We start from the raw sequence: 57671 nt of genomic DNA, 5'->3' as shown, positions 1-57671 counted from the left end.
CGTAAAAGGTTTGTTAATGGCAGTTTTTAACTTTTGAAGTCTCTTCTAAAATGACTCCAACTCAAAACGGCCGCATCCTTTACACCAACACGCGGAATGCGACAGCTACAGCAGTTATTTGTCATTTTATTAAAAGTAAAAGCAACCATTACAAATACCTCTCTTCTTATTACTTTGAATCTTACTACCTAGTTTCATAAAAAGCAAGTTCTATTTTAAAATATCCTTTATTCAAGAAAATCTTTTAATTGTTTTGAACGTGATGGGTGTCGCAGTTTACGCAAAGCCTTTGCCTCAATTTGACGAATTCTTTCACGTGTAACCCCGAAGACTTTTCCGACCTCTTCTAATGTTCTAGTTCGGCCATCATCAAGTCCAAAGCGCAGCCGCAACACATTTTCTTCCCGATCGGTTAAAGTGTCTAAGACACTCTCAAGCTGTTCTTTCAACAGCTCATAAGCAGCATGATCGGCAGGACTGGTTGCATCCCGATCTTCAATAAAGTCGCCTAAATGCGAGTCATCTTCTTCACCAATTGGTGTCTCAAGTGAAACCGGTTCTTGGGCAATCTTTAAAATCTCACGCACCTTATCTGTCGGCATATCCATCTCGGCACCGATTTCTTCCGGCACGGGTTCTCGTCCAAGATCCTGCAGCATTTGTCGTTGAATCCTAATTAATTTATTGATCGTTTCAACCATGTGCACCGGAATACGGATAGTCCTAGCCTGATCAGCAATCGCACGTGTAATTGCCTGTCTGATCCACCAAGTAGCATAAGTTGAAAACTTGAAACCTTTACGATAATCAAATTTTTCAACAGCTTTCATCAAGCCCATGTTGCCTTCTTGAATCAAATCCAAAAAAGACATCCCACGACCAACGTACCGTTTTGCAATTGAAACAACCAAGCGCAAGTTAGCTTCTGCTAACCGCTGTTTAGCCTCTTCATCGCCTTTTTCAATTCTCAAAGCCAAAGCAACTTCTTCATCAGCAGTCAGTAAATTAACACGCCCAATCTCTTTTAGATACATCCGGACTGGATCATTAATCTTGACTCCTGCTGGAGCAGATACATCACGATCATTAGAAGCTTTTTTAGCCTCAGAAGTCGCTGCCTTTAAACTAGCAGCACTTGGTTCACCCTTTTCATCTACAACCGAAATGCCAGCATCTTCTACAGCTTGAACTAATTCATCCATCTGCTTTGCCTCTAATTCGAAAGGAACGACCATTTTCTTAGTTAAATCATTATAATTGATTTGTTTTTTTGGCTTATAATCTCTAATCAAGCTGCGTAATGCTTTAACATAAGCAGGATTTTTGGTGCCCTTGTTTAAACTTTCTTTTGCCATGGGATGGCCTCCTTATAATGATGCTGATTTTTCTGACTGCTGTTGGCGCAACAGCTCAATTAATCCAATTGTCAGTTTTGTTACAAGTTCCTCGTTATTCATTCTTTTCGCATCCGCCAACTGTTGCTTCACATCCTTAATGCGTTGTTCCAGCGGAGATTGCTGCATAATCACTCTCACGCAGTCAGAAAACTCCTCTTCGTTTTCTTCCCCAGAATAATTTTCAAGCTCTAACCCTATCAGCAGCTGCCTGAGTCCTTCATCATCCAAAAAATCTAAGAAGCGTGCAGTCTCATATTCAGGATACACATTAAAGTAACCTTCCGCAATCGTATACAGTTCTTGATAACCATCATGTACAAATGCATAGCTTGGCAGTTGCCTCAACTTCAACCGAATATTTGCACTGTGCAACAAACGATACAATAGCAAACGTTCTGCTTTTTCTACCCGTTCATATTTTTTGGGGGATGCATTACCGGCAACTGGACGGCTTGCTTGTGCCGGTTTCACTAGTGCTTTACTATTACCGCTTTTGCGCATAAAATCGTTTAACTGCGCAGCTAAACTGTCCTTATCAACTCCAAAGCGCTTCGCTAATTGATTAAGGTATAAGTCTCGCTCAATTGGTGAAGTAACCCCTGCTAATTGCTTCAAAACATCAGCAATATAAGCAAGTTGGTCATCCTCATTGGCTAGATTGCGCCCTTGTTCATAGTAATGCAAGTAAAAGGCAAGTCCAGTCTCATGTGTGTTCTGTGCAAGTTCCTTAAAAGCAGCTTCACCATACTTACGAACATACTCATCAGGATCAAGCGCCTCAGGCATCCGGATTACACCAAGTGTCATTTTAGTAAGCGGTTCTAGTAACGAGAGTGCGCGCGCAGTTGCGGTCTGCCCAGGAGAATCTCCATCATAACACAAGTACATTTTGGACGTTGTCCTTTCCAACAAATAAATTTGTTCATTTGTTAGACTTGTCCCCATGGAAGCTACTCCATTTTTGATCCCCGCGCGATAGGCTGCCAGCACATCCATAAAACCTTCGAATAAAATTACAAATTGTTTCTGCCTGATTTCTGTTTTAGCTTTGTCAAAATTAAATAAGACTTTGCGTTTGTTGAAAATCGCGGTTTCTGGGCTATTAAGATACTTGGGCTGTTTCTGATTCTGCGCTAGCAAACGTCCAGAAAAAGCAACGGTTTTGCCTTGCATATCTCTAATTGGAAATAATACTCTTCCCCGAAAGCGCCCCCGCAGATCGCCCGTCGCTGTTTCACTAAAAAGGCCAGATTTGCGCAGCAGTTCCTGCTTGACCTTCTTCTCCTGAAAAAAGGGTAACAGAAGTTCTTTTTGCGGTGCAAAACCGAGCTTGAATTCCGTAATCATGTCATCACTAAGGCCACGTTTGTGCAAGTATTGGAGCGCCTCTTCACCCATCGCTGTATTAATAAGAATGTGGTGAAAAAGTTCTGTTGCATCAGCATAAAGCTGCTTTAACTGCGTTGTTTCCGAGGATTCACTGTCAACTGCACCATTTTGTGACTGTAACACATCCGCATCAAGCTGAATATTCCCGAGCTCTGCAACCCGCAACACCGCATCGGGAAAACTCAGATTTTCAATCTCCATGATGAATTTAAAAACATTTCCACCACGGTGACAGGAAAAACAGTGAAAAATTTGCTTTTGTTCAGTAACAGAAAAAGAAGGTGTCTTTTCTTCGTGAAACGGACATAAACCAAAAAAATTCTTCCCTGATTTGCTCAGTTGAACATATTGGCTTACGATATCAACAATATTGACACCTGTTCTGACTTTTTCAATTACCTCTTCAGGTATTCTGCGGCTCAAAAGATCACCCCGCTTAATTTCCAAAAATGTTTCAAGGACATAAAAGCCGCACAGCTAGTGCGACTTTCAAAAATACAATCATTATTAATTATACAATATCACCTAGGAAAAGCAAACAATTGCTTTGGGAGAAACTGATTTAACGCTCTACTTGACGTTCAGCTTAGTTAGATCGCCGAATGGTGCGGTCAGATCAGCAATTTTAACTAACTGTGCTAAGCGATTATTACGTACCGCTTCATCCTTTGCCATCACCATAGTTTCTTCAAAGTACTCCGCAATCACAGGCTGCAAGGTTTTCAATAAGCCATAGCGTTCCTCACTTGTTTTTCCTTTGCTGTCTGCAGCCACACTCTCTACCGCAGCGTATAGTTTGGTTTCTGAATCATTTTCAAATAACTTTTTATTGATAATTTTCAAATTAGCAGGTGAAACTTTTTTTGCCAAACGTAAAACACGTGTTAAAGCTTCGATTGTCTCTTTAAAATCAACCTCGACCTTATGCTTTTGCAGCACTGCTGCCGCTGCCATAATCGCGACAAACGAATTTTTTGTAAGGGCTGTGACAGTCTCGACAACGTCATAATCGAATTGCTCACTGCTTAAAAGCTTCTTAATCCGTTCAACAATAAATACCTCGACTTCTGCTTTATTATTTTGCGGGGCGATCTTCGCGTATAAGCTAGGAGCCTCCTCATAGTTACGGGTCACAAGCGCCGTTAGATCAACAGCAGAAAGCTGCCATTTGCGTGCTAACAAAATTCTAACAATCCCTGTTGCTTGCCGTCTTAGTGCATAAGGATCATTTGAACCTGTTGGTACCATTCCAGCAGCAAAGAAGTCCATAATACTATCTAATTTATCCGCTAATGCCAAAACTGCACCGACAACTGTTTGTGGTAACTCACCCTCTGCAGAAATCGGCAGGTAATGTTCCCGAATTGCCGTTGCAACAGCTGGTTTCTCTCCTTGGAGCAATGCATACTTTTCACCCATGACTCCTTGGAGTTCAGAAAACTCACCAACCATGCCTGTTACCAGATCAAATTTATAGATCTGAGCTGCCCGTAAAAGAGCAGTATTTTCGGTCGGAGATAATCCTAAAATTTTACCAAGTTTCTGTGCCAACAAATGAACCCGCGCCATTTTTTCAGAGACTGTGCCGATTTTATCATGCAGCATTACTCTTTTAAGGCGTTCCACAAACTCTGCAATTGTATGTTTCTGATCTTCATGGTAAAAGAATGCCGCATCCTCTAAACGAGCAGTCAGCACCTTTTCATTTCCAGCAACCACTTTTTCAAGATATTCGCGATTACCGTTACGCACTGATACAAAGTTAGGCAGTAACTTGTCATTTTGATCCAAAACATAAAAGAAACGTTGGTGATCTTTCATCGAAGTAATAAGAACCTCGTCTGGAATTTCTAAGTATTTAGCAGCAAAATGTCCTGCAAAAACAGTTGGATATTCCACTAAGTTGTTAACTTCCTCTAATAGTTCAGGCTCAATGACAATTTTCCAAGCATTTTTTTGCGCCAGTTCTGTGAGCTGCTGTGTAATCATTTGTTTGCGCTGTGCAGCATCTGCAATTACATACTCCGCTTCTAGAGCCTGCGGATAAGCAGCCGCATTTTCTAAACTGACTGTTTTCCCAAGAAAGCGATGTCCCTGTGAAAGCCGATCCGTCTTAACATCCAGAATCTGAAATGGCACAACTGTGTCATCCAGTAATGCAACTAGCCAGCGTAATGGTCTGACATACTTAAAATCATTATTTCCCCACCGCATCATTGTTGGGAAGGTCATTGACGCAACCACTTGCTGAAGCCCTTGGAGGACTGTTGCGGCACTTTTTCCGGGAATGAATTTTTTCACGTAGGCATATTCGGTCCCCTTAAGCTCTTTAAAAAAGATTTGCTCTGGTGAACTTTTTTGTCCTCGTGAAAATCCAATTGCAGCTTTCGACCAATTACCATCCTTATCCAAAGCAATCTTTTTAGCCGGACCTTTGGCTTCTTCTTCAAGATCAGCTTGCTTGTCTGCCAAGTTCTCAATCTTGACCGCCAAACGCCGTGGAGTTGAAAAAGAAACAAGTTTGCCAAAGGGGAGCCGCTCTTCTTTTAAAAACGCAGCTACTCGTTGGACAAGCTGTGCTGCACTTGGTGTGACTACATGTGCTGGAATTTCTTCCAAACCAATTTCAAGCAAAAATGTATGACTCATCCTCATTTATCCTCCTTCAGCAATGCTGCCCGCACTTTTTCATCTTTGATTAACGGGAAACCTAATTTCTTTCTTTCTGCCACAAAAGCCTTGGCAATGGACTTCGCTAGATTGCGAATGCGTGCTAAGTAACCTGCTCTTTCTGTCACTGAAACAGCACCGCGTGCATCAAGCAAGTTAAATGTATGACTACATTTTAGTACATAGTCGTAAGCCGGATGAACTAAGCCATTTTTAATCTGTTTTTTGGCTTCCGTCTCAAAAGTATCAAAAAGTTTAAACAGCATTTCCTGATTACTTTCTTCAAATGAATATTTGGAATGTTCATATTCCGGTTCACCAAAGATATCACCATATTTAACTCCATCAGCCCACTCAAGTTCAAAGACTGAATTAACATTTTGAATATAAGACGAAAGTCGTTCAAGACCATATGTAACTTCGGCCGCAACGGGACGCACTTCCAGCCCCCCAACTTGTTGGAAATATGTGAATTGGGTTATTTCCATGCCATCAAGCCAAACTTCCCAACCAACACCGGCGCATCCCATTGAAGGATTTTCCCAATTATCCTCAACAAACCGAATGTCATGTTCTTTGGGATCAATGCCTAATGCACGCAGACTGTCGAGATACAACTCCTGAATATTTTCTGGTGATGGTTTCATAATTACTTGGAACTGATGATGTTGATACAGACGATTAGGGTTTTCACCATATCGCCCGTCAGCAGGACGCCGTGATGGTTCCACATACGCTGCACTCCATGGTTCTGGTCCAATTGCACGCAAGAATGTATATGGACTCATCGTCCCTGCCCCTTTTTCAGTATCATATGACTGCATCAGCATACAGCCTTGTTTTGCCCAAAATTGCTGCAGAGTTAAAATAATGTCCTGCAAAGTCATTTTTTTAGCCATGTTACCCCTCCTCAAATTTTGATCGCAGCGATCTTAAAAAGCTGGAAGCATAAAAAAACCTATGCAACCACATTTAAGGTCACATAGGGACGATTCGATCTAATCGCGGTTCCACCCTACTTCTAGCACTAAAGCTAGCAACTTAATTAATTACGGCTCCAAAAACGCCAACAATAAAACAACCTACCCGCTTGCACCAATCCGAGTTCGCTATTCAAGTCATTGTATTGCCCTTTTTTATCATTGCCTTCATATTCAAAGACTAGGATAGTTGACAAACAACTATTTGTCAATCCCTGGACGCAACTTCAAAATATTTTGATTTTGCTTTAACATCTCATCCAAAAAGTGTTTAGGCTTCAAGCTGACCCCAACATCATTGTTATAAATTTGATCTAGCGTATCACGCAGCTTCACCTTAGTTTCTTCCTTAAGATTAATCGAACGCAAGCGTAAAAGATCCACGCGGGCTAAGAAGCGCATAAAATAAACCGTCCGCTGATCCAAATGCATCCGATTACGATCAACTGACCAGTGCTGCTGACAAAGCAAGCCCCCGTAACTCTCTGAAAAATCGAATGTGCCGCTTTGACGACCGCAGATGACACACCCTTTTAGATTCGGTTTAACGCCAAAGTTCTCAAGCAACTGAAGTTCAACAATATTGGTCACAATTCCAGCATCAAGTCCATGATCAATTGCAGCTAAAGCCGCCACAATCCGCGGATACCAAATTCCAAGTGGGCGTGCATCTCCAAAGGCTGCAGCCACTAATCCTAGAATATAGGTTGCATAAGCATTCAATAAAATATCTTGGCAAATCTGCTGGTACTGCGCAACATCTTTAACCGCATCAATAAAAGACAAGCCGTCGTCGTTAATTGTTCCCGTGTAAGAAGCAGTGGTAAAGGGCAAAATAGCTGCCCCCAGCTTGAAACCACGTTTACGCGCCCCACGGACAAAAAACATTTTAAAGCCATAGTGGTCAGTTAAGATCTTAACCAGCATATCCCGTTCGCGATAATCGCGCCTGAACATGACAATTCCTTCAAATTCAGCCATTCTAGTCGTTCCCAAGCTGACCACCTCCCGTCATGCTTTTTAATAATCGTCTTGCTTGTAACCAAAAGCCTGCAGATCAGCTTTTTTATCCCGCCAATTTTCTTGAACTTTGACCCAAAGTTCAAGATAGACACGGTCACCCAAAAGATGTTCGATCTCTTTTCTAGCTCGAGTTCCGATCAGTTTGAGCATTTTACCGCCCTTTCCGATTAAGATTCCCTTTTGCGAGCCGCGCTCAACGATAATTGTTGCTTGTACGAGTACTTTTTCTTCATCTTCACGATGAATTCTATCGACAATTACAGCCACAGAATGCGGTACTTCTTCGCGTGTTACCTTGAGCACCTGTTCTCTAACCAATTCTCCTGCAATAAAACGTTCTGGATGATCCGTAATCTGATCATCCGGATAAAATTGCGGTCCGGCTGGCAACTGTTTTCCAAGTGTCGCTACCAATTCTTCACAATTATTTCCTTTGAGAGCTGAAATTGGGAAAACTTCTTTAAAAGCTAATTCATTGCGATAAGAATCAACAATTGCCAATAAGTCATCAGGATGAACCTGATCAATTTTGTTAATGACCAAGAAGATAGGCTGTTTTACCTGTTTTAGACGCTCAATAATGAATTGATCGCCTTTGCCTTTTTTTTCAGTAGCATTAACCATAAAAATTACACAATCAACTTCATTTAAAGTGGATAAAGCAGACTGCACCATGAAATCACCTAGACGACTATGCGGCTTATGAATCCCTGGAGTGTCTATAAAAACAATTTGAGTTGTAGCAGTTGTATAGATTCCTTGAATCTTGTTTCGCGTGGTCTGTGCCTTATCACTCATGATGGCAATCTTTTCGCCGATTACTTGATTCAAAAATGTCGATTTCCCGACATTTGGTCTCCCGATGATTGCAACAAAACCGGAATGTGCTTTGCTTTCCATTAATAAACCTCTCTTCGTATATTAAAACAACGCCAATAAGTGCGGAATGAAAATAACCGCGCCGCTAATTGCCGCAAAAACCGCTGTCACAAAAACCGCACCGGATGCAATATCCTTAGCTTTTTTTGCCAATGGATCACGTTTACATTCTGTAATCAAATCCACGACGTTCTCCAAGACTGTATTCCAAAGTTCACTTACCAATACCAAAGTGACGCAAAGCCCCAGCCAAAGCCACTCAAATAAGCCAAGCTGTAGGAGCCACGCAAGCAAAAAAACTGCAATTGCAGCAAAGGAATGAAACCTCAGATTCCGTTCTTCTTTCCAAGCCGTCAACAACCCAGCAGAAGCGTGACAAAAAGATTGCCAAAAATGGCGATGTTTCCATTTATTCTTTTTATTTTTTAAGTCCATAAGCATCTAAAATCTTTCGTTGTAATCCAAACATAACTTCCTCATCTTCTTTGCGCATATGATCATAGCCGTTCAGATGCAAAAAACCATGCACGACTAGGAAACCTAGTTCCCGCTCTTCAGAGTGCCCAAGATAAGCAGCCTGTTCCTTAACCTTGTCCACTGACACCATAATATCACCAATATTTTTAGGAACATCAAATTCAGCATCATCTGGAAGAATGATTGGAGTGTCATCATCACTTTCTTCTTCAATCGCAAAACTAATCACATCAGTTGGTTTATCAACTCCACGGTACTTTTTGTTGATTTGATGGATCTTCTCATTATCCATTAATGTGACAGACATCTCAGTGTCGGCCGGTAGATCAATGTATGCGCCCGCAAAATCTAATACTTTTTGCACCAATTCAAGTCTTGCTTGCGACACCTTTTTGGTATCATCAAAAATTTCTAAATCCACTACACTCGTCCTTCTTCTTTACTTTGATTTGCATAAGCTTCAATGATCTCCGCAACAACTGGATGACGGACTACGTCAGCAGCATCGAAGTTAACAAACGCAATATGGGGGCGCCCTTGTAAAACTCTTTGTGCATCAATCAGGCCGCTTTGGCTATGACCGCGGGGCAGGTCGATTTGTGTCTGATCACCATTCACAACCATCTTCGAACCAAAACCAAGACGGGTTAAAAACATCTTCATCTGCGCTCGGGTAGTATTTTGGGCCTCATCCAAAATTACAAAGGCGTTTTCTAAAGTCCGTCCCCGCATATAAGCAAGTGGAGCAATCTCAATAACGCCACGATCAAGCAGTCTTTCCGTGTGCTCTTTACCTAAGATTGCATGCAAAGCATCATAGATAGGGCGTAAATACGGATCAACTTTTTCTTTGAGATCGCCCGGCAAAAAGCCCAAAGATTCACCTGCTTCAACCGCGGGACGCGTTAAAATAACACGTTCTACTTGATTCTTCTTCAGCGCTGAGATTGCCATTACAACGGCTAGAAATGTTTTCCCAGTACCCGCAGGTCCAATCCCGAAGATTAAGTCATTGTTTCTAATAGCTTGAACATACTGACGCTGGCCAAAGCTCTTAACCCGAATTGGCCGCTTCTTTTGATCTTTTAAAAGTACATCGGTGTAAAGATCACGGAAATACGTTAAGGTCCCACGTTCAGCCATCTTAATTGCTGAAAGGACATCTGCATTTCCAAGGGTTACGCCTTGTCCCAAGACGGCTGCAAGCTGCTGCAAAACTGCCAGCGTACGGTCAACAGCGGCTGCTTCACCCTTAATTTTTATTTGGTCACCAAAAGGACTGATAATAACATTTTCATTTTCTTCAAGCAGTTTAACATACTTATCATGTGTCCCCAACAAAGCAGCACTTTGTTGTGAATCCTCTATTTTAAACTCTTTTTCAACTAATTGTTTTTCAGCCAATCCGCATAGACTCCCTCAATTAAGCATTATATGCAAATCATAGCATAAAAAAAGCTGAAACAAAACCCGTAGGATTCCATTTCAGCTTGGATTCAACTAAAACCAGTTGAATACTATTAATTACTAACCTAATAACGACTTAACCGCCGCATTTACCAGCTTGCCATCAGCACGCCCTTTAACTTTAGGCATCACTGCGCCCATCACTTTACCAAAATCAGCTTTTGAGGAAGCATTAACCTGTTTGATTGTTTCTGCAACAATCTCATGGACCTCTGCTTCACTTAATTGCTGTGGCAGGTAACGCTCGACAACTTTAATTTCTTTTTCAAGACCAGAAACCAAGTCGGCACGCTGCGCCTTTGAAAACTCTGCTAAAGAATCTTTTCGCTGTTTCAATTCACGAGATAACACACTGATTTCTTCATCAGAAGTCAATGGTTGACCAGTTTTGATCTGCTCGTTCATTACGGCTGCTTTTAACATCCGCACAGTACTCAAAGTCTCTTTATCGTGAGCCTTCATCGCAGTTTTCAAATCATTATTTAATGAATCAAGTAAGCTCATCAGTTCTATCCTCCTTAGGAATTAGAAACGACGCTTATTTTTACGCTTTCTTGCTGCTTCAGATTTTTTCTTGCGTTTCACACTAGGCTTCTCATAGAACTCACGTTTCCGGTATTCTTGTAAAGTACCAGTTTTTGAAACGGAACGTTTGAAGCGACGAAGAGCATCATCAAGAGATTCGTTTTTACGAACGACTGTCTTTGACATTTTGTTTCCCTCCCTCCGAGCTTAAAATGTAACCGTTATATTCTGCATAAATACACAAACTTTTAACAGTTCTTAACTATTATACATAAACCTTTATAGCACGTCAATAACACATCGGCAACAAATCAATAATTTAATTGTTCTTAAGCTCTAACACCCTTTTCTTAAATTATTCCTGTATACTAAAGGAGTTCAAAAACTATTCAGCAACTGGAGGAAAAAAGATGGATGTGAAGAAAAAAATGGCTGTTTTCATCATTTCTGATTCAATTGGTGAAACAGCGTATAATTTAGCAACGGCCGCAACAGTTCAGTTTCCAGATGTCGAATTTGACTATCAGCGCTTTCCCCTAACCAAGACGACCTCTTTGCTTGCAGGAATTTTAGAACAGGCAAAGCGCGCAGATGCTTTTATTGTGCATACTCTCGTTGGAAAGGGACTTGCCGCCTATGTTAACAAGTTTTGCGCCGAAAATCAGCTTTGCGTCCTTGACGGCATGTCAAAGCTCATTCAGACAATCAGCAGCAAGACTGGCACAACACCTCTTCTCCAAGCAGGCCGCAACCACAAATTAAACAAAACATACTTTAGTCGGATTGAGGCACTTGAATTTGCTGTTACTTACGATGATGGTAAAGATCCGACTGGTTTTCTAAAAGCAGATATTGTTCTTTTAGGAGTCTCACGCACCTCAAAGACTCCACTTTCTTTGTATTTAGCAAATAAAAATTACAAAGTTGCCAATTTGCCGCTGGTTCCTCAGACAAGAATCCCAGAAGAGTTATGGCAGGTAGATCCCAAAAAAATCTTTGGTTTGACTAATGATCCGCAAGTATTGAACAATATTCGCCGTGAACGACTGGTCACATACGGCCTTAACCCTGAAACAAATTATTCAAATCTAAACAATATCGAAGCTGAATTAGCGTTTGCAGAAAAACTTTACCACAAAATTGGCTGCCTTGTAATTAATGTTTCAAACAAATCAATCGAAGAAACTGCTACCTTAATTACCGAAAGTTTGCCGCTTAATCACTGATTGAAGCTATTCACTCGTAAACAAGGCAAGTACCTCTTCTTGTGGAATACCTGCAAAATAATTATCTAAGTGCTGTCCTTCTAGAACAGCACTTAGTTGTGCATGCTTAAAAGGCAAGCCCTTTAATTTGGCCTGTAAGTCACTCACTGGCTGTGTCCCGAAGAAGTCACCATAAATTGTAACTTCCTGGATTAATCCTTTTTCAACTAAGAAGCGCACGTCAATCGTGCCATTTTTAAAATGTTTCCTCTTCTTAACCGTAAATTGTGGGGAATTGCCATAAACCCAGTCCCAATTAGCATAATACTTTGCCACCAACTGCTCAATCTGCGCTTCATCTTCACTATCTAAATGATACTCAGACTGCCGCATCGCTTGCAAAGAATCTGCTTTGAGAATCTTCAAAATTAGCGCATCCCGGAAGTCTGCTGTTGTGATTCCTTGATATTGTTTATCTAAATAAGGCATCAAGTTGGTTACGCGGCTACGCACAGACTTGATGCCTTTTGAAGCAATTTTGTCTGCCGGGACGTTCAATGCTTTAGTAACTTCGGCAAGATCAACATTAAACATGAGGGTTCCATGACAGAATGTCTTTCCGCCTTTAGTATACATTGCATTGCCAGAAAATTTTTTGCCCGCAATCACAATGTCATTTCGACCTGTAACCGCAGCTCCAGTTGCCCCCATTGCATGTAAAGCTGTTACGACTGGTGCAACCAATTGCTTAAAATCGCCAAAAAGACGCCGATCAGCTGGAACAACAAAACTAAATGAAAGATTCCCTAAGTCATCATACATCGCCCCGCCGCCTGAAAGTCTGCGTGTTACAACAATCTGATGTTTTCGACAATATGCTTCATTAATTTCCTCAAATGTATTCTGATTCCGACCGACAATGATACAGGGCTTTTGAATATAAAAAAGCATAAAAGGCAGTTCAATCTTATTGCTTTGCATTAAGTACTGCTCAGTTGCCAAATTTCGTCTAATATCTGTTGTAGGCATCACTACATACCGCATTTTCATCGCTCCTTACTTTTTAGCTGATCTTTGTTAACCTCTGTATTATAACGCTTTCACTTAAAATACGACAATCAAAAAAGCGGCCCGCTACTGACCAAGGTCAACGCAAGTCGCTTAGCTTAAAAAGGTTATTTACTTTAACTATGGAACACTTCACTAACTTTAAACTACTTTGCCATTTATCTATTCAATTAGGTTAAAGGCGCGCATTAATTACCGGGCTGTATTTATAATTTGCCGGCTTGTGCCAATACCTTTTTTTGCATTTCCGGGTCAAATGTTTGTGTTTTAAGCATTTCAATTTCAAAAGCATATGGCGGATACTTATGATTTTTGTCTGGTCCAACATAAGGAGTCTCCATGATTTTGGGTAACTCTGCGAGTTGTGGATGGTGCACAATGTAGTTCAAAGTGGAAAAGCCGATCGTGCCAAAGCCAAGATTTTCATGCCGATCTTTATGCGCACCACGCTCATTCTTTGAATCATTGACATGGACGACTTTCAAACGGTCCAATCCAATGATATGGTCAAACTCATTCAAAACACCATCAAAGTCATCCTTTACATTGTATCCTGCATCATTTGTATGGCAAGTATCGAAAGTAACTGACAGCTTTTCATTGTAGGTAACTCCAGCAATAATTTGTGCTAATTCTTCAAATGTTTTCCCAACTTCGGTTCCCTTCCCAGCCATTGTTTCAATTGCAATTTGCAAATCTTGTTCTGGGGTAAGCACTTCATTCAAGCCCTTAATAATATTGGCAATTGCTGCGGGAGCGCCGGCACCCACATGTGCCCCTGGATGGAATGTCATCTGTTTTGCACCCAATGCTTCAGCTCGCTCAATTTCATCGTGCAAAAACGAAACTGCAAAAGTGAAATTTTCAGGCTTTTTAGTATTTCCAAGGTTAATAATATATGGAGCATGAATCACAATATTGCTAAGACCATGTTGTTGCATAAACTCTTTGCCTGCTGGAATATTCATTTCAGCAATCGGCTTTCTGCGCGTATTTTGTGGCGCGCCTGTATAGATCATAAAAGTAGTGGCATGATAGGCAGCCGCTTCTTGGGCAGAGCCCAAAAACATCTCTTTGCCCTTCATCCCTACATGTGAACCTAATAACATATGTAAAGCCTCCTTGATTTTTTAAATTAGTGGAAATAATTTAAGGTTCTGGTTCATAAAAGCGGCCCATAATCTGGACATTTTCCGCAATACTAACAAACGCATACGGATCGGATTCTTCCATTGCAGCTTTGAGATCATGCTGCTCATAGCGTGAAATAACGGTAAATAGAATTGTTTTTTTATCATGCCGATATGCGCCTTCTGCACCGTGAACAATTGTAATTCCGCGCCGCATATGGCTTTGAATACAGTCAACCACACTTCTCGGCTTGTTTGTGACAATCATGACCTGCATTTTTTGTTGGCGTGTGTACACCATATCCATGACACGTGCATTGACAATCAGACCCAGAGCAGAATAAAAAGCATACGGCCACCCGTAAACAGCGCCCGCTGCTAACACAATAAAGGCATTAAAACACATATTGATGGTCCCGATACTTTTGCCAGTCTTTTTGCGCAGCGTCAACCCGATGATATCCAAGCCGCCAGTTGAAATTCCATTTTTCAATGCCAAACCAGTTCCAAAACCATTGATTGCGGCACCAAAAATTGCACAAATAATCGGATCAGTTGTCAATGTAATGGGCTTCAATAATTTAATCATTATACTCGAAAAGACAACTGCTAAAAAAGTAAATAAAGTGAAACGATGCCCAATTTGGAGCCATGCCAGCAAAAAAAGCGGAATGTTTAACATAAATAAAAGCAGCGCAGTCGATGGGTGAAACAAACCCTGATTTCTCGTAAGTGTCTCTAATAACTGCGCCAAACCGGTGATTCCGGAAGAATAAATCTTACCTGGTGTCCAAAAAAAATTCATCGCGATTGAAACAAGAATGCCATAAATAAAAGCTGTTGATGCACGAGCCACATACTGGTGTCTTTTCCAAATTCGCTGAAGTTCATCCATAAGGTGTTCTCCTTCTTCTCTTCTTAATGCCTAATTATTTTTGCCCTTTTCCCCCCAATATTTTTGTTTGAAGTGTTCCCGGCCGCCTTCTTCAAGAGCAAAGCGCGCCGGATTTTTTTTATAGAATTCCTGATGGTAATCCTCTGCTTCATAAAAAGGTTGTGCATCTTCAATCTGGGTCACAATTGGAGCTGTAAAACGTCCGCTCGCAGCAAGTGCTTGCTTAGAAGCTTCCGCAATTTTCTTTTGCTCATCACTATTGGTAAAGATCACCGGGCGATAGCTGTCCCCACGATCTTGAAATTGTCCCATTGCATCTGTTGGATCAGTTTGCTGCCAATAAATTTCTACTAGCTGCGCATAAGAAATCAGTGTAGGGTCAAACGTGATCTTAACGGCTTCTGTATGCCCAGTTGTATGGGCACAAACTTCCTCATAAGTCGGATTTGGAACATGTCCACCGGTATATCCAGATACTACTTTTAAAATGCCTGGTTGTTGATCAAACGGTTTAACCATGCACCAAAAACAGCCACCTGCAAAAATTGCAGTCTCTTTTTTCTCACTCATTTATTTTCCTCCCAGCTCAAGTTCATGTATAAGATAACTTAAAAATATTTTTTCAGCAAGAGACTTGGTTTGAAAACATGTCATAAATTGCTTTTACCGAATATTGTAGCATGCTTTTCGATTCTAACAGCAGTCCACACAAGTCTTTGTTTGAGTACATTCCTTGCTATCTGAAATCAAAAAAGGGACCGCATCAAATCTAGTTTTTGATCCAGCCCCTCTTTTGATTTTTTAAACCGACTTTAGACATTACAGTTTCCAAGTAACAAACTTAGTCCCACAAAAATTAGTCGTCAAAAACCCGGATGGTGCCACGTGCTTACCTGCTAATGCTTGCAGTTAAATACCACCCGAGCATAGACATAGTTGTCTTTAAACTAAAACTTGTTGGCCTACTCTTCTTCAGTAGTTTCCAAATGAAGTTCATCAAGTTGTTTTTGAGCAACAGTGCTAGGCGCATTTGTTAATGGCTCAGATGCCTTTGAGTTCTTAGGAAATGCAATTACTTCACGGATATTATCCTTGTGGGTCAGCAACATTGCAAAACGATCAAGCCCAATTGCCAGCCCGCCATGTGGTGGAAAGCCATAATCAAGCGCATCAATAAAGAAACCAAATTGCTGTTCTGCTTTTTCTTTGGTAAAGCCCAACGCCTTGAACATCTTTTCTTGCACTGAGCGCTGATGAATTCGGATTGAACCCCCACCTAATTCATACCCATTCAAAACGATATCGTAACTTTGAGCGTGTGCTTTATGTGGATCAGTATCCAGCAACTGAACATCTTCTTCATTTGGCATTGTGAAGGGATGGTGCGCTGCAATATACCGATGGAACTCCTCACTATATTCAAATAATGGCCAATCAACCACCCATAAGAAAGCAAATTTGGCTTCATCAATCATCCCTTGTTCCTTGGCAATACTTGTACGCAAATATCCTAAAGAATCAGCGACTACTTTGCGTGTATCAGCAGCAAAGAGGATCAGATCACCAGTATGAGCTCCTGCAGCCTGCTTAACCTGGTCAGCGCTGTCTTTGAAGAACTTGGCAATTGGACCTGAGAAACCGTCAGCTGTTACTTTTAACCATGCCAGTCCTTTTGCCCCAAAGCGCTTCAAATATTCCTGCTTTGCATCAATTTCTTTGCGTGAATATTTATCTGCCCCTTGTGGCACAGTAATTGCCTTGACTTGACCGCCATTTTGCAGAACATTTTGGAAAACTTTAAAATCAACATCCTTAACTGCTGCTGCCATATCAATCAATTCCATCCCAAAACGAATGTCGGGTTTGTCGGAACCGAAACGATCCATGGCTTCATTCCAAGTGATGCGCTGCAGTGGCAATTCAATGTCAATATCCAAAACATCCTTCATCACCCGTTTAAGCAAACCTTCCGTAAGATCTTGAATTTCTGCTGCTGTTAAAAATGACGTCTCTAAATCAACTTGCGTAAATTCTGGTTGGCGATCACCACGCAAATCCTCATCACGGAAGCACCGTGCAATTTGGTAGTAGCGATCAAATCCAGCTCCCATCAAAAGCTGTTTGAAAAGTTGCGGCGATTGGGGTAAAGCATAGAAATGGCCAGGATAAACACGTGAAGGCACCAGATAATCGCGCGCACCTTCAGGCGTTGATTTTGTCAAATATGGGGTTTCAATATCAATAAATTGCTCTTCTTCTAAATATTTATGGATAGAAGTCGTGATTTTACTACGTAGGATCAACGACTGTTGCATCTCTGGACGCCGCAAATCCAAGTAACGGTACTTAAGGCGTAAATCATCTGAGACATTAATCCCGTCTTCAATATAAAATGGAGGAGTCTTTGCTTTGTTCAGTAAATGAACTTCATGAATTTCAACTTCGATTTTCCCCGTCTTCATATTGGGATTATTTGCCCCTTCACCACGCGGAACAACCTTTCCTCGCGCCTCAATTACATACTCACTGCGCAAATCATCGGCGATTTTCAGTGCTTCTTCATTGAATTCATGGCTGAATACTAACTGTACAATTCCCTCGCGGTCACGCAGATCAATAAAAATCAAATTGCCTAGATCGCGGCGCTTTTGAACCCAGCCTTTTAAACAGATTTCCTGTCCTAGATACGTTTCATCTACTAATCCACAATAAGTTGTTCTTTCCATTTTTTGCCTGTTCTCCTTCTTAATTTATGCACGTAGCTGTTTAATTAGCTCTGCGAATTTTGTATAAACAGCACCAAGAGGTACCTTGATTTCCTTTCCGCTTTCCATTTCCTTTAGATTTACTTCTTTTTGTGCTAACTCTTCTTCACCTAAAGTCAATGTAAAGTGCGCACCTAAACGACTGGCTGCTTTGAATTGTCCCTTAGGCTTGCGTTTTAAATAATCTCGCTCAGCATTAAATCCAGCAGTACGCAAACTTTGAACCAATTTGAGGGTTTCAACATTGGTTGCTGCACCGATTCCAACCACATAAACATCTAGTTCATTATTAAGTGGCAGTTGAATGCCTTCAGCTTCGAGTATCAATAAAAGACGTTCAACGCCCAGCCCAAATCCAATTCCAGGTGTCTCAGGCCCCCCAAGTTGTTCAACAAGCCCGTTATACCGGCCACCTGCACAAACAGTCGTCCATTTGCCACCAAAAGCTTTTGAGTTGCTCATTAATTCAAAGATAGTGTGGTTATAGTAATCTAGTCCACGTACCATACTAGTGTCAACCTCAAATGGAATCTCTAAAGCTGTCAGCAGTTCTTTAACACCCTCAAAATGTGCCTGTGCTTCAGGGGTCAAGTAATCAAGAATCCGTGGTGATTTCGCTACAATTTCTTGATCCTGCTGATCTTTGCTGTCAAGAACACGCAACGGATTTTTATGCAGTCGTTCTTGGGAATCAGCGCTCAATTGTGCTGTCAGCGGCTCAAGATAAGCAATCAATGCCTGTCTGTACCGCGTGCGTGATTCATTATCACCCAAAGTATTCAATGCCAGCTTCAAATCTTTCAGCCCTAAACTATGTAAAAGTTCAACAGCCATTGCCATTACTTCAACATCTAGTGTTGGATTGTCAACTCCAAACGCCTCAACTCCGATTTGATGGAATTCGCGTAGCCGTCCAGCTTGAGGACGTTCGTAACGAAACATCGGTCCCATGTAGAAAGTCTTAAAGGGTTTTTGAATTTCAGGGCCATACAGTTTGTTTTCAACATAGGCGCGAACTACGCCAGCTGTCCCTTCAGGCCGTAAAGTAATATGCCGTTCTCCTTTATCATAAAAATCATACATTTCCTTAGTCACAATGTCTGAGGTTTCACCTGAAGTTCGTGAAAAGACCTCAAAGCTTTCAAAAATTGGCGTCCGGATCTCGTGATAACGATATCGTTTGAACAGTGTACGAGCAGCTTGTTCGACACTCTGCCATTTTTCAGATTCGCCAGGGATGATATCTGTGGTTCCCTTTGGGCGTTGATATTTCATTAATATTTCCTCCTTAATAAAATCTTATTTGTTGCATAAAAAAACCCCGCCGAAGACATCGACAAGGGTGCAAGAGTGCACGGTACCACCTTAAGTTATTACTCTAGTAGGATAACGTTCCATACGGCATGCAACAAACATGCACCTCAAGAGTGTCATTCGCCCGTGAATTTCAGTGGGCTCACACCAATTCCCACTCGCTAGTTGAAACTCAACGAACTACTCTTCTCTCTTCCGGCTTCATATACTGACACTAAGATACTCGAAAAGTTACACAAAGTCAAGTTGTGAAAAAAATGTCTTCCAAATACGAATGTTTTCGTTGTTTTCGTATAAGTTTGCTATAATTAACAGGATAACAAATTGAAACGATGGAGTCCTAGTATTGAAAAATAGTAAAACAGAAAAACGTCAACTTAAAAAAAGACATTTAATTTTAAGCATCCTGGTGGTCCTCTTAACTGGGATACTTTTCTTCCGCACCTTAAATTATTTCAGACAAGTGATCATCGAAGCTCCAACAGCCAGCTTAAAAAAGGGACCTGGCATTGAATATTCCCAACTTAAAACACTAAAAAAAGGCAGCAGAATTACCATTATCCGTTCAAAATATCATTGGTTTTATATCAAAACCAGTGATAATCACTTTGGCTGGATTGCAGACTGGAATCTGGCCACTAAAGAACGCAATCAAATTGACGACCTAGCCGACGCAACCATTGTTCTTGATCCCGGACATGGTGGTGCTGATTCAGGGGCTCTTTCTGCTAACGGTCGGATGGAAAAAACATATACCTTGAAAGTAGCTAAAAAAGTGGCCGCAAGTTTGCGTCAGCGTGGCGCAAAAGTCTACCTCACCCGTTCAGCTGATAAATATGTAGATCTCGAACCACGTGCACAACTTTCAAATAACGTCCACGCTGATGCTTTTATCAGTTTTCACTTTGATTCTTCACCTGTGGAAAATGGAGCTTCTGGAATTACTACGTATTATTATCATCAAAAGACTTCTTATAGTTTAGCTAAAAGTGTTAACTCACAATTCAAGGCACTTAGTCTCGAAAATCGCGGCATTGACTTTGGCGATTTTCTAGTCATCCGCGCCAATAATTTCCCTAGCATTCTCCTTGAAATGGGATACATCAACAGCAGCCGCGACTTTGAACAAATCAATTCTGCAAGTTATCGCAATCAAGTCGCCAGTGATGTCGTGCGTGGCTTAAAAGCATATTTTGATTCCAAAAATTAAAGTATACTTACAGCTTAACGTGCTGAGCAGCCACAAAAACGTAGTTCAAGCACTTGGGTCCATAAATTCAACTAAAAAAACAATTGGGCCATAATTATAAAACAGCCTTCAATTCACTGATTCTTCGGTCGCACTCAATCTTTGCAATAATTGTTTGGTCTGGATCAAACAGGTATCCCTGCATCCCGGCGCGCCGTCCCGCTTCTACATCAAGTGGCCGATCTCCAACCATTACAGCTTCTGTGCGGATAATCCCGAACTTTGTACACAGGTAATTCAAAGAAGCTGGATTCGGTTTGCGTGGAAAATGAGCATCTCCGGTCACTGCTCCCGAAAAAAATTCGGCGAGTTGATCACGCACCAGCAGCTGCCATGCACTGTGATCCCGATGTGTTAAAAGAAAATTGCGACCACCGCGGGCCACAACTTGTTTGCAAACCTCACGCGCACCACTAAAAGGATGCTCGTCTTTTTGCGCCTGCTGTTCCCGTTGCCGATAGTCCTGCACAACCTTTGCTTGGGTCGTTGTGGGCAGATCGTTTGTATAGAAAGCAAAGGTTTGTCCTAGTGAAGAGCGCCGCATTCGCAGATAGACTGCCTGAGCGTTTACCTCAATACCATAATCTTGCAACGTTTCTTTAAACGCTTTGACCATGACTGGATATGTCTGATAAAGTGTCCCGTCAAAATCCCAACAATAATCGCGCATCTTTGCCCCTTTCCAGCTACTTAAGTGCTGCCTTGCGCCTAATCCAACCAACTGCAACATTCATTGCCAAACGACATGCATTGGTTTCATCCAGCGCATTTTTAACAACGAAGTCATGAATCGTACCTTGGAAACGAATTTGGGAAACATTCCCACCCGCATCCCGCATCTTACGTGCAAAAGCTTCTCCTTCATCTCTAACGACGTCTGCCTCAGCCGTAATAATTAAAGTTTCCGGCAATTGCCGCAACTGTTCAAACGTGGCTCGCAAAGGCGAATAAAGAAACGTTGCTTTGTCTTGTACTTGTCCTAAATACTGCTGCCAGGACCACTTCATCTGCTCACGTGTCAGATCGTACCCACCAGCGAATTGATGATAAGAATTTGTATCAAAATTTGCATTCGTCACGGGACAAAAAAGCACCATTTTATAAATTCGTGGCAGTTCGATACTATTGGGATGCATCAAAGCAAGTGCTAATGCAAAAGTTCCACCAACATCATCACCGCCGACAAGTAATCTTGATAAATCAAATGGATAAGTTTTCGCCAATTCCGGCAGCTTTTCAAACACAACTTGCAACTGGTTAAGCTGGACCGGTGCCTTAACTTCTGGTGCGAGCGAATACGAAACAAAAACGGCAGCAACTCGTGCACGGGACACCAATTCGCGGATCAACTTATCATGCGTCTTTACATTCCCTGAAATAAATTGCCCTCCGTGGACGTAAAATAACACTGGAAGCTTCTCATCTTCCTTCAGATCTTTAGGATACAGTATTCGAACCGGAACTTTCCCTCCCAGCTTAGTAGGAACGGCAACTGTTACGTCCTGATAACGTACATCATGCAAATAGACAACGGCACGCTGCTCGAGCTCAAATCGCTCTCTGACCACCTTCACCCCAAAAGTAGTCGGCACAAAACTGTTATTGTGCTGTTTGCAAATCTGTTTTGCTTCCTTTTCCAACGAAATCAATTGCATTAGCGCTCTCCCCTTTACACTAACTGATCTGTATCATACACCAGTGTCACTGGCCCGTCATTCACAAGTGAAACTTTCATCTCTGCTCCAAAAATTCCCTCAGCAACAGGTGTCCCACTAGCGCGTAGCAGCTGATTAAAAGTCTGATAATTTTGTGCTGCAATTGTTGGATTCTGCGCAAGAGTAAAACTTGGACGATTTCCTTTGCGAAGTGCCGCGTAAAGTGTAAATTGCGAAACAGAAAGAATCTCTCCTTGAACCTGTTTAATACTAAGATTCATTTTCCCAGCAGTATCAGAAAAAACACGGACATTACTGATCTTATGCGCGATTCGCTCTAATTGTTCCTGTCCATCGCCTTCTTCAAAACCAACCAAAAGTAAAAAGCCTTGTTTAATCTGCGCAATTTGCTGACCTGCAACTTGCACACTTGCCTGTGAGACTCGTTGTAAGACCACTCGCATCGTCACTTTCCCCCTAATGAATTGTTCTCTTAACTACATAAACATCTGGCACCCGTTTAATGTTATCAATTACGCGCTGCAGATGAATCCGATCTCGGATTCCGACTGTAACGTCCATCGTCGCTAATTTATTATTATCAACGCGTCCATTAACAGAACTCAACTGCCGTGTACTGTTATTTAAAGCTTGCAAAATATCGTTTAAGAGCCCAGAACGATTGTAGCCCTGAATTTGTAAATCCGTATTGTAGTAGGTTTTGTTGTCAGCCGTCATATTCCACGAAACAGCAATCAGACGTGTGCCTGACTTTTCTGCATTTTTAACATTCGGACAGTCCACCCGATGCACAGAAACTCCCCGGCCTTTCGTAATATAACCAACAATGTCATCTCCTGGAATCGGATTACAACAGTGGCTCAATCGTACTAGCAGGTTATCGACACCTTCTATGATAATTCCTTCATCATTTTTATTCTTACGACCATCAAGCTGATTTTCCCGTGTCAGTTCCTGATGATCCTCCAAGAGTGCTTTTTCTTCCTGCCGTTTACGATCTGTTTCTTTTTCCTCACGAATTTTTTCCGTCAGAATATTATTGATTCCAAGCGGAGCTAACTCTCCAAAACCGAGTGCTGCGTATAAGTCATCCACACTCGAGAATTTCTTTTTGCGTAATACTTTCTCTAAATTCTCACTTGTCAAGACTTTCTTTGGTTCATAACCTAACTCCAGCAGGCTTTCATCAATAATCTCTTTGCCTTTATCGATGTTTTCAACTCGATCCTGCTGTTTGAAAAAGCGTTTAATCTTATTACGTGCCTTGCTAGTATGAACCAATTTAAGCCAATCACGACTGGGTCCTGCGGAATTCACAGAAGTTAAAATATCAACAATATCTCCATTTTTGACCTGGTAGTCAAGCGGTACAATTTTGCCATTAACCTTTGCACCAACCGTTTCATTGCCGATTTCTGTATGAATAGAGTAGGCCATATCAAGCGGCCCAGCTCCTTTTGGAAGTTCAAAAACATCGCCCTTAGGTGTAAAAACATAAACTCGATCACCAAAAAGATCGCCCTTAACACTCTCCACAAATTCAGCAGCATCATTGCTTTCATCTTGGAGTTCAATAATTTCTTTAAACCAGTTAAGTTTGGTGCCGGTATCATCTTGTTTGATCGCGTCTGTCTTACCTTCTTTGTATGCCCAATGAGCAGCGATCCCATATTCAGCTACCCGGTGCATCTCTGAGGTTCTGATCTGCACTTCAAAGGGTCTGCCGTTGGGCCCAATCACTGTCGTGTGCAATGATTGATACATATTTGCTTTTGGCATTGCAATATAATCCTTAAATCTGCCCGGCATCGGTTTCCAACGCGTATGAATTGCACCTAAGACCGCATAACAATCTTTAATCGAATCTACAATCACCCGCACAGCCAACAGATCATAAATCTGACTAAACTGTTTGTGTTGATCTTTCATCTTCCGGTAAATTGAATAAATATGCTTTGGCCTGCCATAAATCTCGCAGTTCAAGTCAAGATCAGCAATCGAACTGCGAATTTCTTTGATAGCTTCCTCGATGTAGTGCACACGCTCAATTCTTTTAGAATTCATCAGATGAACAATTCGGTAGTACTGCTGCGGATTAAGGTAGCGCAGCGAACTATCTTCAAGTTCCCATTTGATTGTGCTGATTCCTAACCGATCAGCCAACGGAGCATAGATTTCCAGAGTTTCATTTGCGATGCGGCGTTGCTTATCGGGGCGCAGATGATTAAGTGTGCGCATATTATGCAAGCGGTCCGCTAATTTGACGATAATTACCCGCAGATCTTTTGACATCGCCAACAATAGCTTCCGGTGATTTTCTGCCAGCTGCTGTTGATGCGATTTATAGCGGATTTTGCTCAGCTTGGTGACACCATCAACAATGACCTCAACATCGTGGCCAAAAAGTTCCCCCACATCTCCGAGCGTCACAGGTGTATCTTCCACAACATCATGCAAAAAGCCCGCACAAACAGTCGCCGGATCCATCCGTAGATCAGCAAGAATTCCTGCCACCTGAATAGGATGAATAATATACGGCTCACCAGATTGACGGCGCTGTTCCTTATGCACATAGCTTGCAAAAGTATACGCCTTTTTTACCAACGCTACGTGCTCTTTATTCATATATTTTTGCACCATTTTGATAACATCATCGGCGCTCCAAATTGTTTCTCTTTCCATCTTGTCCACCCCTACAAAAAAATATAAATAAAAACACGTACTCTAAAAGACGTGCTTTCCACCGTGCGCTAACTATTTTTTAGTTGCCCCATATGCAAGTAGAGCAACCACAATATAAACCAATGCGAAATAATAGGCATAGCTTTCAAAAAAGAGCCGGACTCCTCCAAGATAGATTAGCGGGAAAAAGAGCAGGTAGACTGCCGGTTGCTTTCTAGCTCCTACAATTATCCCGGTGATGATTGCATAAACAATGTTGATTCCAAATAAAGCAAAACCAATCCGTGAAACATCGCTTAGATTAAGTTCTTCAAAAATGATTGGCACTACTAAAGAGATTGCTGCCGCAAATGCCAAATACCAGATAGTTGTTAATGAAAATAAATGTTTAGTATTCATCGAAACCCTCACTTCTCAATAATTGCTTCTATTTTACCCTAATTCAAGGACGAAAGAAAGCGCGGCAAGCAAATACAACGGAGCTGTCTCTGCTCGCATAATACGAGGGCCTAGACCCGCCAGTTCAAAAGCTTGCGCACGCAAATCGGAAATTTCGGTGGCTGAAAGGCCGCCTTCTGGCCCAAAAACTGCGATTAAACTCTTCTGTTTTCCCTTTTCAGCAGCTTGCAGTGCTTCAAATAAACGTTTCAAAACCGTTTTTTCTCCTTGCTTAGCTGCTTCTTCATATGCTGTCACTTTATAATCAAATTCATTAAAAGCAATTTTGTTCAAACGTGGAGCAAAAGTAACTTGCGGTGTCACCACTCGATGCGCTTGTTCAGCAGCATTTTGTGCAATTTTTTGCAAACGAGCTACTTTTTGGGGTTGTTTTTTAGAATCCCACTTTGCAACCGAATACTCGCCCCCAAAGAAAATAAAATTGGCTGCTCCCAGTTCAGTCCCCTTTTGCACAATCCATTCAGCCTTATCTTTTTTAGGCAAGCCACAGGCAAGTGTGACTCTTACCGGCAACTCCACCTGATGCTCGAAGCGCTTAAGTACCCGAACTTTGGCTGTTTGAGCAGTAACCTCAACAAGTTCAACCAAAAGCACCTGTTTTTGGGTTGTCACTACTTCAAAACAATCACCTTTTTTCATGCGCATCACCACAATTGCATGCTGATATATCTCTGAAGGCAACCCAAATAATTCCGGCAGGTCGGCCTGTTTTACAAAGTATCTCTGCATCCGTTAATCCCCGCCTTTACTCTTTTGAAGTACCAATGAGACCCACTTGCCATCTGAAGTGGCCTGTTGTAGTGTTAACCCCTGTTTGTCTGCCTGTTCCACCAGAAGCTCTTTTTTAGTAACAATTATGCCAGACATAATCAGCTTGCCATTTTCCTTAAGATGTAATCCGACTTGGGGTAGCAACAGTTCCTGAACCTCCGGTAAAACATTTGCAACTATTAGATCTACTGCATCCGGAGCTCCTTGAAGCAGATTACCTTGCTTGACGATCACCTTAGACTGGACACCGTTTGCTTTAAGATTACGTTTAGCTGAAGCAACCGCTTGTTCATCAAGATCACTCGCAAAAACTTGCTGTGCACCAAGCCTGCACGCTGCAATACTTAAAACCCCAGAACCAGTTCCAACATCAATCACTGTTTCACCACCGCGCAGACAATTTTCCAAAGCAGCAAGTGCAAGTACCGTTGTAGGGTGTGTCCCTGTCCCAAACGCATCCCCAGGGTCGAGTCTAAGCAGCACTTCACCTGCTTGTCGCGCTTGATATTCTTCCCAAGTCGGCACAACTGTCAAATAGCGTGTAATTCTTTGGGCATGGTAATATTTTTCCCATTCATGTGCCCATTTCTGATCATCAACTTTCACCAGTTTGACTTCCAAACGCTGAACGTCAAAACCAAATTGTGCGAGTGCTGCGACCCGTTGTTTAGCCTTTTTAAGTTTTTCTTGGGCTTCTTTTGCATTGTTGAAATAACTACTGAGGTAAAGAAGCCCTGTCTGTTTTAACAGAGCGGTTTCTTTTTGAATCCCTGCAGTCCCCAAGTCATATAAAATAGCTTCAACTGCAGTCTCAGCTTCTTGTGTAGTTGTAATTGTTAACTTTTGCCAGTGCAACTTATTCCCTCCATGTTGATACAGCTTAATTATAATTTAGGATACGCTAGCCAATAATCTTTATCTTGCACCTGACGTTTTTCTGCAAGTATCCGTGAAAACTCTTCAGCGGACCATTCGAGCTCAAATAGTGTTATTTTTGAACTGTCGCTGCTATTCAAAAACTCGATTAAATCAGACTGGCTGTTATCTAATAAAATCTGCAAATAGGTCAACAATGCTTCTCCTTTTGCAAGTTCCCAGCCCTTTTGACCATCAAATGGCAAACATACAAGATAATCGTCTTGCACTCTGCGTGGGTCAAAAAATACTCGATCATAGAGCAGAATTGCATCCACGAAAGTAATCGCGGGTTTAGGTGAAGTTTCACCGGTCATATCAAGAAACAACGCACGTGCCTTTTTTTCCATTACAAAAGTTATTTCAATCGTAAAGGTATGTTGTTCCTTGTTCCATGAAAGTTCCAGTTGTCCATCAAAGTCCAGTTTTGATAGCCCTAGTTTTAAAAAATCAAGAAGATCGAATTTCATTGCTCCACCGCCTTAAGAAGAAGTAACTATTTTTTAATCACAAATTTGGAAATATCTATCCTCGTTTTTTGCACGTCCTGTTGCATAAACCTAATTTAATATTAGTATTTTTGCTGGTTCGTGACAACATATTAATTGAACTGCAGCAAATCTTAATTAAACAACAACAGCATTTTTTCAAAAGACTTGAGCATAAAGTCACCAGCAGTGAAATGTTGCGCTGCTCTTAGATAGTTTTCTTTAGTCCTATCGAGGGTACTAATTCCGACAATACAAGACCAGACAAAGGCCGCTCCTTGCTCATTAGCCATCTCGGCGGAAAAACGTCCTTCAGCTCGTCCTTGCACTAGGATTGCCTTAAGCAGCTCTAAAATTTCAGCGTTTAATTGATAATATTTTTGCAATACAACTTCGCCAAGTTGCAGTTTCTCGAGCGTAGAACCTTCATAATAGATGATTGCTTCTAAATATACAGGAAAATCATTTCTAAGGGTGACAATACTATTAAAGAATAGGCGTAGTTTTTCCAATGATCCCGTTGGTCCTGCAGTTGCCATTTTTTTTTCAAGGATTGCCTGGAATTTTCGGTAACCTCTAAGCGCAATTTCAAAATAAATCTGTTCTTTACTATTAAAATAAACATAAAGTGTTTTTTTACTAAATTCAGCTTCTTTAGCAATTTCGTCAATTCCTGCGGTTGCGTAATCCTTTTGTGCAAAAATTCGTTCTGCAGCATCAATCACGTCCTGCTGCTTTAATTTCCTTTCGCGAAATTTTCTTTCCAGCTGTCCCAATTTTTAATCTCCTTTACTTTCCAACTCGGTTCACGTGACCTTCAATCACAAAAACTACACTCCAAGTTACACAAAATCTACTAACATTATATATCAACAATCAAGTTTAGCAAAACTCTTTGTTTGAAAACTTAAACAGTGCTTAATATCTCTCATCCTAAGTCACTGGTCAGCTGCACTTTTTTTTGCTAAGATTATCTTGATTGAATTTTTCAATATTACATCACGGAGGTCTCACCATGACTAAATATAAGCTAATTCTCGATCTTGATACTGGAATTGATGATGCACTTGCCATCGCTTATGCCCTAGCTGATCAGGACTGCGAGTTGATTGGCATCATCGGCTCTTACGGCAACGTTGTTGTTGAACAAGGAGTACGCAACAGTTTGGATCTGCTTTCTTTGCTAGGCGCTGCTGATGTCCCAGTCTATCAAGGATTACCATGTGCTTCGACCAAAAAAAATTTTGTTGTTGAACCAATCAGTGCTCAAATTCATGGTAAAAATGGAGTTGCCAATCTTACGCTCCCCCATGCACCACGGCAAGTAGCTGAACAAGACGGCGTTGATTTCCTGATCACGGCAATCCATAAGTACCAACATAATTTGCTTTTCGTACCTACAGGCCCTTTAACCAACCTTGCAGCCGCTATTAAAAAAGATCCTGAAATCGTTCAGTTGATTGGTGGAGTAACCTTTATGGGCGGTGCACTAAGCGTTCCGGGTAACGTCACCCCTGCAGCTGAAGCTAACCTGCACCAAGACCCAGCGGCTGCGAATGAAGTTCTACGCAGCAAACTTCCATTAACGATGGTTGGTTTAGACGTTACCACACGTACATTACTGACTAAAAAAGAAACTCAAACATGGCGCTCACTTGGAACTTCGGCAGGTAGCATCTATGCCGATCTAGTTGACTACTATATTGATGCCTATCAAGTTACAAGTTCCCATTTGGCCGGCTGTGCACTTCATGATCCGCTTGCTGTTGCAGCTGCCTTGGAGCCTAGCTTGTTACAAACATTTTTCTTGAACATGAAAGTTGAGACAGTTCCTCCATTTGAAGGGCGCACAATTGGTGATGAAAAACGGATCAATGAACCAGCTACCACAACACAAGTAGCTTTAAATGTCGACAAAAAAAGATTTGTCAATAAGTTTATGAATCGTCTCACCACCTTATTTGCAGATCATTGATTTTTAATGGAACGGAGTGTTCTTATGCAACTTACCGGGGTCGTATTATATCTTTTATGGCTTTTCCTGTTAATCCTTAAATACATGAAACTTCCTAAGGATCGAAGCTTTTCTTATCGCCACGTTTTTTGGGGAAGAATTGCGTGGTTTAGGAATTCGCGGACGCTCATTTTACTATTTTCGCTGTTTATCTGTGAACTCTTTCTCCCTTTGCGCGGACTTTACTTTCTTTTCTTTGCAACAGGACTATTGCTTGCACTGATGTCATTGGCAAATCTTCGGTTACAGACCGGTAGACTCGGAGCAACACTTGGTGTGCTCGCATTAGGCTTTTTGATCTCATCTTTTTCATATTTCTTTGTCTTTAGTTAAACGGTTTTCTAAAACAATTACAAGCTCAGCTATATCCTGAATTTCAGCCTAGTTTTCTTAAGGATTGCGCCAGTATGTCACACGTTTATCCGGAATAAAAGAGAGAGTGTGACATAAGTCGGAAAAATTTGAGTACTAATTCGAAATTACGAACATAGCGAGTACTTTGCTATGAGTAATTCGAAGTTAGACGGAAAATTTTGACTTATAGAACACGTTTATTCGGAAAAATAAAAGAGGGGCTGTGACAAAATTTAACTTTTGTCACAGCCCCTTCTTGGCAGTTAAAGCTTTTTGTGTGAATTTGAGGATGTTTTCATTATAAGCTAAAAAATGGTCAAAGAAAGCCGATTTACCTACATTTTACATAATTTACTTTTTCATTACATAAAACCATTTTCAGTCTACAACCAGCATAAGTTCATTGCAATTGCGAATGCGCTCCATTTTCTGCTACACTTTACTTAATAAAAAAGGAGCTGATCAGATTGGCAACAATACTTGTTGTAACAACCGAAAATATCCCTGGAAAAAATTATGAGGTTCTTGGCGAAGTTTTTGGTCTGACAACGCAGTCCAAAAATGTTTTCCGTAATATCGGTGCTGGGTTTAAGAACATCGTAGGTGGAGAAATCAAAGATTATACTAAAATGTTAGAAGAATCAAGACAAATTGCAATCGAACGCTTACGTAATAATGCAGCTGCATTGGGAGCAGATGCGGTAGTCATGATGCGCTTTGACTCGGGTTCAATTGGTCAAGATATGCAATCAGTAGCAGCTTACGGGACCGCCGTCAAATACGTTACATCGAATCAGATATAAATTGCTTATCTCACTTCAACCCCTGATCGCTTGCCAAACCTGTCTAATTTGTAGACCACTTCAAAAAGTAATACGATAACAGTAAAAGAAACTAAAGGAGCGTTCAAAATGAAACGAGTTATTATCTTAGGAGCCGCCGGTCAAATTGCAAAGTTAGTAGAGCCGATGCTGCTTACTCAGCATGATGTTCGTTTAACGCTTTTTCTGCGTCACCCCGAGAAACTCACTGATTCTGCTTTAGATAAAAAGCGCATCAAGATTATCACTGGTGATTGTACTCATTACACTGAATTGGTTGCTGCATTGGCCGATCAGGACATTGTCTATGCTAACTTAGCGGGTAAGGATATTGAAACACAAGCCGAAACGGTGGTCAAAGCCATGCGTGCTCAGGGACTCCGCAGACTAATCTGGATTTCAACACTTGGAATTTATGATGAAGTTCCAGGAGAATTTGGTCAATGGAACCGGGATATGCTTGGGGGTTACCTAGAAGCCTATTCCGCTGCCGCAGCCATTATTGAACACAGCGTTTTGGACTATACCCTTATTCGACCTGCATGGCTGCAGGACAAAGATGAAGTTAACTATGAGATAACTTCAAAAAAAGAACCTTTTAAAGGAACTGAGGTCTCGCGCAAAAGTGTTGCCGCCTTGGTTGCCAGTTTGGTGGCGGACCCAACAGCCTACGTCAGACAGTCCATCGGGATCGATAAACCCGGCACTACCGGTGCACGACCTTTGTGGTATGCAAAATAGCAGGCAATTTCAGTATACAAAAGGCTGTAGCGTATCTGAGATCAGAGCCGCTACAGCCTTTTTGTGCGTGGTTTCAGCAAGCGTTTAAATAAAGTTGTGGGCGTTTTTTAACAGCGACTTGCTTTACACTTATAATACAATTTTTGCAGAGAAAACGCATCCAATTTAACTTACCTATTTTACAGCCCTTGTTGACGTATATCTTACACAAATTCTCTAATTTATAAGGCTTATTATTTGCGCCAGCTAGGTTCTTTCTCTTATACTTTTCATAAGGTCAAAATAAGGGAGGTTCTTTATTATGAGTTCAGAAGACAAGTTTGAAAATGCTAAAGACAAGGTTACGGGCAAAGCCAAGGAAGTCGGTGGCAAAGTTACGGGTGACAAAGAATTAGAATCTGAAGGAAAAGTTCAAAGTACACTTGGCAAAGCTAAAGATACTTTTGACGATGCAAAGGATGCTGCCAAAGGTGCTGCTAAAAGCCTTAAAGACAAACTCACCAAAAAAGATCACTAATTTTTTAAGTAATAACCAATGTTTGTTTCCACATTTTTGCTAAGTGTAAATTTTCAGTAATTTATGTAAGGGTTATGTAAGTTTCCTTGTTCTTTATTACAGTTCGTTGTATGTTAATAAAGGTCAAAGGACTTGTGTGGGCAACCTTGATCAAGACAGTCTACCATTGGATGAAATGGTAACACTTGGATAAAACAAAGTGGTATTCAATAGCTTAAAAAAGGGGCTGTGACAAAAGTTAACTTTTGTCACAGTCCCTCTTTTATTCCATATAAACGTGTTCCATAAGTCAAAATCTTCCGTCTGACTTTCCAATTACTCATAGCAAAGTACTCGCATGTTCGTAATTTCGAGTTAGTACTCAAATTTTCCCGACTTATGTCACACTCTCCCCTCTTTTATATGGACTCTAATCATTTAGTAGCTTTTAATTTTCTTCATCGGTCTTTAAAACTGCCATAAATGCCTCTTGCGGCACCTCTACAGTCCCGACTGCTTTCATTCTTTTCTTGCCACGCTTTTGTTTCTCTAAGAGCTTTGCACGGCGATCCGGGTCCCCTGTATGAATTCTTGCCGTAACATCTTTGCGATATGCCTTAATATTCGTACGCGCAATAATCTTAGCTCCAATGGCCGCTTGAATCGGAATTTCAAAACTCTGACGCGGAATAATCGTTTTTAACTTCCCGGTAATTACCCGTGCTCTTTGCGCTGCAAACTTACGATGTGTAATAAAGCTAAGCGCATCAACCTTACTTCCATTTAGCAAGATATCAATCTTAACAAGATCACCCGGTCGCTCACCATCCAAATCATAATCAAGTGAGGCATAACCCTTAGTACTTGATTTTAACTTGTCAAAGAAGTCAAAGATAATCTCTGATAACGGCATCTCATAAATCACATTGACACGATATTCATCCAAATACTCCATCGTAACAAAGTTACCACGTTTATGCTGGCAAAGTTCCATGACAGCCCCAACGTAATCATTTGGCACCATAATTGTCGCTTTCACAAAAGGTTCATTGATGAGTTTAATACTAGAAGTTTCTGGCATTTCTGCAGGGTTTGAAACCGACTTATGTGTTCCATCTGTCAACTCAACGTCATAGGTCACAGCTGGTGCAGTTGTGATCAGTTCCATATTGAACTCGCGCTCCAGCCGTTCTTGGACAACATCCATATGCAAAAGTCCTAAAAACCCGCACCGAAAACCAAAGCCTAGCGCCTGTGATGTCTCAGGTTCAAACTCTAATGCAGCATCATTTAACTGCAGTTTCTCTAATGCTTCACGCAAGTCATTATACTTTGCATTATCAGTTGGATAGAGTCCTGAATAAACCATTGGATTCATCTCACGGTACCCTGCAAGTGCTTTTGCAGCAGGCCTGTCTGCTAAAGTAACCGTATCACCAACCCGAGTATCCTGGATATCTTTGATACTTGCAGTAAGATAGCCGACATCACCTGCCATCAGCAAATCACGCTTTAAAGGCTTAGGCGAATTTACGCCAACTTCTGTGACTTCGTATTCCGTTTTACTATTCATTAGTCGGATGCGGTCTCCTGGTTTGACAATTCCTTCAAAAACACGAATGCTCAGGACTACGCCGCGATAATCATCATAAACTGAATCAAAAATTAAAGCCTTCAAGGGAGCCTGTAGATCTCCAGCAGGTGCAGGGACATCATGGACAATTTTTTCCAGCATTTCTTCGATCCCAATTCCTTTTTTAGCACTTGCTAACACAGCCGTTGAAGCATCCAGTCCAATTACATCTTCAATTTCTTGGCGCACTTCCTCTGGTCGTGCAGCTGGCAAATCAATTTTATTAATCACCGGAACAATCTCAAGTTCATCATCTAATGCCAAATAAACATTCGCCAGTGTCTGTGCCTCAACCCCCTGTGCAGCATCAACTACCAGTACAGCACCTTCGCAAGCTGCCAGACTGCGTGACACTTCATATGAAAAATCAACATGGCCCGGGGTATCAATTAAATGAAAGATATAAGTTTCTCCATCTTTTGCATGGTAGTGAAGCTCCACCGCATTTAATTTAATCGTGATCCCGCGTTCGCGCTCTAAGTCCATTGAGTCCAGCAATTGATCCTTCATCTCACGCTTAGAGACGGTTTCGGTCAGCTCGAGAATCCGATCTGCAAGGGTCGACTTTCCATGATCAATGTGCGCGACAATTGAAAAGTTACGAATCCTTTTCTGACGCTCCTGCAATTTCTCAATATCCATTCAAATTTCCTACTTTCCTACTCGAAATCTACTCTGTTTAATTATACCAATGCAATTCTCCAAAAACAACGCACTTACCCGCTCCAAAAAGAAAGGCTTTGAACACCTGCCTTAATAGCAAGTCTTTCAAAGCCTTGATTTTTTACTAGTTTTATTAACTAACGCTTTGCACGCTTTTTGAACCGATCGAAAAGCGATTCTTCACCGCGTACTTTTTCACCACTTGCTTCCGCAAATGCCTTAAGTGCTTCTCTTTGCTTCTGATTTAAGTCCTTAGGCGTAGCTACAGTAACAGTGACTTCTTCATCACCAGTCCCCTTGCCACGCAAGAACGGTGCTCCTTTACCGCGCAAACGGAAGACAGTCCCTGATTGAGTCCCTGCAGGAATCTTCAATTTAACATCACCGTGCACAGTCTTAACATCAACTTCATCACCCAAAGCAGCTTGAACAAAACTGATCGGCATAGTGAAGTAAATTTGTGCTCCGTCACGCTTAAAGATTTTGCTAGGTGCAACATTGAAGACAATATAAAGGTCACCATAAGGACCGCCATTTTGACCCGCTTCGCCTTGTCCTTGCAAGCGCATTTGGTTGCCATCTTCTACTCCAGCAGGAATTGAAACTTCAACCTCATGTTTTTCTTGCGTATGACCAGAACCATGACAAGTTGAACATTTTTCTTTAATGATCTTGCCCTTTCCATGGCAATACTCACATTCTTGTTGTGTAACAACCTGTCCTAGCGGGGTTGCACGTTTTACGCGCATAAAGCCACTACCACCACAGTGGGAACAAGTCTCTGGTGAAGTCCCAGGTTTTGCGCCACTCCCACTACAAGTTTTGCAAAGTGCTTCACGTGTATATTGAATACTTGTCTTTTTACCAAAAACTGCTTCCTCAAATGTTAGGTCCATTTCATACTGCAAATCACGTCCCTGACGTGGTGCATTTGGATTTCGACTGCCACTTCCACCGCCAAAAAACGAACTGAAAATGTCTTCAAAACCGCCGCCGAAATCGCCAAAGCCACCGCCTTGATAATTACCACCAAAGCCTTGCTGACCGCCCATTGAACCATACTGATCAAACTGAGCTTTCTTTTGCGGATCACTCAGAATTTCATAAGCTTCATTAACTTGTTTGAATTTTTCTTCAGCACCAGGTTCCTTATTCAAATCAGGATGGTATTTTTTAGAAAGTCTGCGATAGGCTTTCTTGATCTCAGCAGCAGAAGCATCTTTCGATACACCCAAAACCTCATATGGATCTCTGATTTCTGCCATTATTTTCCTCCATGCATAAGAAGTTTTTCTAAACTAAAGCGTACCATACTGCAAGTTAAATAAAAAGGGCTGTGACAAAACTGATGTTTTGTGGCAGCCCTTCTATAAAACCGATCGAAATGTTTCAGAAAGTCGCTTCCTCTCAGCCAACCACTCGTGCTTATCGCAGTCAATTCGGACTACACTTATCATTCACTGTGTGCAAGAATGCTTAACTTCTGTCACATCTTCCTTCTTTCGGTTTAACCTGCGCAATGACTATTTCTTATCCTTATCATCGGGATTAACTTCCTTGAAGTCGCCATCGACTGTCTTTCCATCATCACCCTTTGCGGTCTGATCAGTCTTTTGATCTGCTCCGCCTTGAGCTTGTTGAGCTTGCTGTGCTTGTTGATAGAGTTTAACCGAAAGATCTTGAATGATTTTGTTCAAATCATCTTTCTTAGTCTTCATTTCTTCAACGTTATTAGCTTCTTGGGCCTTCTTCAACGCATCGCGAGCTTCTTCAGCTTTTTTAATCTCATCGTCAGAAACTTTACCTTTGACTTCTTTCAAAGTCTTATCAGTTGTAAAGAGTAATTGATCAACCTCATTCTTCAAGTCGACCTCTTCTTTACGTTTCTGATCATTTGCTTCGTTTTCTTTAGCTTCTTTAACCATACGTTCGATTTCTTCATCAGAAAGACCGGAAGAACTCTTGATTGTAATCTTTTGTTCCTTGTTTGTTCCAAGATCTTTTGCCGAAACATTTACAATCCCGTTCTTATCGATATCAAACTTAACTTCAATCTGTGGTACACCACGTGGTGCCGGTGGAATGTCCGTTAACTGGAAGCGGCCAAGTGTCTTGTTGTCCGCAGCCATTGGACGTTCACCTTGGAGAACATGAATATCAACAGCTGGTTGGTTATCAGCAGCTGTCGAGAAGGTCTGAGACTTGCTTGTCGGGATCGTTGTATTCCGATCAATCAGCTTAGTGAAGACCCCACCCATGGTCTCAATTCCAAGTGATAACGGGGTAACATCAAGTAATACAACATCTTTAACATCCCCAGTAATCACGCCACCTTGAATTGCAGCCCCTAATGCAACTGCTTCATCTGGGTTGACAGTCTTGTTTGGTTTGTGTGCTGTCTCAGCTTCAACTGCTTCTTGAACAGCTGGAATACGCGTTGATCCACCTACAAGAATAACTTCATCAATATCACTGTTAGCTAATCCTGCATCTTTTAAAGCATTGCGAACTGGCACTTTTGTCCGTTCTACAAGATCTGCCGTCAATTCATCGAATTTGGCACGTGAAAGTGTCTTTTCCAAATGCAAGGGACCATTCTCACCAGCAGTAATAAATGGCAAACTGATTTGTGCCGTTGAAATTCCTGAAAGATCTTTCTTAGCCTTTTCAGCTGCGTCTTTCAAACGCTGCATTGCCATCTTATCATTTGAAAGATCAATCCCATTTTCCTTTTTAAATTCAGAAACCAACCAGTCAATGATCTTATTATCAAAGTCGTCTCCACCTAAATGCGTATCCCCATTAGTTGAAAGAACTTCAAACACGCCATCACCTAATTCGAGGATCGAAACATCAAATGTTCCACCACCAAGGTCAAAAACAAGAATTTTTTCATCCTTGTCAAGTTTATCCAAACCATATGCTAAAGCTGCCGCAGTTGGTTCATTGACAATTCTTTCAACCTTCAACCCAGCGATCTTTCCAGCATCTTTTGTTGCTTGACGCTGACCATCGTTAAAGTATGCAGGAACCGTGATAACTGCTTGCGAAACTTTTTCACCCAAGTATGATTCAGCGTAATCCTTGATATACTGAAGAATCATTGCTGAAATTTCTTGAGGAGTGTACTCTTTATCTTCTACTTTGACCTTGTACCCAGCTTCTCCCATATGGCGCTTAATAGAAGAAATTGTGTTTGGATTTGTGATTGCCTGTCTTTTGGCAACTTCACCGACTTGAGTCTCGCCGTTTTTAAATGAAACAACGGATGGAGTAGTCCGATTACCTTCTGGATTTGTGATGATCTTGGCTTCTTTTCCTTCAAGAACAGCAACTGCAGAGTTGGTCGTTCCTAAATCAATACCAATAATCTTTGACATATTATCCTCAACCTCTTTTAATTTATTTTTACTGTGCGACTACAACCATCGCTGGTCGCAACACACGATCTTTTAACATATAACCATCTTGGAAAACTTCCACAACAGTTTCAGGCTTTTGTCCTTTTTCAACCGGAACTGTTTTCACAGCTTGATGAATGACAGGATCAAACGCTTGACCAAGTGCTTTAATTTTTGTAACGTGGTTGGCACCCAAAGCCTTTTCCATATCTTGATGAACCAGTTCAATTCCATGCTTCAGTTGCTTAGAAGCATCATCAGTAACCTCAATCTTCAAAGCGCGATCAAGGTTATCGATTACTGGCAGAACCTCTTTAGCAAGGCCTTGTCCATCATACTTCAAAAGCTTTTCCTGCTCTTTTTTAAACCGGGTATGCATGTTGGCCATCTCAGCTTCTGCTCTTAAATACTTATCTTCTAATTTATCGTATTTTTGCTGTAACTCAGTATAAAGCTTTTGGTAGTCAACCTTTTTTTCTTGAGCCGGTTTCTTTTCTGAACTGTTTTCAGCATCTTTTTCTGCGGCTGGTGCAGATTGTTCATGCTGGTCTTCAGCAACAACTGGCTCAGCTTTTTTTACCTTTTCATCAGTTTGCAAATCTGCTTGCGCGCTGCTTTCACTCTTCTTTGACAAACAAACACCCCTTTTCTATTCCTCGTATAAATGGTAATAATCCAACAATTTCCGCGTTAATTCCTCACGAAAGGCACGCATTAAGCCAATCATCTTCGAATACGGCATATTTGTCGGACCTAATAAAGCAATTAATCCTTGACCATGTTGGGCAACATCATAGGTTGCTGAAATCAGGCTGTAGTTGGCTAGTGAACTATTCGTCAGCTCATCGCCAATCTTAACCTGGATCGTTTGCCCTGAGTTACCCACCAGCTCGTTAATGTCATCCGAACGCTCGATCAGAGAATATAACTTCTTGATTTGTTCAACATCTCCGTCACCAACAAAGTTAAGCAGATTCAGCTTTCCTCCAACAAAAAACTGTTCTTGGGCTGACCTTTCAAGAATACTCCCAAAAATATCAAGAAATCCAAGTGGATGCTGCACATAATGCAATAGCAACGGAAGTGTCTCGTGAAGCCGCGCAATCACCTGATCAAGTGGCAATCCAACAATTCGATCATTAATGACGCGGATAACCGCCTCAATTTCATCTCCGCTGAGATCCCGCGGGAGATTGAACAGCTGACTTTCGGTATTTCCATCGCTTGTAATCAGAATCATCATGACTTGCTGATTACCTAAGGGAAGCACTCTGAATCCTTGAAAGCGCAAATTCTTAACCTCCGGCTTAAACGTAATTGCCGTGTAGTTAGTCATCTCAGACAATATCTTGGCTGATTCCTTGATAATTTCATCAACCTTGTAATAATTACTGTCAAGTGACAAACGAATGCTCTCGATCTCATTTTGATCAATCTCATCAGGTTTGACAAGATTATCAACATAGTATCGATACCCCTTCAATGAAGGCACCCTCCCTGAGGAAGAATGTTCTTTACCAATAAAGCCTAGATGCTCCAAGACCGCCATTTCATTTCGAATCGTTGCTGAACTGACATTCATCGGCAATTGCTGCTCCAAAAATTTAGACCCAACCGGTCTTCCAGCATTGGTATAATCTTGAATAATCGCTTCAAGAATCAATAACTGTCTTTCTGTAAGCAATTCAATCACCTCGATTAGCACTTAGCATCATAGAGTGCTAAGTCAATTATTAATATACAAGAACTCTTAAAATATGTCAAGAAATGGCGCTTTATTATCGCAAGTAAACAAATTATTTTGCCGCAAAATATGCGCGGACATTTTTTTCATCCCTTTTCAACTGCACTATCAGTGCTTGAGCATTTGGAAATTTAACTTGACCACGCAGATATTGATGCCATTGCACGACAACATGTTCTCCATAAACCATTTGAGAAAAATCCAATAGATTGATCTCCAAGGTAGGAGCATTATTGCTGCCGAAGGTTTCATTGCGTCCAATTGAAGCCATCCCGTCAACTGTTTTCCCTAAAAGCCGGACTTTGACGGCGTAAATTCCTTCCGCCGGCAAACGCTCACCCTGACCAACTGAAATGTTAATCGTGGGAAAACCTAAAGTGCGCCCAACCTGCTTGCCATGAACAATCACACCATCATTTTCATAACAATACCCCAACAAATGGTTTGCTTGCGTGATCTGTCCGTGATCTAAGCAGGTTCTGATTCTGGTTGAACTGATTTTTTGCCCCATTTGCTTCAGATGTCTGACCTTAATTACGGCAAAACGCGCTTGGGCATATTGGGGTAATAACTCCATATTTGCAATCTTTTCAGTTCCATAAGTATAGTCTTCTCCAGCAACAATTGCTTGTGCATGCAAACCCACCATATACTTATCGACAAATTCTTGCGGTCCCATTTTACTTACCTGGCTGTTGAGCGCAACCACATATGCAATTTCTGCTCCAAAACGGGCGAACAACTGCAATTTGCGTTCAAGGGAAGTCAAATAAGTTACCTTTTCAGGGGGAACATGCTGGAAGATAATTGAAGGATGTGGTGTCAAAGTCATAATCGCCAACTTAACTCCCCGTTTTCTGGCCTCTTGCCGTGCCGTCTCAATTACCGCCTGATGTCCACGATGAACTCCGTCAAAAAAGCCCAACGCAAGCACAACTGAGCCAGCCGGAATTTGTGCTTTGTCAAATGGTTCTTCTAACTTAATTATTTGCACGTTAATGCTCTCCTTCAGCTAAATCAATCATTTGTTCAGGTTGATATCTGTTTTTCTCTAAATTTAACCGATAAATGCAGCGTGCACGCCCGGAATTCATTAATACAACCTGTGGAGCTGGGAAACAGTCTTTCAGCTCTGCTTCACTTAAAAAGCCCCCATTTTTAACCTTTTTCCATTGCGCACTTGTCAAAGAATGGTGCGGAAATTTCCGTAACGCATGATCGGCATCTACTAAGTACTGTGAAAGCGTACCATCGTCGGCTGCCTTGTGCAACTGTTCCAAAGTAATTGCCTGCCCAATTGTAAAGCCACCGCTTGCAAGCCTTGTTAAATCAGACATGACAGCTGGCACTCCCAACTTTTTTCCGAGGTCCACCGCCAGTGTCCGGATATACGTTCCCTTACCGCAGCCTACTTCAAAATAAAGACGCTGTTCTTTTTTCTCCGCATCAAAAACCGGTGGCTTGACTTGCTTGAAATAATCTACCTGGATTTTACGTTTGGGGCGTTCAACTGGATCCCCTGCACGCGCATAATCGTAGAGTCGTCTACCTTTGACCTTAATTGCTGAATAGAGGGGCGGAATTTGGATCATTTCACCTGTCAATTTATTCATTGCCGCTGCTATCTCAGCTGCATTAAAGGGTGTCGTAATGTCTTGTTGCGCCACCCGCTCTCCTTCTAAATCCTCAGTCGTGGTCGCAAATCCCAGCGTAATCTCTCCCGTATAAATTTTGCCTGAATCCATTAGATAATTAACCACCTTAGTAGCACTACCAATACAAATTGGCAAAACCCCATCAACCGTCGGATCCAATGTCCCACTATGTCCAATTCTTCTCATCTTAAAGATTTTACGACATTTAAACACACAATCGTTGCTTGTCATTCCACGTTCTTTATATAAAGGCAAGATGCCATTCATGCATAACCCTCCGCTTTGAAATAGAGTAAAAACAACGCTAAAAAAAGGGACTGTGACAAAACAAAAGTTTTGTTTCAGCCCTTTTTATTTTGAAGTCCATCCGGTTAGTTAATAGAAGCGCAGTTTCAGCATTGCTGGCACTTCTTAACATTTTCAAACTAGTCTTTGATTCTGTCCCTTAGTCTGAATAAAAACTCCAGACCACTTGCTCAGACTTGGGGACAGTTTCTAGTTATTTTTCTCTGTCTTGATGTGCTACCAATTTTCATCACCAGCCTAAATTCCAGACAGACAACTTCATTACTAATCATTTATTTTTCAGGGCGTTTAAGATCGTTTAACAATTGGTCAATGCGATCACCATACTGGACCGAACGATCCCGAACAAACTGGATCTCAGGTGTCACATAGATGCTCAGCCGGGCCCCTAGTTCTTTGCGGATCAAACCAGTTGCTTTTTCCAGACCAATTTGTGTCTTTTCACCCACCGAAGCAAGCTCTGAAAGAATGCTGTAATAAATTGTTGCTTGCTGTAGATCACCGGTGACATCTACCCCGGTGATTGTGACCCCTTGTACCCTTGGATCACGAACTCGTTTCATTAAAATGTCTGTCACTTCTCTTTGAATCTCTTGAGATAAACGACCAACTCGATAATTTTGTGCCATTGCGTCTCCTCCTTACTTAAAGGACACTTTTTATTCAACTGGAACTTCTTGCATGATGAAAGCTTCAATTTGGTCTCCGACCTTAATGTCATTGTACTTTTCAATCATGATACCACATTCAAAGCCTTGTTTGACCTGCTTAACATCATCTTTGAAACGCTTCAAGCTGGCCAGCTTCCCTTCGTAAATTACGATGCCTTCACGAATAATTCTAACTCCACTATCGCGCTGAATATATCCTTCTGTAACATATCCACCACCAATTGTGCCCAGCTTTGAGACTTTATATGTCTCACGAATTTCAACTTGTCCCGTAACTTTTTCTTCGTAAACAGGCTCCAGCATCCCTTTCATCGCTGTCTCAACTTCATCAATTGCTTGATAGATAACCCGATGGAGACGAATGTCAACTTTATCATTTTCAGCCTGATTCTTAGCCTGCGGTGTTGGGCGAACATTAAAGCCGATAATAATCGCATTTGAGGCCTCTGCTAAGGTCACATCGCTTTCATTAATTGCTCCTGCTGCTTCATGAATAATGTTAACCTTAACACCTTCAACTTCAATCTTCTGCAAACTTCCGGCAAGCGCTTCAACAGAGCCCTGAACATCAGCTTTAATAATCACATTGACTTCCTTCAATTCGCCTTCTTTAAGAGAATCAAACAGGTTGTCGAGCGTCACATGATGAGTATTACTGCGTTCTTTCATTAAGGCCCGTTTAGCACGTTCCTCACCAGCTGACCTTGCTGTCTTTTCATCATCAAAGACGACAAAGCGGTCCCCTGAATCAGGTACATCACTCAAGCCTGTAATTTCAACAGGCGTAGCTGGCGTGGCCTTAGTAATCTGCTGCCCTTTATCATTGATCATCGTCCGCACACGACCAAAGGTATTGCCAACAACGATCGGGTCTCCAACATGTAAAGTTCCCTGTTGGACCAAAAGTGAGGCAACTGCCCCTTTACCTTTATCCAAACGAGCCTCAATCACAGAGCCTGCTCCATGTTGCTTCGGATTGGCACGTAATTCAAGAACCTCAGCTTCCAGTAAGATCATATCCAGCAATTCATCTAAGTTTTTACCAAATTTAGCTGAAATTTCAACAAAGATCGTATCACCGCCCCAGTTTTCAGGGATCAATTCATATTCAGCTAATTGTTCCATTACATGGTTAGGATTTGCACCGGGTTTATCAATTTTATTAACGGCCACGATAATTGGTACATTTGCAGCCTTAGCATGGTTGATAGCTTCGATTGTCTGTGGCATCACACCATCATCAGCTGCCACCACCAATACAGTAATATCTGTGATATCAGCTCCACGGGCACGCATATTTGTAAAGGCCGCATGTCCTGGCGTATCCAAGAAGGTAATTGTCTTGCCGTCATGTTTAACTTGATAAGCCCCGATATGCTGTGTAATTCCTCCAGCTTCACCTTCAGTGACATGTGTGTGACGCAACTTGTCCAGCAAAGTTGTCTTCCCATGGTCAACGTGTCCCATGATAGTTACAACAGGTGGTCTAATCACAGCATGCTTTGTATTCTCTTGTTCCTCTTCGAAAAATTTATCAATGTCAGCCACATCAACTTCAACTTTTTCTGTGGCATTCATGCCATAGTCTGCTGCAAGAATCTCAAGCGTATCCTTGTCTAGTGACTGATTCTGATTAACCATCACACCCATCATAAAGAGTTTCTTAATGATTTCTGCAGGTTCACGATGAATTTTTTTCGCAATCTCAGCGACATTCATCCCCACAGTATACACGAGCGTTTCTGGTAATGGTCTGCTTTTACGTGGTGGAACTGCAGGTTTCTTGCTTTCTTGATAACGTGCATTTTTGCGATTTTTACGTCTCTTTTTATTGCCAAAGCGATTTCGGCTAAAATTATTTTGACCGTAACGCTGTTTTTGCCCACGTTCATTTGCGCTTGAGCGCGAACCAGAGGTCTGTGTGCTCATTTGTTGAGACTTGTTGTTGCGCGTATTTTCCTGTTTTGCAGCCGTAGTACGTGGCTGCTGCGTTGTTGTTTTCTTTGTAGTCCGCTGTTGTTCACTCTTATGATTGTTATTTGCCTGTTTTTGAATTGGTTTTGCCTCTTTATTCTGATTTATTTGTTTATTACTGCTTGGGGCTTGCCGCTGCACATCTTTTTTCTGATGCTCATTTTTGGGTGCATTATTTTTAACAGCTTTTTTCCCACGCTGTTGCGAAAGACTTTCACGTAACTGTCTTTCCTCATTCTCACCAATCGTCGACATGTGATTGCTGACTGTAAACCCCTTTTGTCGAGCAACATCAATCACCACTTTACTGCTGATGTTCAGCTCTTTAGCCAATTGATAAATTCGCTTTTTTCCCATACATTCACGCTCCAATCTCAACTGCTCCTAAATCGTAAAAGAACAGCCTAAAACTTCTTCAGATATTCACTTTAATAATTGCGCGATTTTTTTGCTGAAGCCTTTCCCTGTAACTGCCACAACAGAACGTTGAATCCCGATTGCTACGCTAAGTTGCGTCCGGTTGAAGTCAAAGCTAAGTTCAATTTTGTGACTATTGCATTTGTCCGTAAATTGCTTACGTGTAGTTGCGGAGCTGTCACTTGCCACAAAAACATAGTTAACCTGTTCTTTTTGAATTCCGCGCAACACTAACTCTGAACCGGTTACGAGCTGACCAGCCCGCCTTATAAGCCCCAGCAATTGTAAAACGCGTTGCTGCTCACTATTACTTTGCCCCATCGCCGAAAAGCTCCTTGCGCGCAGCCTGATGGTCTACGTACTGCACTAACTCTTCATAAAATTCTGCCGGAATTTTTATTCCAAAAGCTTGATCAAAAACACGCTCACTTTGCGCCTGCTTAGCTGCCGCAACTTCTAAGGAAAGGTAGGCACCACGTCCTGCTTTTTTGCCAGTTGGATCGATGCTGACGTCATTTTCCTTGTTTTTTACGATTCTCACTAATTCTTTCTTGGGTTTCATTTCACCCGAGACGATATCCTTACGCATTGGTACTTTCCGCTTTCGCGCCATGTCTGATCATCCCTTTCTAATCCTCAATTTCGTGATTGTCTGCTGCTGATGCTTCAGTTTGCTGAACCTTAGCCGCCAGTTCATCTTGTAACTGTGCATAATCAGACTCAGACTTGATATCAATTTTATAACCCGTTAGTTTTGCAGCTAACCGTGCATTTTGCCCACGTTTGCCAATCGCTAACGAGAGCTGATCATCTGGAACAACTACCGTGCAGGCCCGTTCATTTTCAGGATTAAAATGAACATCCAAAACTTCTGCCGGATTCAGCGCATTACCGATGAATTCAGCAGGATCTTCATTCCATTCAACAACATCCATATTCTCGCCCTTCAATTCATTCACAATGGTTTGAATGCGTTCTCCGCGTGGACCGACACAGGTGCCAACAGGATCAACACTTGCGTTATTTGAACGAACTGCCACCTTTGCCCGATCTCCAGCTTCGCGTGCAATTGAAACGATCTCAACCGTACCATCAAAAATCTCCGGGATTTCTTGTTCGAAAAGCCGTTTAAGCAAATCTGGGTGTGAACGACTAACGAATACTTGTGGACCCTTTGCGGTATTTTCAACTTTGTAAATGTAAACTTTAATGCGATCGTGCGGTTGGTATTCTTCACCAGGGATTTGATCCTGATGTGAAAGTACCGCCTCGACTCTGCCCAAGTTAACATACACATAACGATGATCATGCCGCTCAACTTCACCGGTCACAATTTCATTTTCGTACTGAATATATTCGTCATACACAATTCCACGTTCAGCCTCACGCACACGCTGCATGATTACCTGCTTAGCTGTCTGCGCTGCAATCCGTCCAAAATGTTTCGGTGTAACTTCAAAACGAATTGTATCGCCAACTTCATAAGCACGGTTAATCTGGGTAGCTTCTTCCAGACTGACTTCCAGGCGCGAGTCGAAAACCTCTTCGACAACTTCTTTAACAGCAAAAACATGTATATCTCCAACACTCTTATCAAATTCTACTTCGACATTTTGCGCTTGGCCATAATTACGCTTATATGCTGAGACAAGCGCTGCTTCGAGGGCCTCAACGACAACTTCTTTTTTAATACCCTTTTCTTTTTCTAATGCATCTAAGGCATTCAACAGTTCCTTACTCATTCTTACCTTAACTCCTTAACGAATTCTAAAATTTGATAGCCAAACGCGCTTTTGCGACTTGATCGCGAGGAATTTCAATTTGTTTTTTACGTGTCTTATCCATATACTCTAACTTCAAGAACTGATCACTAAGTTCTACCAATGTTCCTTCATAGACCTTCGTCCCATTTAACGGTCGGTAAAGCGAAACATGGATATATTTATGCACGGCACGCTCAAAATCACTTTGTTTTTTTAGTGGTCGTTCAGCCCCTGGAGATGAAACTTCCAAGTAATACGCTTGCGGAATCGGGTCTGGATCACAGTTGTCAAGGGCTTCGCTAAGCTGATCGCTTACCAAGGCACACTCCTCAATGTTAATTCCGGCTGGTTTATCAATAAAAACACGTAAATACCAGCTTTTGCCTTCCTTCACAAATTCAATGTCTACTAACTCAAAATCTTTTTCTTCTAAGATAGGTGTCACCAGTTCGGTAACTGTCTTTACAACGGTACTCACAAACTGACCTCCTTTTTACAATTCTGATACACGCTCGCAGTTGCAATAAAAAGAGCGAGCATTGCTGCTCACTCTCAACGAGTTATCTAATTCCATTAACCATTATAACATGAAAAATTCTGAACAGCAAGCTAATCCTAACGTCTAAAACATTGAATCAAACAAACTTAATTGATTTTCATCAGGTAATTCATCTAAAACATGATTTTCCGTCATATAATCAATCAAGGTCTTCGATACCTTACCACGCTTAGCCAGATCTTCCTTTGAAAGGAATGGTTTTTCTTCGCGCGCTGCAACAATCTGCTTAGCAACATTCGTCCCTAAGCCTGGCATTGCGTCAAATGGCGCAAGCAAGGAATTGTCCTTGATCAACCAGTCTGAAACAGCCGAATGTTGGAGATCAACCATTTTGAAGCTGAAGCCGCGTTCTTGCATCTCATTAGCAAGCTCCAAAACAGTCAATAAATTTTTCTCTTTAGTAGAAGCGTCCATCCCTTTATCAGTAATTTCTTTCATCGCATCTTTAACAGCCTGTTTACCGCGCGACATTGCAAGCAAATCAAAATCATCGGCGCGCACACTAAAATAAGCAGAGTAATACAAGAGCGGAAAATAGACCTTGAAGTAAGCGATCCTCAGCGCCATGAGCACATAGGCCGCCGCATGTGCTTTCGGGAACATGTACTTGATCTTAAGACAAGCACCAATATACCATTCTGGAACCTTGGCCTCGCGCATCTCAGCTTGCCAGTCATCGGGAATGCCACGACCCTTACGCACATGTTCCATAATCTTGAACGCACGGTCAGCTTCGACTCCCATATGGATCAAATCCATCATAATATCATCACGACAACCAATTACTTCCGGCATTGTAACCGTTCCATTTTTAATCAACTCTTCGGCATTTCCTAACCAAACATCGGTCCCATGCGACAGTCCAGAAATCTTGAGCAGCTCTGCAAATGTCTTTGGTTTAGTTTCCTCCAACATTCCACGTACAAAGCGGGTTCCAAATTCAGGGATTCCCAGCGTTCCCGTATTCGAACCAATTTGCTCAGGCGTGACCTTTAAAATCTCAGTTCCAGAAAAAAGCTGCATGACGCCCGGATCATCGGTTGGAATTGATTTCGGATTGACACCTGAAAGATCTTGCAACATTCGAATCATCGTAGGATCATCGTGACCCAGAATATCTAATTTCAAAATATTATCATGAATAGAATGAAAATCAAAATGCGTTGTTTTCCAAGTTGCATTCAAGTCATCAGCCGGATATTGAATTGGCGTGAAGTCATAGATATCCATATAATCCGGGACAACTAAAATTCCAGCAGGATGTTGCCCAGTAGTCCGCTTAACACCCGTTGCCCCCTTTGCCAGTCGATCTACTTCAGCATTACGGAAAGTTTGTTCCGTATCTCTTTCATAGGCTTTAACATAACCATAAGCAGTTTTATCCGCAACAGTTCCAATTGTCCCTGCCCGAAAAACATTTCCTTCGCCAAACAGCACTTTAGTATAGTTATGTGCAACCGGCTGATAGTCTCCCGAAAAGTTAAGATCAATATCAGGAACCTTGTTACCATAAAACCCAAGGAAAGTCTCAAACGGAATATCTTGCCCATCCTTAATTAAAGGAGTTGCACACTCTGGACAATTTTTATCTGGTAAATCGAATCCCGAACCATATTCTCCCTTTTCATAAAAGTGACTCCACTGGCACTTAGGACAACGGTAATGCGGCGGCAGTGGATTAACCTCTGTAATTCCGGTCATCGTGGCTGCTAAACTTGAGCCTACAGAACCACGTGAACCAACCAAGTAGCCGTCCTTATTTGACTTATATACCAACTTTTGTGAAATCAAATAAATTACTGAGAAACCATTACCAATTACACTTTTGAGCTCCTTGTCCAAACGTGCCTGTACAATCTTTGGCAATGGGTCACCATACAATTTGTGCGCTTGGTTCAGCGCAAGATTTCGAATCTCGTCTTCTGCTCCGGGCATTTTAGGGGTATACAGCTTATCTTTGACTGGTGAAATTTCAGCAGTCATGTTGACAATCTCGTCTGGTCCAGTAATAACTACTTTTTGAGCCGCTTGTTTGCCTAAAAAACTAAATTCTGCCAGCATTTCATCCGTCGTTCTGAAATGGGCATCAGGGAGCTGTTTAAGACGATTTAACGGATTAGCCCCACCCTGTGAATGAATCAAAATTTTACGGTAAACAGCATCCTCTTTGTTTAAGAAGTGGACATCGCCCGTTGCGGCAACCGGCAATTGTAACTGTTCGCCCAATTCAACCATATTCTTAATGATTTCTTCGAGATCTTTTTCGTTTTTAACAAGTTCTTGTTCCATTAAAGGTGCATATAAGGGCTTGGGCTGCACTTCCAGATAATCATAAAAACGCGCTTTTTCTTTTGCTTCAGCAAATCCCTTTTGCATCATGGCAGTAAAGACTTCACCACTTGCACAGGCTGAGCCTATAATCAGACCTTCTCGATACTTGACAAGGACCGAGCGCGGGATACGTGGCACGCGGTAAAAATATTTGACCATTGAAATCGAGGCTAATTTAAAGAGATTTTTTAAACCCGCTTGAGTTGCTGCAATAATTGTGGCGTGAAACGGATGTTCATGCTTATAAGCACCATGTTCTCCTACATGCGCATTCAATTGATCTAAAAACTCAATTTGGTACTTTGCCTGAGCCTCTTTAAGCATTGCAAAATAAATATAGCCAGTTGCTTCAGCATCATAAATCGCACGATGGTGATGTTCAAGCTCAACGTTCAGCATTTTCGCCAAGCGATTCAGTCGAAATCCTTTTAACTGAGGATACAAAAAGCGGGCAAATGGCAAAGTATCAATCCACGGGTTTGCGATCAATGGCAGGCCTTGTCTTTGATATCCAGTATTCATAAAATCGACATCAAAAGTCGCATTATGCCCAACAATGATACTATCTTGACAAAATTCCTGGAAAAGTTCAAAAACTTCTTTTTCCGACTTTGAACCTCTGACCATTGCGTCAGTAATGCTGGTCAATTCAGTTGTTGTTCTTGATAATGGATGTCCCGGGTCAATGAACTCATCAAAGCGGTCTAAGACTGCCCCATGCTGCATTTTCACGGCAGCAAGCTCGATTACCTTATCAAAGCGAGCAGAAAGTCCCGTCGTTTCAGTATCAAAAACAACATAGACTGCATCTTTTAAAGAAACATGCTGCTCATTATAAGCAATTGGGGTGCCATCATCTACAACGTTAGCTTCAACTCCATAAAGAATTTTAACATTGTTTTTCTGACCGGCAGTATGAGCCTCCGGAAAAGCCTGTAGAGTGGCATGATCTGTAACTGCAATTGCCTTTTGTCCCCATGCAGCAGCCTGTTCAACGTAAGCGGTAATACTGTTAGTTGCATCCATCATACTCATATTTGTATGCAGATGCAGTTCCGCTCGTTTCTGATCAGCAGGAGCCGAGTCCTTGCGTTGCTCGTGCTTGATCTGGTTAATATCAAATGCATTCAATACTAAATCACGTAAGAAACTATCCTCTTGGACATTTCCACGAATTTTTACCCATTGCCCTTCTTGAATGGCATCAAAACAAGCTTCATCTTCTTCGTTACGTGAAAATTTTTTGACTACCAGCGAAGAACTATAATCTGTAACTTTAATAATCAACAATTTGCGAGATGAGCGCAGACTTCTAACCTCTTTGTCAAAGATATATCCTTGAACGATAACTGACCGCTCTTCCTCCGTAATATCGTTCATTTGTCGCGGCTGTTCTTTGGCATCAATCTTCCTGCCAAGCGTCACGGGCCCTTCAATTTTAACTGGACTGTTTTCTTTCTTTTGATTCTGCTGTTGAATTGCTTGAACGGCTTTTTGTGCTAATTTCGCATCATTTTTGGCCTTTTCCTGCTTAAATTCAGCAATTTTTTGCTGTGACTTTGACTCATCTATTAACGTATGAATTGCAAATTGCGGGAACCCCACCCGCTGATAGGTCTCCTCAATCGGGCCTAAAGCCTGATTAACCAGAAAATGCTTGATAATTTCATTTTCTGCTAGCAGTAAAACACGTTTTTGTTCAACATAGGGCACCATCCCATTTTTGAGTTCCTGCACAAAAGGCGAATGTACTCCACAGTTTTTAACAACCCACTCCCAATACTCAGCAATTCTTTTACTGTCAAGCACTTGCTCAGTCGCTTGTATTTTAAGATCAGTTTGTGCGATCTCAGAGAAGCCTGTGTGTAATTTTTGCGAAAAAACTTGGAAAAGAGCGAATGGCCAGACCTTTTGGGTTCTAAGACTAAACTCCCAGCGTTTTGAAAGACGATGAATTTCAACCTTTGTAATTTCTGTCGTTTCAAAGTATTTATTTTGTTCAGCTGTCGGTTCCCAGTTTAACTGCGCCAGCAATTTTTGAAACAATGTCTTTTTATCAAGTTCCATTCGTTTTTCCTTTCTTTGATAGCTCTAAAAGGCTGGAATAAATTATTCATTCATTTCAGCCTCCTAAAAACACTAAGTATTTAATCTTTCATTTATAGAATTTTTTCTTTCTTTTCTTGTTTAAGCAAAATCGAAATTGCATTTTCAAGTTCTTCTGGTCGAACCTCGACTGTCTCTCCATTACGCCGCAATTTAACCTCAACAATTCCTTCCTCAGCCTTCTTACCAACTGTAACTCTCACCGGCATTCCCATTAAATCAGAATCTGCAAACTTAACACCTGGTCTTTCCTTCCGATCATCAAGCAAAACGCTGTAACCTGCTTCTTCCAGCTGTGTCGTAATCTTTTCAGCCAGTTTAACCTGAATCTCCTGCTTGACATTGACGGGAACGACATGCACATCAAACGGTGCAATATTGCGCGGCCAAATAATTCCATTCTCATCGCAATTTTGTTCAATAATCGCCGACAGCAAGCGTGAAACTCCAATACCATAGCAACCCATAATCACAGGTATCTGACGCCCATTTGAGTCCAGCACATCGGCCTTCAGTGAATCTGAATAGCGCGTTCCTAACTTGAAAATATGTCCGATTTCAATTCCGCGGGTAAATTTGAGTCGTCCCTCACCATCTGGAGACAACTCACCGGCTTTAACCAACCGTAGATCTGTATAATCAGCAACCTCAAAATCACGTCCAACGTTGACGTTAATCAAATGAAAGTCATTTTCGTTAGCACCAACTACACTATTACGCATCTTTTCAATATCCAGATCAGCAATCACACGAATTTCCTTTGGAATTGCGACCGGACCTAATGAACCAAAATCTGCTCCCAGATACTGAACTGCCTCTGCATCGGTTGCCAAGCGGACATCTGCAGCACCCAAAAAGTTAGTGAGCTTGACTTCATTGAGTTCATCAGTTCCGCGTAATAGTACAATTACCGGCTCTTGATCAGCCAGTACCAACAAAGTTTTAATGACTGCGCCAGTTTCGACTTTCAGCAATTCAGCGACTTGTTCAACCGACTTTGCACCTGGAGTGGAAACCTTTTCCAGCTCTCTTTCAGGTTCATGTGAAGGCTTAACATTCCGTAAATTGCGAGCCATTTCAAGATTTGCAGCATATCCGCTTTCATCAGAATAAGCAATTGTGTCTTCACCAATATCAGCAATTGCCATATATTCTTTCGAATCGTTGCCTCCCATTGCGCCCGCATCACCAATAATCGCACGGAAGTTTAATCCACAACGTTCAAAAATTTTCTGATAGGCACCTTCCATTTGAGTATAGACTTTATTCAAACTCTGATCATCTGCATGAAATGAGTAGCCATCAAACATTAAGAATTCACGGCCGCGCAAAAGTCCAAACCGCGGACGATTCTCATCGCGATACTTCATCTGAATTTGGTATAATGTCAGCGGTAATTTTTTATAGGACTTAAGGCTATCACGAATAATAGCAGTAAAGGTTTCCTCATGTGTAGGTCCTAAAATAAAATCGCGCTCGTGCCGATCCTGTAACTTAAACATTGTTGGACCATAGGTGACGTATCTGCCTGACTCTTGCCAAAGCTCAGCAGGAATAACGGCAGGCACCAGCATCTCTGCTGCATCAATTTGATCCATTTCCTCTCTGATAATTTTTTCAATCTTCTTTAAGACCCGGAAAGCAAGTGGCAGATAGGCATACATTCCGGCAGAAATTTGTTTAACATACCCGGCACGCAGCATCATCTTGTGGCTTAGTGCCTCCGCATCACTGGGTACTTCCTTAATAGTTGGTATTAATAACTTTGACTGTTTCATAAAAATCCCCTTTTAACTTAACGACGCAGCACACGCCCCATAATATTAATTAAAGAAATAACGTTGAATATCGTTCCAAGTAACTAAGATCATTAATAACATTAGGAAACCAAAACCCACAAGCGTGATGATCCCTTCTTTTTCCTGCGAAAGCGGCTTGTGTCTGATTCCTTCAATCACATTCAACACTAACTTACCACCGTCTAACGCTGGAATCGGAAGCAGATTAACAATCCCTAAATTCAGTGAAAGAAACGCTAATAAGTTAATAACACTAATTAACCCATACTTAGTTGCTTCCGAAGTGTAGGAATAAATTGCAACCGGGCCGCCTAAATCATTTAAGCTAAACCCATGCGTGAACATACCCACAATCGCACTCAACAACGCAACTGTTAGATTCCAGGTCTGCGAGAAGCCATAGGTTGCAATCGCCCAAAACGATTTTTCGTGGTGCACAGCCGCTTCAATTCCAATATACCCCACATTTTGTTTGTTCTGTTTTTTAGTTTGCGGAACAACTTGCAACTGCTTTGTTTGACCCTTTCTTTCGATGGTCAGTGTCGTTTTTTTACCAGCACCTTTGCTGATTGCAGTTGCTAGGCTCTGCCAAGAAGAGGTTCTTGCGTTTTCTACTTTAACCACGCGATCCCCTTTTTGCATCCCAGCTTTTTGCGCTACCGAATTCTCAGTGAAATTACCGACGACATTAGAAGTCGATGTCACTCCGCCTTGTAAAACTGCCACCAGTGTAAAAGCAACGATTGCCAAAATAAAATTGTTGAGTGGCCCTGCAAAATTGGTCAACATTCTTTGCCATAACGTAGCCGATTGAAACTGAACATCTGTCGGTGCAATTCTGACTTTTGTTCCATCTTCTTCAATGATTGAAGCATCATGAGAAACTTTAAAATGACGATACTGCTCATCATCGCCGTTTTCATAACCCTCAAGCCAGAGTTCATTTTCAAGATCCCACTTAACCAGTTGAACCGGAATCCCGTTCATTAAAGTTTTTTTGTGACTGGTATTAATAGTTTCAACAACCCCAGCATCGTCCAGCAAAAGGCTGACAGATGTTCCTGGTTTTAAAGCTTCATCATCTTCCTCAAGTCCCGCCATACGGACGTATCCCCCTAACGGCAGGATACGAATCGTGTACGTGGTGGCCTTTTTCTGATATGCGAAAATTTTAGGGCCCATTCCAATTGAGAATTCTCTCACTAGGATACCGGCCTTTTTTGCAAAGTAAAAATGACCAAATTCATGGACAAGAACCAGTATTCCAAAAACAATAATAAATGTCACAATTGTAAGCAGCATGTCGGTATCCTCTCAGTTCATAAATTCATTAAATCAAGCCAATAAAATGTGCAAATGGTAGGACAAACAGCAGTGAATCAAAGCGATCAAGGATGCCCCCGTGTCCTGGCAAAATCTTACCTGAATCTTTCACGCCGTAGTAACGTTTCAGTGCAGACTCAACTAAATCTCCAAATTGAGCTACAATTGCGAGAATCAGCGTCATCAAAAGCATCGACACCAGCGAATATCTTTGTGGGAAATAAAACGTAAAGATTGCCCCGATTATCAACGCCACAATCACTCCCCCAATGGAACCTTCCCAAGTTTTATTAGGGCTTATATGGGGAGCAAGTTTAGTCTTGCCCCATTTTCTTCCCACCATGTATGCACCGCTATCTGTGGCCCAAACTGTTAAGAGTAGATAAAAAATAGTTGAAACTCCCGCAGCACGCGCTGTCATTAAGAAACGGAAACCGACTGCAGTATAGATAATCCCCAAAATTAAAACTGCAGCATCGTCAAATGAAAAGCGATTGCGTGTAAACACAGTATACACTAGCAAGAGTAAAACTAAAAAATAAAAAAGCGTGTAACGTGTACTGGTATCTGGTAAAAATGAAAGCCAACTTTGCGGCACTAATAACGCTAAGGAAGCTAGCACACCCAAAACAGCTTCAGGCGAAACCAGCAGCTTTTTACGCATAATGTAGATTTCAGATAAACCAATCATGCCTAACAAGATAGCAAGAATTTCAAATGGCACTCCCCCGATCAAAACAAGAGGAATGAAAACCAGCAGTGCAATTACCGCTGTTAAAACACGTTGTTTCATAATCTCTAAACTACTCCTTTTTCAAACCGCCAAAACGCCGGTTCCGATTTTGATACTCATAAATATTTTCCCACAAGGTCTGCGGTGTATAATCAGGCCATAATACATCCGTAAAAACAAATTCACTGTACGCAATCTGCCACAATAAAAAATTGGAAATACGCTCTTCCCCACTTGTTCTAATCAGCAGATCCGGATCAGCATATGCACCAAACTTAGCTGTCGTTAAAGCGTGCGCGAAATCTTTTTCTGTAATTTGAGTTGGTTCCAGCTCACCTTTAACCGCGCTCGCAGCGAGCGTCTGCGCAGCGGCAACTAACTCAGCGCGCCCACCATAATTAATAGCAAAATTCAAAATCATGCCGTCATTTTTAGCAGTTTGTTCGCAGGCACGTGCCACTGCTTTGCGTGTTTCTTGCGGAAGGGCAGTAAGTTCACCAATTGTGCGCACCTGAATGTTGTTCTTGATCAGATCAGGCACAAAAGTATCAAAGAAATTAATCGGTAAGGTCATTAAGAAATCAACTTCCTTTTTTGGCCTTTTCCAATTTTCTGTAGAAAAAGTATATAAGGTTAAGACCTTAACTCCCAGATCACTTGCCGCGACAGTTACTTTCTTAACTGTTGTCAACGCTGCCTTGTGTCCCGCGATCCGCGGCAAATGTCTTTTTTGTGCCCATCTACCGTTTCCATCCATAATTATGGCAATATGGTTGGGTATTCGTTTGGGATCAAGTTCGTCTAACTGTTTAGAAACAGAACGATTGTTATTAATAAATTTTGAGAACAAGGGTCCACCTCCATTTAAGTCCAAAACTTATTCTAGCAAAAAAGGAACAACGAGGCAAAATTGCATTTCCGTGAAACCTACGCACCCAACAAACAGCTTAAATGTTTATCTGCTAGATCCGTGCAAAGTTCGACGATGCCGCCTCGTTGTTGTTTTGACTGTCCGATCAACAGTTGAATTTTCTAATTATACATCCAGAATTTCTTTTTCTTTGACACTCTGAATTTTTTCAACATTCTTGATGGAAGCATCTGTCACTTTTTGCGCCTGTTCTTCCAACACGTGCAGATCATCTTCCGTCAATTCACCATTTTTTTCAGCTTTCTTTAATTCATCCATAATATCCCGGCGCACATTCCGCACCGCAACTTTTGCCTTTTCAGATTCTGCCTTAACCTGCTTAGCAATTTCTTTGCGGCGTTCTTCCGTCAACTGCGGAATCACCAATCGAATCGCTGAACCGTCATTTGCAGGCGAGATTCCAAGATCAGAAGCCAGAATTGCATGTTCAATATTTTGCAGTGCTGATTTATCATAGGGTGTCACCAAGAGCACCCGTGCTTCTGGAATAGTAATTTGTGCAATTTGATTTAATGGAGTTGGAGCACCATAATAATCTACCATTACACGGTTAAGTAGGCTTGCATTCGCACGTCCTGCACGAATATTTCCTAATTCTTTTTGAAAAGCTTCTTCAGCTTTAGTCATCCGTGCCTGACCATCCTTAATGCGTGAATCATTGATTTTCATAATTTTTATTTTCCTTTCACTGTTGTCCCAATTGCTTCTCCTTCAACTACGCGCTTAATATTTCCACTCTTATTCATATTGAAGACTACCAAAGGAATATCATTATCCATCGACAACGAAGAAGCAGTTGTATCCATGACGTGCAAGCCCTTGCTAATAATGTCAAGATGCGTTAATTCAGTAAACTTAACCGCGTCACGATCTTTTTGTGGATCAGCAGAATAAATGCCGTCGACTCCATTCTTAGCCATCAAGATCACATCTGCATTAATTTCAGAAGCCCGTAAAGCCGCAGTTGTATCAGTTGAAAAGTATGGTGACCCTGTTCCAGCAGCAAAGATCACAATTCTGCCCTTCTCTAAATGCCGAATGGCTTTGCGCCTGATATACGGTTCTGCAATTTGGCGCATCTCAATTGAGGTTTGCACTCTTGTGGGCACACCCAAGGACTCGAGGTTATCTTGCAATGCAAGAGCATTCATAACTGTTGCAAGCATTCCAATATAGTCCGCCTGTGAGCGCTCCATTCCCATCTGGGCTCCGGATTCACCGCGCCACATATTGCCACCGCCAACTACAATTGCGATCTGAACTCCCAATTGATAGACTTCCTTGATCTCTTCAGCCACTTTTCTGATCTCAGGAGGGTTAATCCCGTTTCCTTGATCACCAGCAAGAGCTTCTCCACTTAACTTCAAAATCACACGTTTATACCTGACATCTGCCATGATGTTCCTCCTATTAATCGATACTATTTCAAAGTGCGTCGTGAACACATTCAAAGTTATTTTACCATATTTTCAACTTCTTGAATATATTTTATCGCGGACATACACGCAAAGAAAAGGAACACTTAACAATTATGCTTGCTTTTTATGTTGAACATTTTTTCAATAATCAATTCATTTTTCTGAAAATGATAAAAAGCAGCGGTGCTTTTTTCAAAAAAAGGGAGAGTGTGACATAAGTCGGGAAAATTTGAGTGCTAACTCGAAATTATGAACATAGCGAGTACTTCGCTATGAGTAATTCGAAGTTAGACGGAGAATTTTGACTTATGGAACACGTTTATCCGGAATAAAAGAGGGGCTGTGACAAAAGTCCTCTAAAATAAAAGAGATTGTCGAAAATCGTTCTGGGATT

The 57671-nt window shown here is 41.6% G+C and carries 53 protein-coding genes; 7 read left to right on the top strand and 46 right to left on the bottom strand.

Annotation, left to right across the window (positions count from 1 at the left end; genetic code table 11):
• Nucleotides 1–227 precede the first annotated feature (227 nt).
• From rpoD to rpsU, 11 genes are all read right to left on the bottom strand, one after another.
• Entirely contained in the window at nucleotides 228–1355 is a 1128-nt protein-coding gene (gene rpoD, locus FD50_RS03440) for an RNA polymerase sigma factor RpoD (RefSeq protein WP_056960276.1), read from the bottom strand.
• Between the two features lie 12 nt (nucleotides 1356–1367).
• Complete coding sequence (gene dnaG / locus FD50_RS03435) at nucleotides 1368–3209, bottom strand: DNA primase (RefSeq protein ID WP_056960274.1); 1842 nt, start codon at nucleotides 3207–3209, stop codon at nucleotides 1368–1370.
• Between the two features lie 147 nt (nucleotides 3210–3356).
• Nucleotides 3357–5435, bottom strand: coding sequence for a glycine--tRNA ligase subunit beta (glyS, locus tag FD50_RS03430; protein WP_056960272.1), 2079 nt, complete (start codon nucleotides 5433–5435; stop codon nucleotides 3357–3359).
• Nucleotides 5436–5437: 2 nt separating this feature from the next.
• Complete coding sequence (gene glyQ / locus FD50_RS03425) at nucleotides 5438–6355, bottom strand: glycine--tRNA ligase subunit alpha (protein WP_056960270.1); 918 nt, start codon at nucleotides 6353–6355, stop codon at nucleotides 5438–5440.
• A gap of 282 nt (nucleotides 6356–6637) precedes the next feature.
• Complete coding sequence (gene recO, locus FD50_RS03420) at nucleotides 6638–7432, bottom strand: DNA repair protein RecO (RefSeq protein WP_082610412.1); 795 nt, start codon at nucleotides 7430–7432, stop codon at nucleotides 6638–6640.
• Nucleotides 7433–7456: 24 nt separating this feature from the next.
• Nucleotides 7457–8359 carry a GTPase Era gene (gene era, locus FD50_RS03415; protein WP_054756313.1) on the bottom strand — a complete coding sequence of 301 codons (903 nt, stop codon included), beginning with the start codon at nucleotides 8357–8359 and terminating at the stop codon, nucleotides 7457–7459.
• A gap of 21 nt (nucleotides 8360–8380) precedes the next feature.
• Entirely contained in the window at nucleotides 8381–8773 is a 393-nt protein-coding gene (locus FD50_RS03410; protein ID WP_056960360.1) for a diacylglycerol kinase family protein, read from the bottom strand.
• Nucleotides 8757–9236 (bottom strand): rRNA maturation RNase YbeY, encoded by a 480-nt coding sequence (gene ybeY / locus FD50_RS03405; protein ID WP_054756314.1) that lies wholly within the window; start codon nucleotides 9234–9236, stop codon nucleotides 8757–8759. Before ybeY ends, FD50_RS03410 begins: the two co-directional genes overlap by 17 nt.
• Entirely contained in the window at nucleotides 9236–10219 is a 984-nt protein-coding gene (locus tag FD50_RS03400) for a PhoH family protein (protein WP_056960268.1), read from the bottom strand. The genes ybeY and FD50_RS03400 overlap by 1 nt, the downstream gene beginning before the upstream one ends.
• A 123-nt stretch (nucleotides 10220–10342) precedes the next feature.
• Entirely contained in the window at nucleotides 10343–10786 is a 444-nt protein-coding gene (locus FD50_RS03395) for a GatB/YqeY domain-containing protein (RefSeq protein ID WP_054756316.1), read from the bottom strand.
• 21 nt (nucleotides 10787–10807) lie between these two features.
• Entirely contained in the window at nucleotides 10808–10993 is a 186-nt protein-coding gene (rpsU, locus tag FD50_RS03390; protein ID WP_003694124.1) for a 30S ribosomal protein S21, read from the bottom strand.
• A gap of 224 nt (nucleotides 10994–11217) precedes the next feature.
• On the opposite strand from rpsU, the gene FD50_RS03385 reads away from it, so the two are divergent.
• Nucleotides 11218–12033 carry a pyruvate, water dikinase regulatory protein gene (locus FD50_RS03385; protein ID WP_054756319.1) on the top strand — a complete coding sequence of 272 codons (816 nt, stop codon included), beginning with the start codon at nucleotides 11218–11220 and terminating at the stop codon, nucleotides 12031–12033.
• A gap of 6 nt (nucleotides 12034–12039) precedes the next feature.
• On the opposite strand, the gene FD50_RS03380 is transcribed toward FD50_RS03385, so the two are convergent.
• From FD50_RS03380 to hisS, 6 genes are all read right to left on the bottom strand, one after another.
• Complete coding sequence (locus FD50_RS03380; protein WP_056960266.1) at nucleotides 12040–13056, bottom strand: lipoate--protein ligase; 1017 nt, start codon at nucleotides 13054–13056, stop codon at nucleotides 12040–12042.
• Nucleotides 13057–13286: 230 nt separating this feature from the next.
• Nucleotides 13287–14189 (bottom strand): deoxyribonuclease IV, encoded by a 903-nt coding sequence (locus tag FD50_RS03375; protein WP_056960264.1) that lies wholly within the window; start codon nucleotides 14187–14189, stop codon nucleotides 13287–13289.
• 40 nt (nucleotides 14190–14229) lie between these two features.
• Complete coding sequence (locus FD50_RS03370; RefSeq protein WP_054756322.1) at nucleotides 14230–15105, bottom strand: YitT family protein; 876 nt, start codon at nucleotides 15103–15105, stop codon at nucleotides 14230–14232.
• A gap of 30 nt (nucleotides 15106–15135) precedes the next feature.
• The gene (msrA, locus tag FD50_RS03365) at nucleotides 15136–15675 is read right to left on the bottom strand and encodes a peptide-methionine (S)-S-oxide reductase MsrA (RefSeq protein WP_056960262.1); all 540 of its coding nucleotides are present in this window, start codon (nucleotides 15673–15675) and stop codon (nucleotides 15136–15138) included.
• 392 nt (nucleotides 15676–16067) lie between these two features.
• Nucleotides 16068–17831 (bottom strand): aspartate--tRNA ligase, encoded by a 1764-nt coding sequence (gene aspS, locus FD50_RS03360; protein ID WP_056960260.1) that lies wholly within the window; start codon nucleotides 17829–17831, stop codon nucleotides 16068–16070.
• 24 nt (nucleotides 17832–17855) lie between these two features.
• Nucleotides 17856–19145, bottom strand: coding sequence for a histidine--tRNA ligase (gene hisS, locus FD50_RS03355; protein ID WP_056960259.1), 1290 nt, complete (start codon nucleotides 19143–19145; stop codon nucleotides 17856–17858).
• A gap of 385 nt (nucleotides 19146–19530) precedes the next feature.
• Here hisS and FD50_RS03350 point away from each other — a divergent pair, with 385 nt between their 5' ends.
• Nucleotides 19531–20394 carry an N-acetylmuramoyl-L-alanine amidase family protein gene (locus tag FD50_RS03350; RefSeq protein WP_056960257.1) on the top strand — a complete coding sequence of 288 codons (864 nt, stop codon included), beginning with the start codon at nucleotides 19531–19533 and terminating at the stop codon, nucleotides 20392–20394.
• 94 nt (nucleotides 20395–20488) lie between these two features.
• Here FD50_RS03350 and FD50_RS12780 read toward each other — a convergent pair whose 3' ends face one another.
• The 9 genes from FD50_RS12780 to FD50_RS03305 all read right to left on the bottom strand — a co-directional run bounded on the left by FD50_RS12780 (nucleotide 20489) and on the right by FD50_RS03305 (nucleotide 28200).
• The gene (locus FD50_RS12780) at nucleotides 20489–21103 is read right to left on the bottom strand and encodes an HAD-IA family hydrolase (RefSeq protein ID WP_056960255.1); all 615 of its coding nucleotides are present in this window, start codon (nucleotides 21101–21103) and stop codon (nucleotides 20489–20491) included.
• A 16-nt stretch (nucleotides 21104–21119) separates the two neighbouring features.
• Nucleotides 21120–22088, bottom strand: coding sequence for an alpha/beta hydrolase (locus tag FD50_RS03340; RefSeq protein ID WP_054756327.1), 969 nt, complete (start codon nucleotides 22086–22088; stop codon nucleotides 21120–21122).
• A 14-nt stretch (nucleotides 22089–22102) separates the two neighbouring features.
• Nucleotides 22103–22552, bottom strand: a complete 450-nt coding sequence (dtd, locus tag FD50_RS03335; protein WP_054756329.1) for a D-aminoacyl-tRNA deacylase — start codon at nucleotides 22550–22552, stop codon at nucleotides 22103–22105.
• A 13-nt stretch (nucleotides 22553–22565) separates the two neighbouring features.
• The gene (locus tag FD50_RS03330; RefSeq protein ID WP_056960253.1) at nucleotides 22566–24791 is read right to left on the bottom strand and encodes a RelA/SpoT family protein; all 2226 of its coding nucleotides are present in this window, start codon (nucleotides 24789–24791) and stop codon (nucleotides 22566–22568) included.
• Nucleotides 24792–24863: 72 nt separating this feature from the next.
• Complete coding sequence (locus FD50_RS03325; protein ID WP_054756331.1) at nucleotides 24864–25190, bottom strand: hypothetical protein; 327 nt, start codon at nucleotides 25188–25190, stop codon at nucleotides 24864–24866.
• Between the two features lie 33 nt (nucleotides 25191–25223).
• Nucleotides 25224–25979, bottom strand: coding sequence for a 16S rRNA (uracil(1498)-N(3))-methyltransferase (locus FD50_RS03320; RefSeq protein ID WP_056960250.1), 756 nt, complete (start codon nucleotides 25977–25979; stop codon nucleotides 25224–25226).
• 3 nt (nucleotides 25980–25982) lie between these two features.
• On the bottom strand, nucleotides 25983–26876 hold the full coding sequence (gene prmA / locus FD50_RS03315; RefSeq protein ID WP_056960248.1) for a 50S ribosomal protein L11 methyltransferase: 894 nt from the start codon (nucleotides 26874–26876) through the stop codon (nucleotides 25983–25985).
• Between the two features lie 29 nt (nucleotides 26877–26905).
• Nucleotides 26906–27406, bottom strand: a complete 501-nt coding sequence (locus tag FD50_RS03310) for a DUF3013 family protein (protein ID WP_054756336.1) — start codon at nucleotides 27404–27406, stop codon at nucleotides 26906–26908.
• Nucleotides 27407–27558: 152 nt separating this feature from the next.
• Nucleotides 27559–28200, bottom strand: coding sequence for a TetR/AcrR family transcriptional regulator (locus FD50_RS03305; protein WP_054756338.1), 642 nt, complete (start codon nucleotides 28198–28200; stop codon nucleotides 27559–27561).
• A 239-nt stretch (nucleotides 28201–28439) separates the two neighbouring features.
• Here FD50_RS03305 and FD50_RS03300 point away from each other — a divergent pair, with 239 nt between their 5' ends.
• From FD50_RS03300 to FD50_RS03280, 5 genes are all read left to right on the top strand, one after another.
• The gene (locus FD50_RS03300) at nucleotides 28440–29399 is read left to right on the top strand and encodes a nucleoside hydrolase (RefSeq protein ID WP_056960246.1); all 960 of its coding nucleotides are present in this window, start codon (nucleotides 28440–28442) and stop codon (nucleotides 29397–29399) included.
• 24 nt (nucleotides 29400–29423) lie between these two features.
• A complete protein-coding gene (locus FD50_RS03295) occupies nucleotides 29424–29771 on the top strand; it encodes a hypothetical protein (protein WP_056960244.1) in 348 nt (115 codons plus the stop codon).
• A gap of 488 nt (nucleotides 29772–30259) precedes the next feature.
• On the top strand, nucleotides 30260–30595 hold the full coding sequence (locus FD50_RS03290; RefSeq protein WP_056960242.1) for a heavy metal-binding domain-containing protein: 336 nt from the start codon (nucleotides 30260–30262) through the stop codon (nucleotides 30593–30595).
• A 108-nt stretch (nucleotides 30596–30703) separates the two neighbouring features.
• Nucleotides 30704–31354, top strand: a complete 651-nt coding sequence (locus tag FD50_RS03285) for an SDR family oxidoreductase (RefSeq protein ID WP_056960240.1) — start codon at nucleotides 30704–30706, stop codon at nucleotides 31352–31354.
• Nucleotides 31355–31655: 301 nt separating this feature from the next.
• Nucleotides 31656–31871, top strand: a complete 216-nt coding sequence (locus FD50_RS03280) for a CsbD family protein (RefSeq protein WP_054756347.1) — start codon at nucleotides 31656–31658, stop codon at nucleotides 31869–31871.
• 427 nt (nucleotides 31872–32298) lie between these two features.
• Here FD50_RS03280 and lepA read toward each other — a convergent pair whose 3' ends face one another.
• The 20 genes from lepA to pyrH form a co-directional block, all read right to left on the bottom strand.
• Nucleotides 32299–34125 carry a translation elongation factor 4 gene (lepA, locus tag FD50_RS03275; protein ID WP_056960238.1) on the bottom strand — a complete coding sequence of 609 codons (1827 nt, stop codon included), beginning with the start codon at nucleotides 34123–34125 and terminating at the stop codon, nucleotides 32299–32301.
• Between the two features lie 158 nt (nucleotides 34126–34283).
• Nucleotides 34284–35411, bottom strand: a complete 1128-nt coding sequence (dnaJ, locus tag FD50_RS03270; protein WP_056960236.1) for a molecular chaperone DnaJ — start codon at nucleotides 35409–35411, stop codon at nucleotides 34284–34286.
• Nucleotides 35412–35669: 258 nt separating this feature from the next.
• Complete coding sequence (dnaK, locus tag FD50_RS03265) at nucleotides 35670–37526, bottom strand: molecular chaperone DnaK (protein WP_056960234.1); 1857 nt, start codon at nucleotides 37524–37526, stop codon at nucleotides 35670–35672.
• Between the two features lie 28 nt (nucleotides 37527–37554).
• Nucleotides 37555–38181, bottom strand: coding sequence for a nucleotide exchange factor GrpE (gene grpE / locus FD50_RS03260; protein WP_056960232.1), 627 nt, complete (start codon nucleotides 38179–38181; stop codon nucleotides 37555–37557).
• A 15-nt stretch (nucleotides 38182–38196) separates the two neighbouring features.
• Nucleotides 38197–39231: a heat-inducible transcriptional repressor HrcA gene (hrcA, locus tag FD50_RS03255; RefSeq protein WP_054756349.1), complete on the bottom strand. Its 1035-nt coding sequence runs from the start codon at nucleotides 39229–39231 to the stop codon at nucleotides 38197–38199.
• Between the two features lie 112 nt (nucleotides 39232–39343).
• Nucleotides 39344–40285: a riboflavin biosynthesis protein RibF gene (ribF, locus tag FD50_RS03250; RefSeq protein WP_056960230.1), complete on the bottom strand. Its 942-nt coding sequence runs from the start codon at nucleotides 40283–40285 to the stop codon at nucleotides 39344–39346.
• Between the two features lies 1 nt (nucleotide 40286).
• Nucleotides 40287–41213 carry a tRNA pseudouridine(55) synthase TruB gene (gene truB / locus FD50_RS03245; RefSeq protein ID WP_056960228.1) on the bottom strand — a complete coding sequence of 309 codons (927 nt, stop codon included), beginning with the start codon at nucleotides 41211–41213 and terminating at the stop codon, nucleotides 40287–40289.
• A gap of 311 nt (nucleotides 41214–41524) precedes the next feature.
• A complete protein-coding gene (gene rbfA, locus FD50_RS03240) occupies nucleotides 41525–41881 on the bottom strand; it encodes a 30S ribosome-binding factor RbfA (protein ID WP_056960226.1) in 357 nt (118 codons plus the stop codon).
• Between the two features lie 30 nt (nucleotides 41882–41911).
• Nucleotides 41912–44254, bottom strand: a complete 2343-nt coding sequence (gene infB / locus FD50_RS03235) for a translation initiation factor IF-2 (protein WP_056960224.1) — start codon at nucleotides 44252–44254, stop codon at nucleotides 41912–41914.
• Nucleotides 44255–44320: 66 nt separating this feature from the next.
• Nucleotides 44321–44635 (bottom strand): L7Ae/L30e/S12e/Gadd45 family ribosomal protein, encoded by a 315-nt coding sequence (locus tag FD50_RS03230; RefSeq protein WP_056960223.1) that lies wholly within the window; start codon nucleotides 44633–44635, stop codon nucleotides 44321–44323.
• Complete coding sequence (rnpM, locus tag FD50_RS03225; protein ID WP_054756353.1) at nucleotides 44622–44927, bottom strand: RNase P modulator RnpM; 306 nt, start codon at nucleotides 44925–44927, stop codon at nucleotides 44622–44624. The genes FD50_RS03230 and rnpM overlap by 14 nt, the downstream gene beginning before the upstream one ends.
• Before the next feature lie 16 nt (nucleotides 44928–44943).
• A complete protein-coding gene (gene nusA / locus FD50_RS03220; protein WP_056960221.1) occupies nucleotides 44944–46056 on the bottom strand; it encodes a transcription termination factor NusA in 1113 nt (370 codons plus the stop codon).
• A gap of 25 nt (nucleotides 46057–46081) precedes the next feature.
• Nucleotides 46082–46555, bottom strand: a complete 474-nt coding sequence (rimP, locus tag FD50_RS03215; RefSeq protein ID WP_056960219.1) for a ribosome maturation factor RimP — start codon at nucleotides 46553–46555, stop codon at nucleotides 46082–46084.
• A gap of 144 nt (nucleotides 46556–46699) precedes the next feature.
• Nucleotides 46700–51034, bottom strand: coding sequence for a PolC-type DNA polymerase III (locus tag FD50_RS03210; RefSeq protein ID WP_056960217.1), 4335 nt, complete (start codon nucleotides 51032–51034; stop codon nucleotides 46700–46702).
• Nucleotides 51035–51126: 92 nt separating this feature from the next.
• Entirely contained in the window at nucleotides 51127–52851 is a 1725-nt protein-coding gene (locus tag FD50_RS03205; protein ID WP_054756359.1) for a proline--tRNA ligase, read from the bottom strand.
• A gap of 45 nt (nucleotides 52852–52896) precedes the next feature.
• On the bottom strand, nucleotides 52897–54174 hold the full coding sequence (gene rseP, locus FD50_RS03200; RefSeq protein ID WP_056960215.1) for an RIP metalloprotease RseP: 1278 nt from the start codon (nucleotides 54172–54174) through the stop codon (nucleotides 52897–52899).
• Nucleotides 54175–54202: 28 nt separating this feature from the next.
• Nucleotides 54203–54988 carry a phosphatidate cytidylyltransferase gene (locus FD50_RS03195; RefSeq protein WP_056960214.1) on the bottom strand — a complete coding sequence of 262 codons (786 nt, stop codon included), beginning with the start codon at nucleotides 54986–54988 and terminating at the stop codon, nucleotides 54203–54205.
• A gap of 10 nt (nucleotides 54989–54998) precedes the next feature.
• On the bottom strand, nucleotides 54999–55778 hold the full coding sequence (locus tag FD50_RS03190; RefSeq protein WP_056960212.1) for an isoprenyl transferase: 780 nt from the start codon (nucleotides 55776–55778) through the stop codon (nucleotides 54999–55001).
• 186 nt (nucleotides 55779–55964) lie between these two features.
• A complete protein-coding gene (gene frr, locus FD50_RS03185; RefSeq protein ID WP_054756365.1) occupies nucleotides 55965–56528 on the bottom strand; it encodes a ribosome recycling factor in 564 nt (187 codons plus the stop codon).
• A gap of 5 nt (nucleotides 56529–56533) precedes the next feature.
• Nucleotides 56534–57256: a UMP kinase gene (gene pyrH, locus FD50_RS03180; protein WP_056960210.1), complete on the bottom strand. Its 723-nt coding sequence runs from the start codon at nucleotides 57254–57256 to the stop codon at nucleotides 56534–56536.
• Between the last annotated feature and the right edge of the window lie 415 nt (nucleotides 57257–57671).

Origin of the sequence: Liquorilactobacillus satsumensis DSM 16230 = JCM 12392 (genome assembly GCF_001435195.1) — a bacterium.
In the GTDB taxonomy this organism is placed as follows: domain Bacteria; phylum Bacillota; class Bacilli; order Lactobacillales; family Lactobacillaceae; genus Liquorilactobacillus; species Liquorilactobacillus satsumensis.
This window is presented reverse-complemented; position numbering and strand designations above follow the sequence as displayed.

Bases quoted from the DNA above. Each gene is read 5' to 3' on its own strand.
- rpoD (WP_056960276.1), bottom strand. From the start codon at position 1,355: ATGGCAAAAGAAAGTTTAAACAAGGGCACCAAAAATCCTGCTTATGTT.
- glyS (WP_056960272.1), bottom strand. From the start codon at position 5,435: ATGAGTCATACATTTTTGCTTGAAATTGGTTTGGAAGAAATTCCAGCA.
- glyQ (WP_056960270.1), bottom strand. From the start codon at position 6,355: ATGGCTAAAAAAATGACTTTGCAGGACATTATTTTAACTCTGCAGCAA.
- era (WP_054756313.1), bottom strand. From the start codon at position 8,359: ATGGAAAGCAAAGCACATTCCGGTTTTGTTGCAATCATCGGGAGACCA.
- FD50_RS03410 (WP_056960360.1), bottom strand. From the start codon at position 8,773: ATGGACTTAAAAAATAAAAAGAATAAATGGAAACATCGCCATTTTTGG.
- FD50_RS03395 (WP_054756316.1), bottom strand. From the start codon at position 10,786: ATGAGCTTACTTGATTCATTAAATAATGATTTGAAAACTGCGATGAAG.
- rpsU (WP_003694124.1), bottom strand. From the start codon at position 10,993: ATGTCAAAGACAGTCGTTCGTAAAAACGAATCTCTTGATGATGCTCTT.
- FD50_RS03385 (WP_054756319.1), top strand. From the start codon at position 11,218: ATGGATGTGAAGAAAAAAATGGCTGTTTTCATCATTTCTGATTCAATT.
- FD50_RS03380 (WP_056960266.1), bottom strand. From the start codon at position 13,056: ATGCGGTATGTAGTGATGCCTACAACAGATATTAGACGAAATTTGGCA.
- FD50_RS03375 (WP_056960264.1), bottom strand. From the start codon at position 14,189: ATGTTATTAGGTTCACATGTAGGGATGAAGGGCAAAGAGATGTTTTTG.
- FD50_RS03370 (WP_054756322.1), bottom strand. From the start codon at position 15,105: ATGGATGAACTTCAGCGAATTTGGAAAAGACACCAGTATGTGGCTCGT.
- msrA (WP_056960262.1), bottom strand. From the start codon at position 15,675: ATGAGTGAGAAAAAAGAGACTGCAATTTTTGCAGGTGGCTGTTTTTGG.
- aspS (WP_056960260.1), bottom strand. From the start codon at position 17,831: ATGGAAAGAACAACTTATTGTGGATTAGTAGATGAAACGTATCTAGGA.
- hisS (WP_056960259.1), bottom strand. From the start codon at position 19,145: ATGAAATATCAACGCCCAAAGGGAACCACAGATATCATCCCTGGCGAA.
- FD50_RS12780 (WP_056960255.1), bottom strand. From the start codon at position 21,103: ATGCGCGATTATTGTTGGGATTTTGACGGGACACTTTATCAGACATAT.
- FD50_RS03340 (WP_054756327.1), bottom strand. From the start codon at position 22,088: ATGCAATTGATTTCGTTGGAAAAGGAAGCAAAACAGATTTGCAAACAG.
- dtd (WP_054756329.1), bottom strand. From the start codon at position 22,552: ATGCGAGTGGTCTTACAACGAGTCTCACAGGCAAGTGTGCAAGTTGCA.
- FD50_RS03330 (WP_056960253.1), bottom strand. From the start codon at position 24,791: ATGGAAAGAGAAACAATTTGGAGCGCCGATGATGTTATCAAAATGGTG.
- FD50_RS03325 (WP_054756331.1), bottom strand. From the start codon at position 25,190: ATGAATACTAAACATTTATTTTCATTAACAACTATCTGGTATTTGGCA.
- FD50_RS03320 (WP_056960250.1), bottom strand. From the start codon at position 25,979: ATGCAGAGATACTTTGTAAAACAGGCCGACCTGCCGGAATTATTTGGG.
- FD50_RS03310 (WP_054756336.1), bottom strand. From the start codon at position 27,406: ATGAAATTCGATCTTCTTGATTTTTTAAAACTAGGGCTATCAAAACTG.
- FD50_RS03300 (WP_056960246.1), top strand. From the start codon at position 28,440: ATGACTAAATATAAGCTAATTCTCGATCTTGATACTGGAATTGATGAT.
- FD50_RS03295 (WP_056960244.1), top strand. From the start codon at position 29,424: ATGCAACTTACCGGGGTCGTATTATATCTTTTATGGCTTTTCCTGTTA.
- FD50_RS03285 (WP_056960240.1), top strand. From the start codon at position 30,704: ATGAAACGAGTTATTATCTTAGGAGCCGCCGGTCAAATTGCAAAGTTA.
- FD50_RS03280 (WP_054756347.1), top strand. From the start codon at position 31,656: ATGAGTTCAGAAGACAAGTTTGAAAATGCTAAAGACAAGGTTACGGGC.
- lepA (WP_056960238.1), bottom strand. From the start codon at position 34,125: ATGGATATTGAGAAATTGCAGGAGCGTCAGAAAAGGATTCGTAACTTT.
- dnaJ (WP_056960236.1), bottom strand. From the start codon at position 35,411: ATGGCAGAAATCAGAGATCCATATGAGGTTTTGGGTGTATCGAAAGAT.
- dnaK (WP_056960234.1), bottom strand. From the start codon at position 37,526: ATGTCAAAGATTATTGGTATTGATTTAGGAACGACCAACTCTGCAGTT.
- truB (WP_056960228.1), bottom strand. From the start codon at position 41,213: ATGAATGGCATCTTGCCTTTATATAAAGAACGTGGAATGACAAGCAAC.
- rbfA (WP_056960226.1), bottom strand. From the start codon at position 41,881: ATGGCACAAAATTATCGAGTTGGTCGTTTATCTCAAGAGATTCAAAGA.
- infB (WP_056960224.1), bottom strand. From the start codon at position 44,254: ATGGGAAAAAAGCGAATTTATCAATTGGCTAAAGAGCTGAACATCAGC.
- FD50_RS03230 (WP_056960223.1), bottom strand. From the start codon at position 44,635: ATGGGGCAAAGTAATAGTGAGCAGCAACGCGTTTTACAATTGCTGGGG.
- rnpM (WP_054756353.1), bottom strand. From the start codon at position 44,927: ATGGCGCGAAAGCGGAAAGTACCAATGCGTAAGGATATCGTCTCGGGT.
- nusA (WP_056960221.1), bottom strand. From the start codon at position 46,056: ATGAGTAAGGAACTGTTGAATGCCTTAGATGCATTAGAAAAAGAAAAG.
- FD50_RS03210 (WP_056960217.1), bottom strand. From the start codon at position 51,034: ATGGAACTTGATAAAAAGACATTGTTTCAAAAATTGCTGGCGCAGTTA.
- FD50_RS03205 (WP_054756359.1), bottom strand. From the start codon at position 52,851: ATGAAACAGTCAAAGTTATTAATACCAACTATTAAGGAAGTACCCAGT.
- rseP (WP_056960215.1), bottom strand. From the start codon at position 54,174: ATGCTGCTTACAATTGTGACATTTATTATTGTTTTTGGAATACTGGTT.
- FD50_RS03195 (WP_056960214.1), bottom strand. From the start codon at position 54,988: ATGAAACAACGTGTTTTAACAGCGGTAATTGCACTGCTGGTTTTCATT.
- frr (WP_054756365.1), bottom strand. From the start codon at position 56,528: ATGAAAATCAATGATTCACGCATTAAGGATGGTCAGGCACGGATGACT.
- pyrH (WP_056960210.1), bottom strand. From the start codon at position 57,256: ATGGCAGATGTCAGGTATAAACGTGTGATTTTGAAGTTAAGTGGAGAA.